The organism is Actinomycetota bacterium (assembly GCA_019347575.1).
In the GTDB taxonomy this organism is placed as follows: Bacteria; Actinomycetota; Nitriliruptoria; order Nitriliruptorales; family Nitriliruptoraceae; genus JAHWKY01.
On sequence record JAHWKY010000006.1, the window covers coordinates 115,344 to 173,014 of the forward strand.

The 57,671-nt window shown below is 70.8% G+C and carries 55 protein-coding genes, 1 tRNA gene, 1 pseudogene and 1 riboswitch (2 of these 58 cut by a window edge); of the genes and pseudogenes, 15 read left to right on the forward strand and 42 right to left on the reverse strand.

What is annotated here, in order from left to right; genetic code table 11:
- From KY469_05605 to KY469_05615, 3 genes are all read left to right on the forward strand, one after another.
- Nucleotides 1–985, forward strand: the 3' portion of a protein-coding gene (locus KY469_05605) for an acetyl-CoA acetyltransferase (protein MBW3662559.1). 170 nt of this gene lie to the left of the window's left edge; 985 of the gene's 1,155 nt are visible here — the last part of the coding sequence; its start codon lies beyond the left edge, outside the window; its stop codon occupies nt 983–985.
- A 48-nt stretch (nt 986–1,033) separates the two neighbouring features.
- Entirely contained in the window at nt 1,034–3,019 is a 1,986-nt protein-coding gene (locus KY469_05610; GenBank protein ID MBW3662560.1) for a cell wall-binding repeat-containing protein, read from the forward strand.
- A gap of 134 nt (nt 3,020–3,153) precedes the next feature.
- Nucleotides 3,154–3,642 carry a glutathione peroxidase gene (locus KY469_05615; protein ID MBW3662561.1) on the forward strand — a complete coding sequence of 163 codons (489 nt, stop codon included), beginning with the start codon at nt 3,154–3,156 and terminating at the stop codon, nt 3,640–3,642.
- Between the two features lie 38 nt (nt 3,643–3,680).
- Here the strand turns inward: KY469_05615 and KY469_05620 are convergent, their stop codons facing one another.
- Nucleotides 3,681–4,139 (reverse strand): Uma2 family endonuclease, encoded by a 459-nt coding sequence (locus KY469_05620; GenBank protein MBW3662562.1) that lies wholly within the window; start codon nt 4,137–4,139, stop codon nt 3,681–3,683.
- Between the two features lie 275 nt (nt 4,140–4,414).
- Here KY469_05620 and KY469_05625 point away from each other — a divergent pair, with 275 nt between their 5' ends.
- The 3 genes from KY469_05625 to rimK are packed head-to-tail and all read left to right on the forward strand — an operon-like array spanning nt 4,415 to nt 7,066.
- Nucleotides 4,415–5,704 carry an amidohydrolase gene (locus KY469_05625; GenBank protein MBW3662563.1) on the forward strand — a complete coding sequence of 430 codons (1,290 nt, stop codon included), beginning with the start codon at nt 4,415–4,417 and terminating at the stop codon, nt 5,702–5,704.
- A gap of 37 nt (nt 5,705–5,741) precedes the next feature.
- The gene (locus KY469_05630; GenBank protein ID MBW3662564.1) at nt 5,742–6,101 is read left to right on the forward strand and encodes a hypothetical protein; all 360 of its coding nucleotides are present in this window, start codon (nt 5,742–5,744) and stop codon (nt 6,099–6,101) included.
- A 59-nt stretch (nt 6,102–6,160) separates the two neighbouring features.
- Complete coding sequence (rimK, locus tag KY469_05635) at nt 6,161–7,066, forward strand: 30S ribosomal protein S6--L-glutamate ligase (GenBank protein ID MBW3662565.1); 906 nt, start codon at nt 6,161–6,163, stop codon at nt 7,064–7,066.
- A gap of 12 nt (nt 7,067–7,078) precedes the next feature.
- Here the strand turns inward: rimK and KY469_05640 are convergent, their stop codons facing one another.
- A complete protein-coding gene (locus KY469_05640; protein ID MBW3662566.1) occupies nt 7,079–7,711 on the reverse strand; it encodes a nitroreductase family protein in 633 nt (210 codons plus the stop codon).
- Nucleotides 7,712–7,761: 50 nt separating this feature from the next.
- Here KY469_05640 and KY469_05645 point away from each other — a divergent pair, with 50 nt between their 5' ends.
- Both KY469_05645 and KY469_05650 read left to right on the forward strand, forming a co-directional pair.
- Nucleotides 7,762–8,595: an amidohydrolase family protein gene (locus tag KY469_05645; GenBank protein ID MBW3662567.1), complete on the forward strand. Its 834-nt coding sequence runs from the start codon at nt 7,762–7,764 to the stop codon at nt 8,593–8,595.
- On the forward strand, nt 8,592–9,089 hold the full coding sequence (locus KY469_05650) for an SRPBCC family protein (protein ID MBW3662568.1): 498 nt from the start codon (nt 8,592–8,594) through the stop codon (nt 9,087–9,089). The genes KY469_05645 and KY469_05650 overlap by 4 nt, the downstream gene beginning before the upstream one ends.
- Here KY469_05650 and KY469_05655 read toward each other — a convergent pair.
- The 5 genes from KY469_05655 to KY469_05675 are packed head-to-tail and all read right to left on the reverse strand — an operon-like array spanning nt 9,086 to nt 15,580.
- A complete protein-coding gene (locus KY469_05655) occupies nt 9,086–9,664 on the reverse strand; it encodes a hypothetical protein (GenBank protein ID MBW3662569.1) in 579 nt (192 codons plus the stop codon). The two genes, KY469_05650 and KY469_05655, sit on opposite strands and share 4 nt — an antisense overlap.
- Nucleotides 9,661–11,901: an acyl-CoA dehydrogenase gene (locus KY469_05660; protein MBW3662570.1), complete on the reverse strand. Its 2,241-nt coding sequence runs from the start codon at nt 11,899–11,901 to the stop codon at nt 9,661–9,663. The genes KY469_05655 and KY469_05660 overlap by 4 nt, the downstream gene beginning before the upstream one ends.
- Nucleotides 11,902–11,961: 60 nt before the next feature.
- Nucleotides 11,962–14,157 carry a heavy metal translocating P-type ATPase gene (locus KY469_05665; GenBank protein MBW3662571.1) on the reverse strand — a complete coding sequence of 732 codons (2,196 nt, stop codon included), beginning with the start codon at nt 14,155–14,157 and terminating at the stop codon, nt 11,962–11,964.
- 56 nt (nt 14,158–14,213) lie between these two features.
- Nucleotides 14,214–15,212 (reverse strand): hypothetical protein, encoded by a 999-nt coding sequence (locus tag KY469_05670; protein MBW3662572.1) that lies wholly within the window; start codon nt 15,210–15,212, stop codon nt 14,214–14,216.
- Nucleotides 15,209–15,580 carry an FKBP-type peptidyl-prolyl cis-trans isomerase gene (locus KY469_05675; protein ID MBW3662573.1) on the reverse strand — a complete coding sequence of 124 codons (372 nt, stop codon included), beginning with the start codon at nt 15,578–15,580 and terminating at the stop codon, nt 15,209–15,211. Before KY469_05675 ends, KY469_05670 begins: the two co-directional genes overlap by 4 nt.
- Before the next feature lie 203 nt (nt 15,581–15,783).
- On the opposite strand from KY469_05675, the gene KY469_05680 reads away from it, so the two are divergent.
- Nucleotides 15,784–16,734 carry a calcium/sodium antiporter gene (locus KY469_05680; GenBank protein ID MBW3662574.1) on the forward strand — a complete coding sequence of 317 codons (951 nt, stop codon included), beginning with the start codon at nt 15,784–15,786 and terminating at the stop codon, nt 16,732–16,734.
- Between the two features lie 59 nt (nt 16,735–16,793).
- Nucleotides 16,794–17,573: a type 1 glutamine amidotransferase gene (locus KY469_05685; protein ID MBW3662575.1), complete on the forward strand. Its 780-nt coding sequence runs from the start codon at nt 16,794–16,796 to the stop codon at nt 17,571–17,573.
- Between the two features lie 43 nt (nt 17,574–17,616).
- Here the strand turns inward: KY469_05685 and KY469_05690 are convergent, their stop codons facing one another.
- From KY469_05690 to KY469_05710, 5 genes are all read right to left on the reverse strand, one after another.
- On the reverse strand, nt 17,617–19,329 hold the full coding sequence (locus tag KY469_05690; GenBank protein MBW3662576.1) for a cell wall-binding repeat-containing protein: 1,713 nt from the start codon (nt 19,327–19,329) through the stop codon (nt 17,617–17,619).
- 221 nt (nt 19,330–19,550) lie between these two features.
- Nucleotides 19,551–20,594, reverse strand: a complete 1,044-nt coding sequence (locus KY469_05695; protein MBW3662577.1) for a CvpA family protein — start codon at nt 20,592–20,594, stop codon at nt 19,551–19,553.
- A gap of 49 nt (nt 20,595–20,643) precedes the next feature.
- Entirely contained in the window at nt 20,644–21,744 is a 1,101-nt protein-coding gene (locus KY469_05700) for a hypothetical protein (GenBank protein MBW3662578.1), read from the reverse strand.
- Between the two features lie 142 nt (nt 21,745–21,886).
- Nucleotides 21,887–22,177, reverse strand: coding sequence for a MoaD/ThiS family protein (locus KY469_05705; GenBank protein MBW3662579.1), 291 nt, complete (start codon nt 22,175–22,177; stop codon nt 21,887–21,889).
- On the reverse strand, nt 22,174–23,442 hold the full coding sequence (locus KY469_05710; GenBank protein ID MBW3662580.1) for a threonine synthase: 1,269 nt from the start codon (nt 23,440–23,442) through the stop codon (nt 22,174–22,176). The genes KY469_05705 and KY469_05710 overlap by 4 nt, the downstream gene beginning before the upstream one ends.
- A gap of 121 nt (nt 23,443–23,563) precedes the next feature.
- Nucleotides 23,564–23,717, reverse strand: a riboswitch (SAM riboswitch).
- A gap of 79 nt (nt 23,718–23,796) precedes the next feature.
- Here KY469_05710 and KY469_05715 point away from each other — a divergent pair.
- A complete protein-coding gene (locus KY469_05715) occupies nt 23,797–24,774 on the forward strand; it encodes a glucosyl-3-phosphoglycerate synthase (GenBank protein ID MBW3662581.1) in 978 nt (325 codons plus the stop codon).
- 30 nt (nt 24,775–24,804) lie between these two features.
- On the opposite strand, the gene KY469_05720 is transcribed toward KY469_05715, so the two are convergent.
- On the reverse strand, nt 24,805–26,052 hold the full coding sequence (locus tag KY469_05720) for an AI-2E family transporter (GenBank protein ID MBW3662582.1): 1,248 nt from the start codon (nt 26,050–26,052) through the stop codon (nt 24,805–24,807).
- Between the two features lie 185 nt (nt 26,053–26,237).
- Here KY469_05720 and KY469_05725 point away from each other — a divergent pair, with 185 nt between their 5' ends.
- A complete protein-coding gene (locus tag KY469_05725; GenBank protein ID MBW3662583.1) occupies nt 26,238–26,678 on the forward strand; it encodes a response regulator in 441 nt (146 codons plus the stop codon).
- A gap of 264 nt (nt 26,679–26,942) precedes the next feature.
- Nucleotides 26,943–27,188: a transposase gene (locus KY469_05730; GenBank protein MBW3662584.1), complete on the forward strand. Its 246-nt coding sequence runs from the start codon at nt 26,943–26,945 to the stop codon at nt 27,186–27,188.
- 85 nt (nt 27,189–27,273) lie between these two features.
- On the opposite strand, the gene KY469_05735 is transcribed toward KY469_05730, so the two are convergent.
- The 27 genes and pseudogenes from KY469_05735 to folP all read right to left on the reverse strand — a co-directional run bounded on the left by KY469_05735 (nt 27,274) and on the right by folP (nt 53,267).
- Nucleotides 27,274–27,894 carry a LytR C-terminal domain-containing protein gene (locus KY469_05735; GenBank protein ID MBW3662585.1) on the reverse strand — a complete coding sequence of 207 codons (621 nt, stop codon included), beginning with the start codon at nt 27,892–27,894 and terminating at the stop codon, nt 27,274–27,276.
- Nucleotides 27,895–27,911: 17 nt separating this feature from the next.
- On the reverse strand, nt 27,912–28,202 hold the full coding sequence (locus KY469_05740) for a DUF3263 domain-containing protein (protein ID MBW3662586.1): 291 nt from the start codon (nt 28,200–28,202) through the stop codon (nt 27,912–27,914).
- Nucleotides 28,203–28,256: 54 nt separating this feature from the next.
- Nucleotides 28,257–28,329 (reverse strand) — tRNA-Thr (locus KY469_05745).
- A gap of 78 nt (nt 28,330–28,407) precedes the next feature.
- The gene (sigH, locus tag KY469_05750) at nt 28,408–29,070 is read right to left on the reverse strand and encodes an RNA polymerase sporulation sigma factor SigH (protein MBW3662587.1); all 663 of its coding nucleotides are present in this window, start codon (nt 29,068–29,070) and stop codon (nt 28,408–28,410) included.
- 130 nt (nt 29,071–29,200) lie between these two features.
- A complete protein-coding gene (gene rlmB, locus KY469_05755; protein ID MBW3662588.1) occupies nt 29,201–29,974 on the reverse strand; it encodes a 23S rRNA (guanosine(2251)-2'-O)-methyltransferase RlmB in 774 nt (257 codons plus the stop codon).
- On the reverse strand, nt 29,971–31,452 hold the full coding sequence (cysS, locus tag KY469_05760; protein MBW3662589.1) for a cysteine--tRNA ligase: 1,482 nt from the start codon (nt 31,450–31,452) through the stop codon (nt 29,971–29,973). The genes rlmB and cysS overlap by 4 nt, the downstream gene beginning before the upstream one ends.
- 41 nt (nt 31,453–31,493) lie before the next feature.
- Nucleotides 31,494–31,982, reverse strand: coding sequence for a 2-C-methyl-D-erythritol 2,4-cyclodiphosphate synthase (ispF, locus tag KY469_05765; GenBank protein MBW3662590.1), 489 nt, complete (start codon nt 31,980–31,982; stop codon nt 31,494–31,496).
- Nucleotides 31,979–32,680: a 2-C-methyl-D-erythritol 4-phosphate cytidylyltransferase gene (locus tag KY469_05770; GenBank protein MBW3662591.1), complete on the reverse strand. Its 702-nt coding sequence runs from the start codon at nt 32,678–32,680 to the stop codon at nt 31,979–31,981. Before KY469_05770 ends, ispF begins: the two co-directional genes overlap by 4 nt.
- The gene (locus tag KY469_05775) at nt 32,677–33,762 is read right to left on the reverse strand and encodes a TRAM domain-containing protein (protein ID MBW3662592.1); all 1,086 of its coding nucleotides are present in this window, start codon (nt 33,760–33,762) and stop codon (nt 32,677–32,679) included. The genes KY469_05770 and KY469_05775 overlap by 4 nt, the downstream gene beginning before the upstream one ends.
- 13 nt (nt 33,763–33,775) lie before the next feature.
- A complete protein-coding gene (locus KY469_05780) occupies nt 33,776–34,267 on the reverse strand; it encodes a CarD family transcriptional regulator (protein ID MBW3662593.1) in 492 nt (163 codons plus the stop codon).
- Between the two features lie 362 nt (nt 34,268–34,629).
- A complete protein-coding gene (gene disA / locus KY469_05785; protein ID MBW3662594.1) occupies nt 34,630–35,655 on the reverse strand; it encodes a DNA integrity scanning diadenylate cyclase DisA in 1,026 nt (341 codons plus the stop codon).
- Between the two features lie 132 nt (nt 35,656–35,787).
- Nucleotides 35,788–37,182: a DNA repair protein RadA gene (gene radA / locus KY469_05790; protein ID MBW3662595.1), complete on the reverse strand. Its 1,395-nt coding sequence runs from the start codon at nt 37,180–37,182 to the stop codon at nt 35,788–35,790.
- A gap of 83 nt (nt 37,183–37,265) precedes the next feature.
- Entirely contained in the window at nt 37,266–38,129 is an 864-nt protein-coding gene (locus tag KY469_05795; protein MBW3662596.1) for an A/G-specific adenine glycosylase, read from the reverse strand.
- Nucleotides 38,126–38,887, reverse strand: a complete 762-nt coding sequence (locus KY469_05800) for a PrsW family intramembrane metalloprotease (GenBank protein ID MBW3662597.1) — start codon at nt 38,885–38,887, stop codon at nt 38,126–38,128. The genes KY469_05795 and KY469_05800 overlap by 4 nt, the downstream gene beginning before the upstream one ends.
- A complete protein-coding gene (locus KY469_05805; GenBank protein MBW3662598.1) occupies nt 38,887–39,363 on the reverse strand; it encodes a YbjQ family protein in 477 nt (158 codons plus the stop codon). The genes KY469_05800 and KY469_05805 overlap by 1 nt, the downstream gene beginning before the upstream one ends.
- 3 nt (nt 39,364–39,366) lie before the next feature.
- Nucleotides 39,367–39,690, reverse strand: coding sequence for a heavy metal-binding domain-containing protein (locus tag KY469_05810; protein ID MBW3662599.1), 324 nt, complete (start codon nt 39,688–39,690; stop codon nt 39,367–39,369).
- On the reverse strand, nt 39,687–42,209 hold the full coding sequence (locus KY469_05815; GenBank protein ID MBW3662600.1) for an ATP-dependent Clp protease ATP-binding subunit: 2,523 nt from the start codon (nt 42,207–42,209) through the stop codon (nt 39,687–39,689). The genes KY469_05810 and KY469_05815 overlap by 4 nt, the downstream gene beginning before the upstream one ends.
- A 261-nt stretch (nt 42,210–42,470) precedes the next feature.
- Nucleotides 42,471–44,459 carry a S8 family serine peptidase gene (locus tag KY469_05820; protein ID MBW3662601.1) on the reverse strand — a complete coding sequence of 663 codons (1,989 nt, stop codon included), beginning with the start codon at nt 44,457–44,459 and terminating at the stop codon, nt 42,471–42,473.
- Nucleotides 44,460–44,523: 64 nt separating this feature from the next.
- Nucleotides 44,524–46,020 (reverse strand): lysine--tRNA ligase, encoded by a 1,497-nt coding sequence (lysS, locus tag KY469_05825; protein MBW3662602.1) that lies wholly within the window; start codon nt 46,018–46,020, stop codon nt 44,524–44,526.
- Between the two features lie 296 nt (nt 46,021–46,316).
- On the reverse strand, nt 46,317–47,090 hold the full coding sequence (locus KY469_05830; GenBank protein MBW3662603.1) for a type III pantothenate kinase: 774 nt from the start codon (nt 47,088–47,090) through the stop codon (nt 46,317–46,319).
- 942 nt (nt 47,091–48,032) lie between these two features.
- A pseudogene (gene nadC, locus KY469_05835) lies at nt 48,033–48,872 on the reverse strand (carboxylating nicotinate-nucleotide diphosphorylase).
- A 220-nt stretch (nt 48,873–49,092) separates the two neighbouring features.
- A complete protein-coding gene (locus tag KY469_05840) occupies nt 49,093–49,473 on the reverse strand; it encodes an aspartate 1-decarboxylase (protein ID MBW3662604.1) in 381 nt (126 codons plus the stop codon).
- Nucleotides 49,474–49,519: 46 nt separating this feature from the next.
- A complete protein-coding gene (gene panC, locus KY469_05845; protein ID MBW3662605.1) occupies nt 49,520–50,464 on the reverse strand; it encodes a pantoate--beta-alanine ligase in 945 nt (314 codons plus the stop codon).
- Nucleotides 50,461–51,345 carry a DUF2520 domain-containing protein gene (locus tag KY469_05850; GenBank protein MBW3662606.1) on the reverse strand — a complete coding sequence of 295 codons (885 nt, stop codon included), beginning with the start codon at nt 51,343–51,345 and terminating at the stop codon, nt 50,461–50,463. The genes panC and KY469_05850 overlap by 4 nt, the downstream gene beginning before the upstream one ends.
- Complete coding sequence (folK, locus tag KY469_05855) at nt 51,342–51,986, reverse strand: 2-amino-4-hydroxy-6-hydroxymethyldihydropteridine diphosphokinase (GenBank protein MBW3662607.1); 645 nt, start codon at nt 51,984–51,986, stop codon at nt 51,342–51,344. Before folK ends, KY469_05850 begins: the two co-directional genes overlap by 4 nt.
- On the reverse strand, nt 51,983–52,345 hold the full coding sequence (folB, locus tag KY469_05860; protein MBW3662608.1) for a dihydroneopterin aldolase: 363 nt from the start codon (nt 52,343–52,345) through the stop codon (nt 51,983–51,985). Before folB ends, folK begins: the two co-directional genes overlap by 4 nt.
- A gap of 127 nt (nt 52,346–52,472) precedes the next feature.
- Entirely contained in the window at nt 52,473–53,267 is a 795-nt protein-coding gene (gene folP, locus KY469_05865; GenBank protein ID MBW3662609.1) for a dihydropteroate synthase, read from the reverse strand.
- A gap of 757 nt (nt 53,268–54,024) precedes the next feature.
- Between folP and KY469_05870 the strand changes: the two genes are divergently transcribed.
- Together KY469_05870 and KY469_05875 are read left to right on the forward strand one after the other, a co-directional pair.
- The gene (locus KY469_05870) at nt 54,025–54,429 is read left to right on the forward strand and encodes a hypothetical protein (GenBank protein MBW3662610.1); all 405 of its coding nucleotides are present in this window, start codon (nt 54,025–54,027) and stop codon (nt 54,427–54,429) included.
- Nucleotides 54,430–54,555: 126 nt separating this feature from the next.
- Nucleotides 54,556–55,008 carry a hypothetical protein gene (locus tag KY469_05875; protein ID MBW3662611.1) on the forward strand — a complete coding sequence of 151 codons (453 nt, stop codon included), beginning with the start codon at nt 54,556–54,558 and terminating at the stop codon, nt 55,006–55,008.
- Between the two features lie 97 nt (nt 55,009–55,105).
- Here KY469_05875 and KY469_05880 read toward each other — a convergent pair whose 3' ends face one another.
- A complete protein-coding gene (locus KY469_05880) occupies nt 55,106–56,200 on the reverse strand; it encodes a hypothetical protein (protein MBW3662612.1) in 1,095 nt (364 codons plus the stop codon).
- Nucleotides 56,201–56,386: 186 nt separating this feature from the next.
- Nucleotides 56,387–57,671 carry the 3' portion of a CocE/NonD family hydrolase gene (locus KY469_05885; protein ID MBW3662613.1) on the reverse strand. The gene runs 374 nt beyond the window's last position, so 1,285 of the gene's 1,659 nt are visible here — the last part of the coding sequence; its start codon lies off the right edge, out of view — the gene reads right to left on this strand; the stop codon is at nt 56,387–56,389.

Sequence of the window (57,671 nt, forward strand, 5' to 3'; positions counted from 1 at the left end):
GGTCGAGGTCGCCGAGTACCTCGGCCTGCGTCCCACCTACGTCGACTCGACCGGCGTGGGCGGATCGACCTGGCTCGTGATGCTCGAACACGCCGTCGCGGCGATCGAGTCCGGTCTCGCCACCAACGTGCTGATCGTCTACGGCTCCACCGCCCGCGCGGATCTGAAGAAGGGGCTGCGCACGGCCAACCTCAGCTTCGGGGCGCGAGGGCCGGTGCAGTTCGACACGCCGTACGGGTTGAGCCTCATCGCGAAGTACGCGATGACCGCGCGCCGGCACATGCACGAGTACGGCACGACGATCGAGCAACTGGCGAACATCGCCGTCGACTCGCGCTACAACGCGGGTCTCAACCCCGATGCCTACTACCGCGAACCGATCACCGTCGACGACGTGCTCGAGTCGGAGATGATCGCCGACCCGTTCACCAAGCTGCAGTGCTGTATCCGCTCCGACGGCGGCGGGGCGATCGTGGTCAGCACGGCGGAGCGCGCGCGTGACCTGCGCCAGCCACCGGTCCACGTGCTCGGGACCGGCTCCACGACGAGCCACACGACCATGAGCCAGTGGGAAGACTTCACCCTCTCGCCCGCAGCGAGATCGGGCAAGCTCGCCTTCGACCACGCCGATCTGCTTCCCGGCGACGTCGATGTGTGCCAGTTCTACGACGCCTTCACGATCATGGTCCTGATGACCTTCGAGGCGCTCGGCTTCTGTGAGCGCGGCGAGGGGGGGGCGTACCTCGAGGGCGGCACGATGCGTGTCGGCGGAGCGATGCCGACCAACACCGACGGCGGCGGGCTGTCGGCCTGCCACCCGGGGATGCGTGGGATGTTCCTGCTGGTCGAGGCGGTGAAGCAACTGCGGGGCGAGGGCGGCGACCGCCAGGTGCCGCATGCCGAGGTGGCGTGCGTCAACGGGACCGGCGGCTGGTTCTCGTCGGCATCGACGATCCTGCTCGGCAGCAACGCGACGCGGGACTGAGCGCCCTGCTAAACCTGGCCCCCCGAGCAGGGGGACGGGAGGTCGTTTGTGGTGCTGCGCACGATCGTGACCGCGACGCTGGGCGTGATGGCGCTCACCGTCGGGGCAGCCGTGGCGGTGGAGCCGGCTGCTCACCGCCTGCTGCTGTGGGACGACGACGAGGGCGATGCCGTGCCCGTCGATGCCTACGTGGTGGAGCCGGACGCGACCAGCCACCCGCTGGGGGCCACCGAGGCCGTGGCCTGGACACCCGAGGGTGGCGAGGTGATGGTGCTCGGCGACGACGAGGTGAGAGCCGTCGACCTCGGCACGGGAGACGAGCGTCTCGTCGCCGATGTCCGGGGCTCGGTCTCCCCCGACGAGCGTCACGTGGCGTACGCCCAGACGGTCGGCGAGGGTCCCGATCGCTGGACCCAGATGTACGTCAAACCTGCCATCGGTGGCGAGCCGGTCGCCGTCGGGGCGTTGGTCCCCGAGTCCGCTCCCGTCTCCCGCCCCGTCTGGGATCAGCAGAGCCACCGCTTCGCCTGGATCGGCGACGGACCGGGGGTGTGGCTGGCCGACGTCTCCGGACAGGCGCGACGACTCACGGGCCCGGATCTCGACGCCCAGCAGGTGGCGTGGTCCCCTGAGGCGGACGAGCTCGCCTTCGTCGCCGCGCCCGACGGCGCCGACGCAGGGACCAGATCGGAGCTCTACCTCGTCTCGACCGACGGCGACGAGGTCTCGAGGCTGAGCAACATCGGGGCGGACGGCGGCTCGGTGCGTCCCGAGGTCGCTCCCGCCTGGCACCCCGACGCGTCGCGCATCGCCGTCGCCACGCGCGAGCCGACCTCCGGGTACGGACTCACCGTCGTCGGAGCCCACTCCGGTGAGGCGGTTCCGATCTCGGATCACGCCGACGCGTCGCGGGGCGGCCGTCTGAGCTGGACCCCGGACGGGCTGCAGCTCGCGTTCGATGTCGCTGCGGACGATCCCGACTGCGACTGCACGCGCTGGGACACCTGGGTCCTCGACCTCGCCGAGCAGGCCCGCCACAGCGTGGATGCCGACGGAGATACCACGGTGACGAGCAGCGAACGGCACCCGGTCTTCGCCCCGGGCATTACCCGGCGTCGCGCCGGCGTGACCCGCATCCAGACCGCCGTGGCGATCTCGCGGCACACGTTCGATGCTGCCGACGTGGCGGTGCTCGCCCGGGCCGACCTCTACCCCGATGCTCTGAGCGGCGCCCCGCTGGCCCACGCTCACGACGCCCCGCTGCTGCTGACGCCCACCGGCCACCTCGATGGGGAGGTCGCGGCCGAGCTCGTCCGGCTGGGTGTCGAGACGGTGTTCCTCCTCGGCTCCGAGGCTGCGCTCACGTCGGAGGTCGTCGACGACCTCGAGGAGCTCGGTATCACCGACGTGCGGCGACGAGGTGGCGCCGACCGCAACGGCACGGCGCGGCTGGTCGCGAAGGAGCTCGGACCATCCGACCACGCCTTCATCGTGGAGGGTCGCGACCCGGACCCGACCCGCGGCTGGCCGGATGCCGTGAGCGTGGCGCCCCTCGCCGCCTTCGTCGGCTCACCGGTCCTGCTGGTCGAGACCGACCTGCTCCCCGACGAGACCGCTCGGGCTCTGGACGAGGTCGGCGTCGAACGAGCCACGCTGATCGGTGGACCTGCGGCGATCGGTACCGACGTAGCCGACGAGATCGAGGCGCGAGGCATCACGGTCGACCGGCTCGCCGGCCAGGATCGCTACGCCACCTCGATGGAGGTCGCCGAGGCCGGTACCGCCGTCGGTCTGGATCCGGCCCGCTCGTGGTTCGCCACGGGGCGCGACTGGCCCGATGCGCTGGGAGCCGGTCCGGCGGTCGCAGCGACCGGCGGCGTCCTCGTGCTGCTCGACGGCTTCGACCTCGACGGCAGTCCGCACGTCCGGGCCTGGCTCGACACCGTCGACTTCGAGCGCATCGTGCTCGTGGGTGGCCCCGATGCCGTCGACCCTCGCGTCGCCGTCGAGATCGAGCGCCGGGCAGGGCCGTGAGGCGCCCCGCTCCGTGGAGACCTGGCCTCACTGGTGAACATAACTCTCCACGAAGCGGCGTCGGCGGTCCGCGGCTAGAAGAACGGGACTAGCCTGGGTGCGCCCCCGGACCGTTCGACACCCGGAGCTGTCAGATGGCCATCTACGACCACACCGTCCGCACCCTGTCCGGCGAGGAGACCGACCTCGGTGAGTACCGCGAGAAGGCGGTCCTGATCGTCAACGTCGCCTCGAAGTGCGGCTTCACCCCGCAGTACGACGGCCTGCAGTCGTTGTACGAGAAGTACGCCGATCGCGGGTTCGCCATCCTCGGCTTCCCCTGCAACCAGTTCGGCGGCCAGGAGCCCGGCACCCACGAGGAGATCGCCGAGTTCTGTCGCGTGAACTTCGGCGTGAGCTTTCCGCTGTTCGAGAAGGTCGAGGTCAACGGCGAGGGCGAGCACCCGCTGTTCACCGAACTGAAGCGCACGCCCGACCACGAAGGCAAGGACGGTGACATCTACTGGAACTTCGAGAAGTTCCTCGTGACGCCGGGCGGCGATCAGGTGACCCGGTTCCGCACGACCGTGACGCCTGACGACGAGGGGTTCGTGAGCGCGATCGAGGACGCGCTCCCGAGCTAGGAGGGCTGTGCGCCACAGTGGCGCACAGGCCTCCTAGATCAGTAAGGCAGCAGGTCGTCGACCGCCACCTCGAAGGCCCCCAGCGCCGTCGAGGCGATGCTCGCCCCGCCCGAGACGAGGTCGGGATGCCCGTAGCTGCCGTCCGGTCCGAGCGAGTAGCGCTCGATGCGGTTGGCGTCGAGATCGACGAACCAGTACTCGGCAACCCCCGCCTGTTCGTAGACGCGACGCTTGCGCACGAGGTCATGCCGTCGCGTCGACGGTGACGACACCTCGACGACGAAGCTGGGCGTGACCCGGACGGGGTGCTCGATGCGCTCGTCGGTCGGGACCCAGAAGACATCCGGTTGGAGGGTGTGGTCGCCGAGCGCCACGTCCAGCGGCGATAGGCCGGTCTGCCCCACGTGCGCGTCCTCGTACGACCGGAGGCGCACCGCTAGCTCCAGCACGACACGCTGGTGTGCGGGCGTCGCGGAATCCGAGACGACGTCCGCCATCGGGTCGTCGACGGGCTGACCGTCGATGTAGAGCCAGCCGTCGATGATCTCGCGGCGGACGTGGTCCTCGGGCGTGCGCCGCGACAGCTCCTCGTAGGTCCACGGACCCTTGCCGCTGCGCGTCTCGGCGACCATGACGACCTCCTCGCCCGTTCGTTCCGAGGCTACTCCCCTCGGTGCGGATGAGCCGTCCGCACACCGGGTCCCTGTGGAGTCCGCCGCGGAACGCGATAACCTGACACGGACGTCATAGACCGCGGGTGGGAGGCGAGGCTGTGCAGCCCGAGGACCTGATCCTGATCAGCGTGGACGACCACGTGGTCGAGCCCCCCGACATGTTCGATGGCCACGTCCCGGACCGGTTCAGGGACCGCGCCCCGCGCGTCGAGCGCCTCGACAACGGCGACGACGTGTGGGTCTACGAGGGTCAGCGCATCCCCAACATCGGTCTGAACGCCGTCGCCGGCAAGCCCCCCGAGGAGTGGGGCTTCGAACCCACCGCCTTCGATGACATCCGCGATGGCTGCTACGACGTCGACCGTCGTGTCGCGGACATGAGCCTCAACGGGGTACTGGCCTCCATGTGCTTCCCGAGCTTCGTGCAGTTCTGCGGTCAGCTCTTCGCCCGCACCGAGGACAAGGAGCTGGCGCTGACGATGGTGCGGGCGTACAACGACTGGCACATCGACGAGTGGGCGGGCAGCCACCCGGACCGGTTCATCCCCCTGACCATCCCGCCGCTGTGGGACCCCGAGCTGATGGCCGACGAGGTCCGCCGCGTCGCGGCGAAGGGCTGCCACGCGGTGACGTTCAGTGAGAACCCCGAGAAGCTCGGATGGCCCAGCTACCACAGCGAGCACTGGGACCCGTTCTTCCGCGCGTGCAGCGAGGAGAACGTCGTCGTCTGCCTCCACATCGGCAGCTCGAGCCAGCTCGTGATGACCGCCAAGGACGCCCCGATCGACACGATGGTCGTGCTGACCCCGATGAACTCGATCCAGGCGGCGACCGACATCCTGTTCAGTCCGACCCTGAGGAGGTTCCCCGACCTGCGCTTCGCGCTCAGCGAGGGCGGCATCGGGTGGATCCCCTACTTCCTGGAGCGCGTCGACTACGTCTACCAGCGCCACTCCCCGTGGACGCACCAGGACTTCGGCGAGAAGCTGCCCAGCCAGGTCTTCCTCGAGCACTTCACCCTGTGCTTCATCGACGACCAGCACGGCATCGACGCCCGCCACGCCATCGGGGTCGAGAACATCACCTGGGAGTGCGACTACCCCCATAGCGACTCCTCGTGGCCGCACTCACCCGAGCTGGTGGCCAAGCAGCTCGACGGGGTACCCGACGACGAGATCAACGCCATCACCCACGGCAACGCGATGCAGCTGTTCAGCTTCGACCCCTTCTCGGTGCGGCCCCGCGGGCAGGCGACGGTCGGGGCGCTGCGCGCCGAGGCTGGCGACGTCGATCCGACCACCCAGGTCAAGCGCAGCAAGGCGGGTGCCCAGGACGGGTCGGTCGTGGGGTTCGAGGACCTCGTGAAGAAGATGAGCAAGCGCGACTGACTACCCTGGTCACCGTGGACCGAACCAGCGCCCCCTCGTGACCGACGTACCCGCCTACGAGCGGGTCGTGGCGATCGCCTCGTGCGGTTCCCGCTGGGAAGCCGACCTGAAGTGGTCCCTCCTCGACGCCGAGGGCTACCGCGTCACCGTCGCCAGTGACGATGCCGGCGGCCTCCACCCTGAGCTCGCCTACCTCGCCTGTGCGTACCGGCTCATGGTGCCCGAGGGCCAGGCGGAGTCCGCCCGTGAGCTCCTCGATGCGATCGAGGAGAGCTCCGCGGAGTTCGAGGGCTCGATCGAGCCCATACGGGCGTCGCGTGGCTGGTGGGCGGCTATCGCGGTGCTCATCATGACGGTGCTGGCGTACCGGATCTGGTTCCTGCTCACGGCGGGCTGACCGTTCCGCACAGGGCGCGCTAGCGTTCGTAGCCGCCGTCTGAGGGGCACCCCACACCGATGCGCATCCTCATCCTCTCCCGCAACGCGGGCCTGTACTCCACGAGCCGCCTGCGGCAGGCGGCGGAGGAGCGCGGCCACGAGGTGCGGGTCATCGACTACCTGCGCTGCTACATGGACATCACCTCGCACCGCCCCGCGGTGCGCTACGCGGGACAGGCGCTGACGGACGCCGACGCGATCATCCCCCGCATCGGCGCGCCCCACACGTTCTACGGCACGGCGGTCGTGCGCCAGTTCGAGATGATGGGCGTGTACCCGGCGAACGAGTCGCAGGGGATCACGCGCGCCCGCGACAAGCTGCGGGCCCTGCAGCTCCTGGCACGCGAGGGGGTCGGCCTGCCGGTCACGAGCTTCGCCCACAGCGCCAAGGACATCGACGGCATCATCGACATCGTGGGCGGCGCCCCGCTCGTGGTCAAGCTCGTCGAGGGGACCCAGGGCATGGGCGTCGTCCTGGCCGAGACGCGCAAGGCCGCGGAGTCGGTCATCGGCGCGTTCCGACAGCTCGACGCCAACATCCTCGTGCAGGAGTTCATCAAGGAGGCGGGCGGCACCGACATCCGCGCGTTCGTCGTGGGCAACCGCGTCGTCGCCGCGATGAAGCGCACGGCGGCACCCGGAGAGTTCCGATCCAACATCCACCGGGGGGGCAGTGCGAGCAAGGTCATACTCACGCCCGAGGAGCGCGCGGCGGCCAAGCGCGCGGCGAAGATCCTGGGCCTCGACATCGCCGGTGTGGACCTGATGCGCTCCAACCACGGACCCGTCGTTCTCGAGGTGAACTCCTCCCCCGGTCTCGAGGGGATCGAGACCGCGACCGGCAAGGACGTCGCCGGGGCGGTGATCGAGCACATCGAGAAGAACGCGCGCCCCGGCCGGACTCGCTCGCGCGGGAAGGGCTGACCCGGGTCGAGCTCACGACCTCGTGGATCCACCGTCGGGACCGGCTGGCAGCGGGGTTCCAACGCGGTCGTGCCACGCCACCTCGTCGAGCGCTCGGCGACGGCTCGGGCCCAGCGGCTCGGCCGGGTACCCCAGCGGGATGACCGCGACCGGATCCCAGGAGGCCGGGGCGCCGGTGGCCTCACGCAGCTCGTCCGGCAGGTACGTCGCGAGTGTCGTCAGGACCGAGCCCAATCCTTCGGCCGTGGCGGCGATCAGGAGGTTCTGCACCGCGGGCCAGATCGACGGGCCCGCGTCGCCGGCTCCGGCGGCATCACGGTCGAGCAGGACGACGACCAGCGCCGGCGCCCCGCCGTAGCCGGCGCTCGCCGCCTCGTCGACGTCGACGAACAGCGCCGGTGGTAGCGACGCCTCGGCGTGCGATCGCGCCCCGCCCTCCCAGACCTTGCTCGTGATCCCCGCGATCCGCGCTCGCGCGTCGCCGTCCTCGACGACGACGAACCGCCACGGCTGGCGGTTCTCGGCGCTCGGGGCGCGCGTGGCCGCGGTGAGCACGGGGCGGAGCAAGTCCCACGGGACAGGATCGGGCCGGAAGTGACGGCACGCCCGCTGGCGTGCCATCACCTCGAGGAGGGTCGACGTCATGGCCGCATCCAACCAGGGAGGACGATCGCTCGCGCTTTAGGATGAGGCTCGTGATCATCGATGGGTGGGTCAACCTGTTCCCGGCGTCGTTCGGTCGTGCGTGGAGTGCGACCTCGGAGAACCGCAGCGTGGGTGAGCTCTTCGGCGGTCGTACCGGCGAGGGCAGCGAGGTGCACGCTCTGCTCGCCGACATGGATGAGGCGGGCGTGGACCGCGCCATCCTCACGCCCGGCCTGTCGGGTACGGGCGACCAGGCCGGTCTGCCGACGCTGGAGGAGCAGCTCGCCGTCGCGACCGAGCACGCGCCCCGGTTCGGGGTCGCCCCGGCGATCGATCGCGCGACCTCCCCGATGGACAACGCCCGGCACGTCCGCGACGTGGCCGCCCACGACCCCGTGGTGGCCGTGCGCGTCACGCCGCTGGTCGAGCAGTACCCCCTGAACCACCGCCTGTACTACCCCGTCTACGCCGCCTGCGAGGAGGCCGGCCTCCCTGTCACGATCAACATCGGCGTACCCGGACCGCGCGTGCGGTCGGAGTGCCAGGACCCCCGCCGGCTCGAGGACGTGCTGATCGACTTCCCGGACCTCGTGGTCGTCGGAGCGCACATGGGCCACCCCTACGAGGCGTTGCTGATCCAGTACCTGCTGAAGTGGCCGAACCTGTACCTGATGACGTCGGCGTACCTCGCGACCTACCTGGACGAGCGGTTGGCGCGGTTCATGAACTCGAGTCGGGGTCGTGGTCGCGTGCTGTTCGCATCGGATCACCCCGTGATCCCGCTGCCACGGGCGCTGACGGCGGCCCGCGAGGTTCCCCTCGAAGACGACGCGCGAGCAGCGTTCCTCGGGGACAGCGCCGGACGGGTCTTCTTCGGGCTATGAGGGAGCACCGGTTCGAGATCGACATCCCGCACGCCGTGGAGCGCGTCTGGCGCCTGCTCCAGGACTACGACCGCTGGACCGAGTTCGCACCGATGGTCGTCGACGTCGAGGTGGTCCATCCCGGGGACGACGATGGGAACGGCCTGCTCCGGCGCGTGATCTACCGGCTCCCGTTCGGCCGTCGCGGCGCGGCGCTCGAACTCGTGACCGACGTCGTGCCGGAGCGCGGGTACACCTACACGATGCTCGCGCACCGGCCCGGCAACGATCAGACCGGTCGGGTGGAACTCGAGCCGGTCACCTCGGATCGGACACGGCTGCGGTTCGAGGAGCGCTACCACCTCACCACGTGGCCGTGGCGCTGGTTGGAGGGGCCCATCTACCGCTTCATCAACCGACAGAACGAGCGCTCGATGGCGGCGGTCAGCGACTACCTCACCCGCCACCCGGAGTACCCGGGATCCGACGGCCGGACCGAGACGGGGTCGCGTTAGACGAGGTTGGCGAGCAGGGCCTCGTGGAGCTGCTCGTGGAAGATCCGGCGCCGCACCGACTCGATCGACGCGCGCAGATCGGACAGCGGCAGATGCGCATGGGCGCAGCTGGGTGGGCAGGACAGCACCACGCGGTACGCGTGCGCGCCGGCGTCGGGCGTGTGCACGACGACGAGCAGCCGCTGGTGGGTGTAGACGGGATCGGGGTCGACGCCTCCCAGGGCGTTGTGGTGCAGGCCGAAGCGCGCGAGGGCCGCCACGGTGCGGGGGCTCCACTCGGGTGTCGCGAGGTCGAGCGCGAGGTCGAGGATCAGGTCGTTGTCGTGGTGCGGGGCCGGTGCCTCGACGAAGCGTGCCTGTCCCGTGCCATCGAGGTCGGGACGATCCGTGAGGTCGGCGAGGGCAGCTCGCAGGCGCTGGAGGTGGCGGAGCCGCTCGCCCGGATCGGCGGGACGCTCGGCCGCCGGGAACGCGTGCACGTCGGCGTCGATCACGCGCTCGTGAGCGATGAGCTCCTCGACCGCGTCGTCGGCCACGGCCTCTCGGAACAGCTCGGTGAAGGCCTCAAGGCTCACGTCGAAGGCTCGGGGTCGCGAGGCAGTCCCAGGAGCCGCTCGCCGATGACGTTGCGCTGGATCTCGGACGTCCCGCCCGCGATCGTGAGGCAGCGGTTGAGCAGGTAGGCGCGCGACCACCTGCCTCCGTCGCCGTCGGTGATCGCGCCGTCCGGCCCCAGCAGCGACAGCGCGAACTCCGAGACGCGCTGGTCGTGCTCGACGCCGAGGAGCTTGCGTACGCTCGCCCCGGGACCGGGGTCGGCCCCGGCGAGCTGGCGCAGCGTGGTGCGGTGGCTCAGCAGCCCCACCGAGAGGCCGTCACCGAGCAGGATCGCGAGCTCGTCGCGGATGCGCGGGTCGTCACGTTCGGGCCGGCTCTCCAGGAACCTCAGCAGGCCCTCGACACTGCCGCCGAAGGTCGTGCCGCTGGCCATGGCGACGCGCTCGTGTGCCAGGGTGTTGCGGGCGACGCGCCAGCCGCTGTCGACGTCGCCGACGACCTGGTCGTCGGGGACGAAGACGTCGGTGAGGAAGACCTCGTTGAACATCGCCTCGCCGGTCAGCTCCCGCAGGGGGCGCACGTCGACACCGTCGTTCTGCATGTCGACGATGAAGTAGGTGATGCCGTCGTGCTTCGGGGCGTCGGGGTTGGTGCGTGCGAGGCAGATCGCGAGGTCCGCCTGCTGGGCGAGCGAGGTCCACACCTTCTGGCCGGTCAGGCGCCAGCCGCCGTCGACCCGGACCGCCTTGGTCTGCAGCGATGCGAGGTCGGAGCCGGCACCCGGTTCGGAGAACAGCTGGCACCAGGCGATGTCGCCGTGCAGCGTCGGGCGGATGTAGCGGTCCTGCTGCTCGGGGGTGCCGTAGGTCAGCAGCGTCGGGATGACCCACTGCCCGATCGCGAGGCTCGGCCGTCGGATGCCGGCGTCGCGCAACTCGGCCTCGATGACGAGCTGCTCGATCGCGCCTGCGCCCCGCCCCCAGGGCTCGGGCATCTCCGCGACGAGGTACCCCGCATCGGCCAGCTCGCGGTGCTGACCGTCCTCGTCGAGGTCGCGCACGCGCTCGACGAAGGCGCGGACCTCCTCACGGAAGGGCGCGGCCTCCTGCTGCGGCAGTTCCAGCTCGAGCTGTCGCCGCGTGCCGCCGAGTGCCAGGGCGGCCGCACGAGCACGCGCGGCGCGGGGCGCGTCCACGAGCTGGCGCACGGAAGCTGCGCGGCGCAGGTACAGGTGCGCGTCGTGCTCCCAGGTGAAGCCGATGCCGCCCAGGATCTGGATGCAGTGCTCAGCGTTGCGGAAGGCGTGCTCGATCGCGACGGCGCCTGCGATGTTGGCTGCGAGTGCCGCCTGCTCATCGCCTGGCCGCTGGAGGTGTGCTTGCGCTGCGCCATTGGACTCATCGGCGGCACCAGCGGCGTCCCACGCGAGTGCCCGCGCCTGTTCGGCGCGCACCAGCATGTCGGCGCAGCGGTGCTTGACGGCCTGGAACTGGCCGATGGGACGGCCGAACTGCTCCCGGACCTTGGCGTACTCGACAGCGGTGTCGAGGCACCAACCGGCCACGCCGGCCGCCTCCGCAGCGAACAGCAGCAGCGCGCGGTCGGTGACTTCTTGCCGCGTCACGCCGTCGAGGACGCGCGCCTCGGGCACCTCGACCCCGTCGAAGTCCGCTCCGCCGACGGGACGGGTCGGGTCGAGGCTGTCGTAGGTCGTCGTGCCGACACCCTGCGCATCGACGACGAGCCACACCTCGTGGCCGTCGACGTCCTCGGCCCCACCGACGACGAGGACGTCGGCAGTGTCCGCGGACAGGACGGGACGGGCCGAGCCACGCAGTCGGAAGCCGCCATCGCTGCGGCTCACGTGCACATCCCCGTGTGCCAGCGCCACGCCGCCGATCGACTCGCCGCTCGCGAACCGTGGGAGCAGCTCAGCTCGCTGCTCGTCGGAGCCGAAGCGCTCGACGAGGACCGACGCCAGGATCGTCGCCAGGAGCGGACCCGGGGCGAGCGCGCGGCCGAGCTCCTCGAGCACGCAGGCCGCCTCGAGCAGCCCGTAGCCCGCTCCGCCGTGCCGCTCCGACAGGTGCAGGCCGGTCCAGCCCTGCGCGACGAGGTCGTCCCAGAACTTCGGCAGGCCGCTGGCCTCACCCTCCGCGTACGCGCGCGGCACCTCGGGCCCGCAGCGCGCGGCCACCCAGCGACGCGCCGCGTCGTGCAGCGCCTCGTGTTCCTCGGTCACGCCGATCGGCATCGCGCCCTCCCGCTCGGGCGCATCCTGCCACGCACCCACCCTGACACCAACGCGAGTACGTCAGGCGGCGCGCCAGCCTCGGAAGCGACGCAGACGCAGCGAGTTGGCGACCACCGACACGCTCGAGAAGCCCATGGCCGCCGCGGCGATCATCGGGTTGAGCGCGCCCGCCGCGGCGAGCGGGATCGCCGCGACGTTGTAGAGGAACGCCCAGACGAGGTTGCTGCGGATCGTCCCGAGCGTGCGCCGCGACAGCGCGACCGCGTCAGCAGCCGCACGCGGGTCACCCGAGACGAGGGTGATGTCGCCGGTCTCGATGGCGATGTCCGATCCGGTGCCGATGGCGATACCCAGATCCGCCTGGGCCAGCGCGGGGGCGTCGTTGATCCCGTCGCCGAGGAACGCGACCGTGTGCCCCTCGCTCTGAAGGCGGGCGACGACGTCAGCCTTGTCGCCAGGGAGCACCCCGGCGATGACCTCGTCGATCCCGACGGTCTCCGCGACGACACCTGCCGTGGTCGGGTTGTCGCCGGTGACGAGCAGCACGCGCAGTCCGAGGTCGTGGAACGCGGCGACCGCGGCGGACGCTCCGTCCTTCAGCGTGTCCTCGACCGACAGCACCGCGACGGCGACGCCGTCGATCGCTGCGACGACCGACGTGCGGCCACGGCTCTCCTGGGCCTGGAGTGCCTCGACGAGGTGATCGCTGGATACCGCCCCCTCCGAGCTCAGCCAACCTCGGCGGCCGACCAGGACCTCGTGCTCGTCGACGGTCGCACGGACACCCCGCCCCGGAACGTTGGCGAACGCCGACACCCGGGGGAGGGGGGCGCCATCGAGACGTGCACGGAGTCCAGCGGCGATGGCGCGCGCGACCGGGTGCTCCGAGGCGTCCTCGGCCGCCGCGATCGGTCGGAGGTCGACGCCGTCGGCGGCGATGACGTCCGCGAGCGACATCTCCCCACGCGTGATCGTGCCCGTCTTATCGGTGATGATGGTGTCGATGCGTTTGGTCGCCTCGAGCGTCTCGGCACCCTTGACCAGAACCCCCAGGGACGCGCCCCGGCCGGTCCCGACCATGATGGCCGTCGGCGTGGCGAGCCCGAGTGCGCACGGGCACGCGATGACGAGGACCGCGACGGCGCGGGTGACGGCATCACCGATGGGCACGCCCGTGAGGAGCGCGAGGGTGAACGCGCCCGCGGCGATGAGCAGCACGATCGGCACGAACACCGCGGAGACGCGGTCGACGAGGCGCTCGACCGGAGCCTTGCCGCCCTGCGCCTGCGCGACCTGCTCGATGATCCGGGCCAGGACCGTCTGCGCCCCGACGCGAGTCGCTTCCACGATCAGTCGTCCACCCTCGTTCACGGTCCCGCCGACGAGACCGTCGCCTGGAGCGACGTCGACCGGCACCGGCTCGCCGGTGACCATCGAGGTGTCGACGGCGCTCTCGCCGGTGACGACGACGCCATCGGTGGCGATGCGTTCGCCGGGGCGGACGACGAAGCGGTCTCCGACGGCTAGCGCCTCGACGGCGACCTCGCGGCCGTCCTCGAGCCGAGCGGTCTTCGTGCCCAACTCCAGGAGGCGACGGATCGCTTGCGACGACCGGCCCTTGGCTCGATGCTCGAACCAGCGGCCGAGCAGGATGACGGTGACGATGACCGCCGCGACCTCGAAGTAGACGTGGTAGTCGGCCGGGTCCAGCGTGAGCGCCGCGAGCGACCACCCGAACGCGACGAGCGTGCCCATCGAGACGAGGGTGTCCATCGTCACGCTGCCGTGGCGCAGGTTGATGGCGGCGTTGCGGTGGAACTCGCGCCCAGACCACACGATGACCGGCGTGGCGAGGGCCGCCGCGAGCCACTCCCAGCCCTCGAACTGCAGCGGCATGAGCATGCTGATGAGCAGCAGCGGAACGGTGAGGATCGCGGCGGTGAACAGCGAGCGCAGCAGCTTGCGGTCGCGATCCCGGTACGCGGCCTCGTCGTCCACCACGTCCGGGATGGCGTAGCCGATGCTCTCGACCTTCGTCCGCATGGCCTGCAGATCCACACGCCCCGGGTCGTAGGTCACCACCGCGCGGTGCGTCGCGTAGTTGACGTCCGCCTGCTCGACGCCCTCGACCCTCCCGAGCGCGCGACCGATCCGCGTCGCGCACGCCGCGCACGTCATGCCCTCGACGGGAAGCGTGATCGCGGTGCGAGCCGGGGTCGGGGCGGACGGAACGGGCGGGGCGGTGTCGGCGCTCATAGCGGGCATGCTACAGATACCCCCTGGGGGTATGCAAATCCCACCCAAGCTGGGGATCAGCCGGTCTCGGTGGCGTCGGTGGGGTCGGCGGCGTCGATGGCGAGGGAACGCCCCGACCGCGGATCGGCGACGGCGAGGCGGAGGTGCCAGCCGGTGTCCTCGCTGCCTTCGTCGAACAGGTACCACTCGAGCTCGGACAGCCGCGCTCCCAGCTCGTCTGCAGCCGCCCCGTACGGCAGCTCGGTCAGGAGGTGCGCGAACCAGAAGGCGTGGGAGCGCCCCGCCGCCCCACCCCGACGCCGGCCGTGCACGCCTCCCGACGACGCGACCCAGACGATCCGCGCGAACGCCTCCTGCAGCGTCAGCGGCGTCAGACGCACGACGCCGGCGACGAGCGCGGCGACCGCGCCTGCCGCGTCACCGGCGCCGACCATGACGTGACACCAGCCCCCGGACTGCTCCACCCAGGGGGTGACGAGGTCGGTAGCGGCCCGCTCGAGCGCGTCGTCCTCCACCGGTGACGCGGGCGGGGCGTCGATGTACCGGGGCGCGGTGGCGGGCAGCGGTGGTCCGTCCTGCAGCAGCTCGTCGGCGCGGTAGACGGGCAGCGCGTAGTCGGGCTCCCACGACGTCAGGTGCAGAGGGAGCTCCAGCTCATCGGGGCGGGCGCGGTCATCATCGCGCAGGTCCTCGCTCCGCAGGATCCGCTCCTGCGCCACGGTCGCCGCCACGACGGGCGCATCGAGGTGATCCGCGAGGTCGTGCCAGGTGTGGGTGGACGCGGCCACCTCGGTCAGAGGGCCGAGCGCGAACCGCGCCGCCCCGGGCTCGAGCACCGACGCGGCCAGCCCGCCCGGGGCCTCGAGGGCGATGCGGTACTCGGCGTACTGGGCGACGCCCCACAGCTGCTTGCCGGTCAGCTCGGCGGCCTCGTTGCAGCGGTCGCGGAGCACGAGCACCGTGTCCCAGTCGCCGCGGTTGACGAGGCGGTCGACCTCAGCCAGAAGATGGTCGGGATCGCCCCGGTGGAGCAGCTCGCCGAGCGGCGATGTCACGACACCGACAGCAGGTCGACCACGAAGACCAGCGTCTCGTTGGGACCGATGTCCGGGGGGACACCGCGTTCGCCGTACGCCATGCCGGGCGGGATCACCAGGCGACGTCGACCGCCTTCGTGCATGCCCTCGACGCCCTCGTCCCACCCCGGGATCACATCGCCGGCGCCCAACTGGAAACTGAACGTCGTCCCGCGGTCCCATGACGCGTCGAACTGCTCACCGGTCGTCCACGCCACGCCGACGTAGTGGACCTCGACGGTCGACCCGGCGGTCGCCTCGTCGCCCTCACCTACCACGAGATCCTCGACGACCAGCTCGGCCGGTGGGTCGCCCTCGGACACCTCGACCTCGGGTTTCTGGCCCAGGTCCTGCGTTGGCGTCGGGCCAGCGGCGGTGTCGTCCGTGGTCGCATCGTCGTCGCCGCATCCGGTCGCGAGCAGTGTGAGGACGAGCAGCGCGCAAGCCCCGAGGAGCCAGGGCGACGATCGTGGACGTGCGTGCACGGGGATGCTCCGGGTCTTTCGAGTCGGGCAGGAGGCTACCTACCTCACGGTTAGCCTCGCGCGCCATGGTCCTCATCCCGCTCCTCGGCGTGGTAGCCGGGCTCGTGCTGTTGACCTACTCGGCGGACCAGTTCGTCGTCGGAGCCGGCCGACTCGCGGTTCGGCTGCGGCTGTCGACCGTGCTCATCGGCGCGGTCGTCATCGGGCTGGGGACCAGCGCACCCGAGCTCGTGGTCTCGGGACTCGCTGCGGGACGGGGCCTGCTCGACCTCGCGGTGGGCAACATCGTGGGTTCGAACACGGCCAACCTGACCCTCGTGCTGGGCGTCGCGGCGATGGTCGTCCCCATCACGGTGCACTCGGGGACCTTGAAGCGAGAGGCGCCGATCTCGGTCCTCAGCGTGATCGGGTTCGCCGTCCTGCTGCAGGGCGGGTTGAGCCGACTCGAGGGGGCGTTCATGCTCGGCGCGCTCGTCGTCGCGTTCGGCGCCATCATCGTCGGGACCCGGACGGGCGACGAGGAGCTCAGCGCGGAGGTCGAGGAGTTCCTCGAGGACCACACCGCTGGTGCGCGGCTGTGGCCGGACGTGGTCAGGACCCTGCTGGGCCTGGTCGGCACGCTCGTGTCGGCGCAGATCCTGGTCGAGTCGGCGCGATCGATCGCTACGGACTTCGGGCTCGCCGAGGGCTTCGTGGGCGTGACCATCGTCGCGGTCGGGACCTCACTACCCGAGCTTGCGACGAGCCTGCAGGCGGCACGGAAGAACGAGACCGATCTGATCGTGGGCAACCTGCTCGGCTCCAACATCTTCAACAGCCTCGCGGTCGGTGGAACCGTCGCCTTGGCCGGGCCGGGAACGGTGGCCGATCCGTCCCTCGGCAGCGTGGGCGCCGCGATGATGGTGGTCGTCGCGGTCGTGGCCGGGTGGTTCATGATGACGGAGCGCGAGGTCGTGCGCTGGGAGGGTGTCGTGCTGCTCGCCGCCTGGGTCGCCCTCCTGCCGTTCCTGGCCTGATCCAGGACGATCGACCGCCGCTCAGTACGCTCGCGACTCCGCGGACGGTGAGGCGCCACGTGGCCGAGGAAGAGGCGTACGACTACGGCGAGATGCTCGTCGTGCAGCACGGCGACATCACCGGCCCGTCCGCGCTCACACCGGTGCTCGACGCCCGCGCGGGGCAACGCCCCTACCGCATCGTGCGCGTCGATCAGGGCGACGAGCTCCCGGTCGACCGCTCGCGGCTGCGCGGCGTGCTCGTCCTGGGCGGCTACGTGAGCGTGCTCGACGCCCCGCAGCTTCCGTGGCTCGCGGCCGAGATCGAGTGGCTGCGCGAGACCATCGAGTTGGGGGTCCCGGCCTTCGGGATCTGCCTGGGCCACCAGCTCATCGCCCAGGCGATGGGAGGCCGGGTCGTCCAACGCCCCCGACCTGAGATCGGTTTCATCCCGATCGACCGCACCGAGGTCGCCGACGACGACGAGATCTGGGCCGGCTGGCCCAACGGCATGCCCGTGCTGGTCATCCACGACGACGAGGTCGCCGAGCTGCCGGAGGGGGCCCAGGTCATGGCCACCGGCACCGACGGCTACACCTCGTTCCGTCTGGCTGATGGCCTCAGCTACGGGGTGCAGTTCCACCCGGAGACCAGCGCCGAGCTGTTCGCCGAGTGGGCACAGCGGCCCCAGAACGTGCCACGGTTCGATGCTGCGGGTGTCGACGCCGAGACGCTGGTGCTCGAGGCGAAGCAGCGCGAGCCGTTCCTCCGTGCCGGTGGCCTGGCCCTCGTCGGGCGGTGGATCGACGGCATCGTCGGGCGCGACGATCCCACGCCCCGACGCGGACGGCGACGTTGAAGAGTTGAGTGCGTGAGAACGTACTCAACACTTCAGGCTCACGTCAGCTGTCGGGGTGGGCGGCCGTTGCCAGCTTGCGCAGGACGGTGTCAGCGACCGCCGCAGGGCCACCGATCGCGACGACCTCGGTGACCGTGCCCGCCCGATCGGCCAGCCACGCGTACACGTCGGCGGCGCGTTCGCGATCCTGGCCGTGGACGAGCAGCAGCGGATGACCCAGGCTGGCGACCGCCGATCCGGACGCCAGGGCATCGGGGAAGTTCAGACCCGTCGCGAAGTACACACGGTCCGGGCTGACCCCCGCATCCGTCAGCGTCTCGGCGGCAAGGGCGAGCGAGGTGCCGTAGCGGTCGGCGCCGGCGAGACGTTGCGTCTCGTGGCCCAGGTCGCGGATCTGCTCCTCGACCTCCTCGGCGATGGCCTCCGGGCCTCCGGCCAAGCGGACCTCGCCGATGCCATCCGACTCGAGGATCTCGCGGGTCTCGTCCGGCAGCTCGGTGGGTCGCGTGAGCAGGATCGGGACCTGCTGTCTGGCCGCGAGCACGCTCGAAGCGAGCGCGTCCGGCCAGCCGCGTCCCTCGACGGGATGCTCGCCGAGGGCCACCAGCGGCGAGACGGTGGAGGGCGGCTCGTCCGCGGAGGCCGACAGGAGCCAGCTCGGCGATGCCACGTCCTCGTCGTCCTCCGAGGCGGAAGATGGCTCCGACCCGGCTGCCTCGATGCCGTGGTAGGCGAGCACCTCTCGCGCCACGTTCTGCGACAGCTCGTAGCGGTCCGCTCCGCCGATGCGCCGGATCTGGCTGTGCTCGAGTGCCGTCTCGGCGACCAGCTCGTCGATCACCGCCTCCGGCAGGCGCGACCCGTTCCCCACCAGCACGGCGTAGCTGGCCCCGAGACGCTCGATCTCGGCGGCGACCTCGTCGGTCACCAGTTCGCCGGTGCCGTCCCACGCCAGCAGCACGGGACCATCGAGCACGGCCGCGAGGGGCGCGGCCACGAGCGCCTCGGGGTACACGCCTCCTGGCGCGATCACGACCGCGTGGGCGGCGTCGAAGCCCGCGCGGGACAGGGCGACGGAGGTCGCCACGCGGTCGGCCCCCGCAGTACGGCCGTGGGCGATCATCGCCTCCGGCTCGCCGTCAGCACCCCACCGGTTGCCCGCGTCCCAGGCGGCCTTGGCGAACGGGTAGGGGTTGACCTTGGGTGCGCCCCACCCGTGTCCCTCCCACACCTCGAAGTGCAGGTGAGGACCGACGCAACCGGCGTTGCCGGACGACCCGTTGTAGGCGATGTGCTCGCCCCGCTCGACCCTCACCCCGACGAGTGTCCCGCGAGCACGCAGCTCCTCGACGAGGCGGGGCGCGAACGCCGCTTCGACCCCACCGACGCCGTCGCAGCCGTTGGGTCGACCCGGCGTGTCGTTGTTCAGGTGGACGTAGAAGTACGACCGCCCGTCGTCGCCCGAGAGCAGCAGGTAGTACGACGAGCAGTACTCGCCAGCGGCGCAATCCCCTTCGTAGGCGTCGATCTCGCCCGACCAGGCGGCGTAGATCTCGTTCATCTGGGGCGCCATGATGTCGACGCCGGTGTGGGCGCGACCACCCCGAGACTCGCCCCAAGAGTCCTCGAACTGCACGTCGCCCGTGTCCTGCACGGGGAACCAGATGACCGTGTCGTCCTCAGCGGCGGCCGGGCTCGCGATGAGCAGGGCCGCGAACGCGGCCACGATGGCCAGCATGCTCGTCCGGCGTCGCACCAGGTCGCACTCCGGGTAGGGGGCTGGGGTGGGTCAGCGTGGCTTCGACGTGCCGACGCGCGGCGTGGCGCCGCGCGTCGAGGCCGCAGCCTGCCGTCGGGTCACGCCGGTTGCAAGTAGCGGTCTCAAGTAGCCCGGAGGGCGAGAGACCAACCGAGTCGGTCTCAAGTAGCCCGGAGGGCGATAGACCAACCGAGTCGGCCTCTCGGTTGGTTCGGCGTTCAGCCGGCGAACTCCTGCGTGACCATCAACCCGAAGGGCCCGGCGACCACACCTACCCCGATACGGCGGAAGTCGGGGTTGAGGATGTTGGCGCGGTGTCCCGGCGAGTCCATGAGGCCGCGGTGAGCGGTCTCGGCAGTCGGCGCGAGCGCCAGGTTCTCCCCGGCCACGGCGTAGCTGATCGCGGCGGCTCGGATGCGATCGAACGGGTCCGAGCACCCCGGCGCGTCAGGTCCGACGGAGCACTCAGGGGTCTCGTGAGCGAAGTAGCCACGCAGGTACATGTCCCTCGCGTGGGCTCTTCCCACGTCGGCGAGCGGATCGTCCGCGACGAGTGGCTCCACTCCCGCTGCGGTCCGTGCGTCGTTCAGCAGTTCCAGGACGCGGGACTCCGCCGTCGGATCGATCCGCAGCTCCTCTGCGGCGGCTGCCGGGAAGCGGAACGAGCCCGTCGCACCCTCCACCGGCTGACCGAGGTCATCACAGACGGTGGGATCGTGACCGAGCGTGAAGGCGTCGTTCAGCCGCTGGCTGACCCACAGCAGCACGGGCCGACCGAGGTCGGCGATCATCGCCCCGCCGGTGTGGAACGGGTGCGCGCCAGTGATCAGCGCGTGCCCCACCGCGGAGTTGCACACCACCGGGGCTGTCCGCGGACGCGCTCCTGGAGCGGTGACCGCCAGCATGAGCAGGCCAGCCACGAGCAGCACGCTCCACGTGCCCGCGAACACCGCACCGCCGACGCGATCGACGCGGCGGGTGGCGGCGGGCAGCAGCTGCCGCTGGGTGCCCACCCAGCGCGAGGCGAGGAACAGCGCCGCGAGGAGCGTGCTGATCGTGGCTCCGACGCCGAGTCCCGTGGCCCACACGTCACCGATCGGCGTGAGGACCTGCAACAGACCACCCACCCACGGCCACACGAGGGCGGTGATCACGAGCGCGACGATGAGGCCGACGAGGTCGACCACCTCGACCATGAGCCCACGACGCCACCCACGCACGACGTACGCCGCGGCGAACGCGACGATGAGCAGGCTCAGCACGGTGGCAGGTCGGGGCCGACGCGGTCAGCGTCGGCCCCTCCCTCGTCGATCAGCCGCTCACCCCTGCGCCGAGTCCGCCGCCGAGCTGACCGAACAACTCGAACAGGTTCACCTCGACGGCGTCGTCGGGCGCCTCGATGCTGTCGCCGAACTCGTTCAGGTCGATGACGAGGGCGAGGCGATCGAGGCCCTCAGGGATCTCCGCGTCCTCACCCATCATCTCCGCGTTGAGCTCCGCGAAGGCGAGCACGTCGAAGCCGACCCGCGAGATGCGGTCACCGTCGATCCAGACGTCGATGGGGAGGGTGAAGTTCTCCGCGTCAGCACCCGCCTCGGCGCGTAGCTCGTCGATCGCGGCGGTCGGGTCCTGCCCTCCGGTGAGGCCGGCCGCGAGCGGGCCCATGAGCGCGAAGAGCTCCTCGCCGAGGGTGAGCAGCTCCTCACCGGTCGCGGTAGCCCGGACCCGCTCGCCGGCGTCCTCCGAGCCGATGTAGCTGACCTCGACCTCCTCCGAGAAGAACTGCTGGAGGCGCTGCTTGACCTGCTCAGCGACCTGCTCGACCTCGGCCTCGTCCGGCTGCTGTCCGCCCGCGAAGCCCTGCATCATCTCCATGACCTGCCGGACGCCGGTGAGGTGGAGCCACTCGCCCTCGACCGCCGGGCCCACGAAGTCGAGACCCGATGCCTGCATCTGCTCCAGCCCCGTCTCGAGCTCCGCGGCCGCGGTACCGGTCGTGTCGAAGCGGTCGAGCAGCCCGCGGACATCCGCCCGGACGTAGACCTCCTGGCCGATAGCGCGGATCTCGATCGACTCGTCGCCGTCGATGACGACCGCCATCTCGAACTGGCCATCATCACCGGAGCCCTGGGAGCGGACGCGCAGCGACGAGTTGGTGATGGCCTCGGCTGCTTCCGGAGGGAGATCGTCGCCACCCTCCGCTGCAAGCGCGGCGAGGTCATCGGCGTCCGCATCGAGGCGGATGACGGCCTCGATGGCGTCGCTCTCGGCGAGGTTCTGGGCGGCGTCGCTCAGAGCCTGCGAGGGGTTGCTCTCGACGTCGAGCGAGCTGCCTCCCCCACAGGCAGTGGCGAGCAGCGCTGCAGACGCGACAGAGGCGAGGAAACGCGGCTTGGACAGCATGGAGCGCATCGGGTGGTCCCCTTCTACGTTGTGCTTCTAGTTGTGCTGCCGGCCTCGGGCCGGCTCGAGCACGGTCAGATCGATGCCACGGCTGATCAGACGGTCGTGTCAGCGGTTCCCCCGGGCCAGCCGTGAGCGCGGTCTGCGGAGGTTACCGAGCCGCCCCGCAACCGCCAGCAACCGCCGGCACGATCGAGACGACGTCCCCGTCGCTCACGGCCGTGTCGAGGCCCTGCTGGAAGCGAACGTCCTCGTCACGCACGAACACGTTGACGAAGCGGCGCAGGTTGCCCTCGTCGTCCAGGAGACGCTCACCGAAGCCCGGGTAGCTGGCCTCGAGCGCCGTGACCGCGGAACGCACGTCGGTGGCCTCGACCGCGACCTCGGACCTCCCGTCGGTCAGCTTGCGCAGCGGGGTGGGGATGCGGACCGTGACGCTCATGGCTGCTCCTGCCGGCTCTCGAGTTGGGCGAGGAGGTCGTCCAGCGACGGGGCAACGTGGTACGTCGCGCCGGTCGAGGGAGCGAGCGCCTCGATGGTCTTGAAACCGTTGCCACTGATCACCGCGACGACGCGTTCATCGCGGCGCACGACGCCGGCCCGTGCCAGCTTGAGCAGGTTCGCGACGGTGACGCCTCCTGCGGTCTCGGCGAAGATCCCTTCGGTCTCGGCCAGGAGACGGATGCCGGCGACGATCTCGTCATCCGTGACGTCCTCGACGACCCCGCCGGTCTCCTGGGCGATGCCGACCGCGTAGTAGCCGTCAGCCGGATCGCCGATAGCGAGCGAGCGCGCGATCGTGTCGGGCTTCACGGGACGGATGTCCCGCGTGCCTGCCTTGAACGCGGCGGCGACCGGGTTGCAGCCGGCCGCCTGGGCACCCGAGATGCGTGGGGTCGCGCCATCGACGAGGCCGTAGCGCTGCAGCTCACCGAAGGCCTTGTGGACCTTGGTGAGCATCGCCCCGGACGCGACCGGGATCACGACGTGGTCGGGCAACCGCCAACCGAGCTGCTCCGCGATCTCGAACCCGATGGTCTTCGACCCCTCGGCGTAGTAGGGGCGGAGGTTGACGTTGCACAGCCCCCAGCTCTTGTGGTCGGCCACCTCGGCGCAGAGGCGGTTGACCTCGTCGTAGGTCCCCTTGACCGACACGACGTTCGCGCCGTAGACGGCCGACGCGACGATCTTGGCCTGCTCGAGGTCGTGCGGCACGAAGACGTAGGCGGTCAGGCCGGTCGCGGCAGCGTGCGCAGCCACGGCGTTGGCGAGGTTGCCGGTCGACGCGCACCCGACGGTCTCGATCCCGAGGGCCCGCGCGGCGGTGAGAGCGACCGTCACGACGCGGTCCTTGAACGACCCCGAGGGGTTGCGGGTGTCGTCCTTGAGGTACAGCTCACCGAGCCCGAGGCGCGCGGCGAGGCGCGGGGCGGGGCGCAGCGGCGTGAAGCCGGTCCCGAGGTCGACCCGCACCGCTGGGTCGTCGTCGATCAGGGGCAACAGGTCGGCGTACCGCCACATCGTCGCCGGACCGCCGGCGATGCGTTCGCGCGAGACGCGCTGGACGATGAGGTCCTCGTCGTAGGCGACCTCGAGCGGGCCGAAGCACACGTCGCAGACGTGGATCGGTCCGATGTCGGTCTCGGTGCCACACTCGCGACACCGCAGGTTGGTCACGTTGCTAGTCACTGGTATCCCTGTCGCCATCCGTGGCAGCGCCGTGCTGCCGTCTCTCCGTGGCGACCGCTCCCACCCCGGGAAGCGCAACGGCCTCCCGGGACCGGGAGGCCGTGACCTTCGAACCGACTTCGCGAACGCCGTCGTCCCAAGCTCATCGACCTGCCACCTCGGACGAGGATCCGCCTCGTCGCGGTGTGGCGGTCCGGGTTTGGCACCTTCCCCCGGATCCGGCGGCGCTGCCGGTGGCGAGGGGGTTGCCGAGGCGTCAACGGGCCCGAGCCCTCGACCTCTCTGGATGAGTCGCCGTGCGGTACCGTGCCAGCAACGGCGATCGTGTGCAAGTCCGCGCCGACCCTCCTTCCCGCCCTCCGGAGTTCGCCGGTGACCTCGTTCCAAGAGCACGCACGTCGTGCTACCGCTTCGCTCGAGCATCACCAGGCCCGCACGTGGTCCCACACCGACTTCGCCGCCGACGACCTGCTCGCGCAGAAGAAGGCCGACGGCGCGACGGTTTCCGTCGTGATCCCGGCACGGAACGAGGAGGCGACCGTCGGACGGGTCGTGTCGACCCTGCGGTCGGCGCTGGTCGACGACCTCCCGCTGATCGACGAACTCGTCGTGGTGGACGGTCACTCCAGCGATCGCACGGCGGAGGTGGCTGCGAGAGCCGGGGCTGAGGTGGTGGACCAGACCGATGTCCTGACCGACTTCGGCCCGGGGTCCGGCAAGGGCGAGGCGCTGTGGAAGGGCCTGTCCGTGACCGGTGGCGATCTGGTCGTGTTCGTCGACGCGGACATCCACGACATCGGCCCACGGTTCGTCACGGGTCTGCTGGGTCCCTTGCTCACCGATGTTGACGTCGCGTTCGTCAAGGCCAGCTACGACCGCCCTTTCCGCGCTGGTGAGGCCCTCCTCCCCGAGGGCGGAGGCCGCGTCACCGAGCTCCTCGCGCGTCCGCTGCTGGCGACCTTCTGGCCCGAGCTTGCGTGGTTGAGCCAACCGCTGTCCGGCGAGTACGCCGGACGCCGGGGCCTGCTCGAGTCGGTCCCCTTCGTCCAGGGCTACGGCGTCGAACTCGCGCTGCTCATCGACATCGTCGAGGCTCGCGGAGCCGCGGCGATCGCCCAGGTCGACCTGGGCCGGCGCGTCCATGAGCACCAGCCGCTGCACGCGCTCAGCCGGATGGCCGCCGAGATCCTGCACGTGGCGATGGCCCGCCTGGAACGGGCGGGTCGCGCATCGTTCCGCGATCCCCTCGGGGCGCTGCTGGCACAGCCGGTGCGGGGGGAGGACGGGGCGCTGCGGCTCGACTCCCACGCCGTCGCATGGGCCGAGCGTCCGCCGCTCAGCTCGCTGTAGGCCCGCTGCTGGCGCCACCTCACGCGCTCCTCACGGCGAGGAAGGCTGCTCCCCCCTGGTGTCGGCGCCCTCGTCTCGCGCTCGAGGTGCACGCGTCGGGCGCTCAGGTGCCGAGGTGACGTCCGAGGTGTCCGGTGAGGGGTCCTCGTCGACCCCGAGGTCGTCGAACAGTCCCGGCCCCTCTCGGGCGGCGAGGTGGCTCATGGCCGGCACCCGTGTCACGAGGACGTGGAGCGCCACCAGCTTCGCGGTCGCGATGATGGGGATGACGACGAGCATGCCGAGGATGCCGTACATCGATCCCGCGACGAGCAGGCCGAGCATGACGGTGACGGGGTGGAGCTTCACCGTCCGGGACATGATGTTCGGCGTGATGAGGTGGTTATCGATCTGCTGGACCACGGTCATGACGATCACGACCGCCAGAGCCTGGCCGAACCCATCGCCGACCGTCAGCGCCAGGACCACCCCGACGGCGCCGCCGACGAAGGGCCCGATCAGCGGGATGAGGTTGAACAGTCCGGACAGCGCCCCGACCAGCGCCCAGAAGGGGAGCCCGATGATGGCCAGACCGATCGAGGTGCCGATGGCCACGAAGGCCGCCACGAACAGCATCCCACGGAAGTACGCCCCGACCGTGACCCCGATGCGCTGGGTCACCTCGAAGAACTCGCCACGCCGGCCGGGCGGGAGGAAGCTACGGAAGCTCTCGTTGAGCTTGGGGAGGTCCACGAGGAGGTAGAAGGCGAGGATCGGGGCGAGGATCAGGGTCAACAGGACGTGGAAGACCGCTCCCAGCACCGAGCCCGCCCCCCTGAGCAGCTCGGTGAGCTGCTCGCGGTTGCGCGTGAAGAACTCGCGCAGCCCGTCCTGGACCTCGTCGGACCTGAGGTCGAAGTTGACCTCGTAGTCCACACCGACCCGGTCGAGCTGGGTGTTGATCGTGTTCTGCAGGTCGGTGGCGATGTCGGGGAAGTCGTCCCCGAACTCCCCGACCTGGTCGGCCAGCAACGGTCCGACCACGGCACCGATCGCGATGAGCGCACCGAGGAACACCAGGTAGGCGAAGGTGGCACCGAGCCCGCGTGGGATGCGCCGGGCGTGCAGCCACCGGACCACGGGGTTGAGCAGGTAGACGATGACTGCGGCGAACGCCAACGGCGCGAAGATGATGCCGAACGGCTCGCGGATGACCCACCAGGCCGCAGCGAGCAGCAGCAGCAGTCCGATCGTGGTCCACGTCGCGTGGAACCACGTCCGCAGCCTCGTGCCGTCCAACGACTCCTCCCGTCGCGGCGGCACGCTACCACCCGGTCCACCGTTAGCAACGAGGCGTGTTGTTGCGCCCACGCAACGCTAAAGCGGTGGTCGGACCGGTCGACGGGGAGGATCGAGGCTCGTGCTGGACCCCTGCACGGGCCCCCCCGAGCGGTCATACTGCGACCGGACCCGGAGGTGCCAGCGTGGCCGACAAACGCAAGGTGCTCGTCGTCGACGACGAACCTGATGTGCTGCTCCTGTGCCGGGTCAACCTCGAGTTCGAGGGCTACGACGTCGTCGAGGCCAGCGATGGCGAACGGGCGATGGAGCAGGTGCGAGCGGAGCGTCCCGACATCGTCCTGCTCGACGTCATGATGCCGAAGATGGACGGCTGGCAGGTGCTGGCTGCCATCAAGGACGACCCCGAGCTCAAGGACATCCCCGTCGTCATGCTGACCGCCAAGGTGCAGGATCAGGACCAGATCCGCGGCTGGTCATCCGGCGCGGCCGAGTACATCACCAAGCCCTTCTCGCCGCTGGCGTTGTCCCAGGTCCTGCAGGACGTGCTCGACAACGACCCGGAGGAGGAGGAGCGTCGCCGCCGGATGATCCTCGAGAAGCTCCAGCTCCTCCAGAACAGCTAGTGGTCCGTAACGGGATGGTTTGACGGTTCGGTGTCGCAGGTGGGTGCGATGCTCGGTCCATGGCTGGAACTGGCGGCGCGGCGAAGGCGTCGCGGACGGTGTTGCGGACGGCGCGGGTGGGGTTTCGTCCGACCCGGGGCCAGGCGCGTCGGTTGTACGGGTTGCTGCGCAGCGGCGGTGATGTGTGGGCGGCGCTGATCGAGTTGAACCGGGACCGGGTCAGGCGGGGTGGGGCGCCGGTGGTCAACTACCAGCAGCCGGCTCGTGACCGTAGACGAGCGGGGGACCTCGTCGAGCTGTCCCGACTGCGGCCGGCGCGTCCCCAAACCGTCCGGCCGGATCTTGACCTGTCCGCACTGCGGACAGCCAGCCGCCAGAGGCGGCGGGATCATCCGCGCTCCGGTGCGGATCGAGCACCGTCGAGCAGGCACCCTGCACGGCGTGACCGACGCCGACACCTGCACGATGTCCGCCGTCGGTCTGGCCCGGCTCCGGGCCGCCCACCCATAACCCGCGTGGATGGGAGTCGCTCGCCCCCACGGCGAGGATCACGGAACCGACAAGCAACTTCCGTGACGGAGCACTAGGACGAGAACTACGCGTCGGCGCCCACTACGAGGTGGATCTCGACCCCTGAGCTGAGGTTGTCCGGCTTGGGCTCGACGACGTCGAACCCGAACCGTGCAGCGAGCTGCTCGGCCGCCGCCTGGTTCCCCTCGGTGTAGAAGACCGTCGTCCGTTCGTAGCGCCGTACCGCCTTGTTCGCGGCGATGACGCGGTAGCCAGCCTCCTCGAGCTCGTCCTCGATGCGCGCCGCCGCCTCGCCGCCGTCATCGAGGACCGCGTCGAGGATCTGCACCCGGACGGTGGCCGGGTCGACGTCGCCCTCGGCGGCGGGCTGTGGAGAGGCGGGCTCGGTCGGCTGCGGGGAGGCAGCGTCCGTGGGCTGGCCTGGTGCCGTGGGTTGGGCGGTCACCGCTGCCGTGGGCTGGGCCGTGGGCTCGGTCGGGGCGGGGTCGGTGGGCTGGTCCGCCGGCGCGGTCGCCACCGAGGTCGGCTCGGTGATGACGGGGTCGCCGGTGTCGGTGCGCACCTGTCCGATGCCCCAGAACGCTGCCGCGACGACGAGCACGAGCGCGGCACCTCCCGCGAGTTGGCGGCCGATCGACAGCAGCAGGCTGCGGTCGCCAGGGGGGACGTGCCTACCGTCGGACATCGGTCCTCAGCTGGTGGTCAGCGGGCTTCCATCCCGAGCCGCCGCGCGGCCCGCTGACGCTGGCGAGCGGCCCGCATGCGGCGCAGGCGCTTGACCAGCATCGGGTCGTAGCTCAGCGCGTCGTCGTCGTCGATGAGCCGGTTGAGCAGTTGGTAGTAGCGCGTCGGTGACAGGTCGAAGCGGTCGCGGATCGCCTGCTCCTTGGCGCCCGCGTACTTCCACCACTCACGCTCGAAGCCGAGGATCGCACGCGAGCGTTCGTCGAGTTCAGCCAACCTAGCTACCTCCACCGTCGACAGCGCGAGCATCGCAGCGAAGTTACACGGTTGCAACTAGGTGGCACGGTCCCACAGGGTGTCGTGAGCCGGGGAGGGGGATCGAACCCCTGGCCTGCGGATTACAAAGCCGCTGCTCTTCCGACTGAGCTACCCCGGCGGGAGACGAAGGCTACCCCCGACCACGGCGGCTCCACGACGCGGCCGAGCCGCGGATGCGGCGTCGCCAAGGAAAGGGTCAGACGTGGACGGTGGAGGCTCGGCGTTCCTTGAGGTGTTGCTCGAGCTTGCGCTTGATGCGCTGGAGCGCGTTGTCGATCGACTTGACGTGGCGGCCGAGAAGGTCGGCGATCTCCTGGTACGAGCGTCCCTCTACGTACAGGGCGAGCACGTCGGCCTCGAGCTCCGACAGCAGCTGCTCGAAGCTGGCGCGGAGACGGGCCAGGTCGTCGGAGGCGAGGAGGAGCTTCAGGGGATCGATGTCGCTCTCGTCAGCGATCGTGTCGCCGACCGTATGACCCGGATCGTCGGAGGTGGGGCGGTCGAACGACACGTACGAGTTGAGTGGCACGTGCTTCTGCCGCGTGGCCGTCTTGATCGCGGTGAGGATCTGGCGGGTGATGCAGAGCTCGGCGAAAGAACGGAAGGAAGCCCCGTGCTGTGGCTCGTAGTCACGGATCGCCTTGTACAGCCCGATCATCCCCTCCTGGATGATGTCCTCACGATCGGCACCCACGAGGAAGTACGAGCGAGCCTTGGCCCTGGCGAAGCGGCGGTAGCGCAGGAGAAGTTCGGTCAGCGCGTCCTGCGAGCCATCCCGAGCGCGCTCGACGAGTTGCTCGTCTTCCGCCCGGACATCGATCGCGAGTGAGGGGAGCCGTGCCGACTTCACCGTCGTCATCTACCTGATCCTTCGATGGAGGGGTGGGGGCTGTGCTCAGGACACTCGGCCTGTTGTGCTACCGCGCCGCTGCTTGAGCACTCATCCTGAACGGCCTGTCAGGTGCTCTAACGAGCGGCGGCCGTCTGGGTTACTCACCGAGTGCTCCCGGTCCGTGTCGTCTCCGCCAGACCTCGTAGACCGCGACCCCTGTGGCAACGGAGGCGTTCAGCGAGCCCAGTTGCCCCGCTACAGGAAGACTGACGAGCGTGTCGCAGTGTACATGGCTCGAACGGGCTAGTCCTCTGCTCTCCGAGCCGACCACGAGGACCAGCGGTTCGGTCAGCAGATCGCACGAGAACACGCTCTGCGAGGCCGTTACGGACAGTCCGACGCTCCACACGTCGCGCTCACCGAGTGTGCGGAGAACGTGCGACATGTTCGGTAAGCGCGCGACAGGGAGGTGAGCGAGCGCACCCGCCGCGGCCTTCTCGACGCTCGGCGTCACACTGGCGGCACGACGCCGGGTCACGATCAACCCGTGTGCCCCGGCGACCTCCGCCGTGCGCGCGATGGCCCCGAGGTTGTGCGGGTCGGTGATGCCGTCGAGCGCGATGAGCAGCGGCGGTTCGCCGCGTCGCTCGGCACGCGCGAGCAGGTGGTCGAGATCGACGTAGGGGAAGGCCGGCGCGATCGCGAGGAGGCCCTGGTGGGTGTGGCCGTGGGCGCGCTGATCGATGGTCGAACGTGCCACCGCCTCGATCGCGATGCCCGCGGCGTCCGCCAGTTCGTGGATCTCGGCCACGACCTCGGTGCGCGACCGGTCGCGGTCGATGAGGATGCGCCGCAGGGGCCGGCCGGCCCGCAGGAGCTCACGCACCGGGTGCAACCCGACCACGATGCGGTCACCGTCATCGCGGGTCACGAGGTGACACGCTCGAGCGCCGCTCGCGATCGGTCGTGTGGGTGGAGCGGGTCGGCGTACCAGCGCGATCGCTCGGGGCGGTCCTCGACGACGATCCCGGCAGCGGCGAGCCGATCGCGGATCGCGTCGGCCCGCTCCCAGTCCTTGTCGGCGCGGGCCTCGGCACGCGCGGTCAGCGCGTCGTCGATGAGGTCGCCGTACCGTTCGCGCACGCGGTAGGCGGAGAACGCCGCGTCCTCCAGATCGAGCCCCAGGACCTGATCGGCGAGGTCCGCGAGCGTGTCGCCCAACGCGCGGAGGCCAGGTCGGGCGTCGTCGTCGCCCGCGTCAACGCGTTCGAGCAGCTCGTGTCCGGCCGTGACGAGGTCGTGCAGGGCGGCGATCGCGCGGGGCGCGTTGAGGTCGGCGTCGAGCGCCTCAGCGAACTCCGCGGCGTGGGGCGCGGCGACCGCGTGGTCGGGATCGATCTCGCCCGCGGCCTCGTAGCCGAGGGCGAGCGCCGCCTGCAGCAGGAACGTCAGGAACCGCTCGTAACCGGCACGAGCGTCCTCGAGGCGCTCCTCGTCGTAGACGAGCGGGCTGCGGTGGTGGGCGCTCAGGTACCACAGCCGCAACGGGCCGCGCCCCCACGCCGCCACCGCGTCGCGGAGGGAGACGACGTTGCCGATCGACTTGGACATCTTGTCGGCACCCATCGCGATCATGCCGTTGTGCATCCAGTAGCGGGCGAACGGCGCCCCGTGCGCGGCCTCGTACTGGGCGAGCTCGTTCTCGTGGTGGGGGAAGACGAGATCGAGACCTCCGCCGTGGATGTCGAACTCGTGCCCGAGGTGGCGCAACGCCATGGCGCTGCACTCGATGTGCCAGCCGGGTCGGCCATCACCCCAGGGCGAGGGCCACGAGGGCTCATCCGGCTTGGCGGCCTTCCACATCGCGAAGTCGAGCGGGTCGTCCTTCGCGTCCGCGCCTACGACGTCATCGCCCTGCTGCATGTCGTCGACCTGACGGTTCGACAGCTTGCCGTAACCCTCGAAGCGGCGGACCCGGAACAGGACGTTGCCGTCGCGGACGTAGGCCTTGTCCGCCTCAATCAGCGTGGTGATGAGCTGCTGCATCTCGATGATGTGCCCGGTCGCTCGCGGCTGCACGTCAGGCGGCAGGACCCCGAGCGCGTCCATCACCTGGTCCCACTCGCGCGTGTAGCGCTGCGCGATGACGGGTGCGGGGACACCCTCGCCCTTGGCTCGGATGATGATCTTGTCCTCGACATCCGTGACGTTGCACACGAAGCGCACGTCGTAGCCTGACCGGCCGAGCCACCTCCGCAGCACATCGAAGACGACCTGCCCACGGCCGTGGCCGACGTGGGGTCCCGACTGCACCGTCGGTCCGCAGACGTAGATCGAGGCGCGCCCGTCCTCGCGAGGCTCGAAGGCCACCTCGTCACGGCGGAGGGTGTCGTAGATGACCAGGCTCATGCGGCCTCCTGCGGGCGGCTGGGAAGGGTATCGCCGGCTCGCTACCCGCCTGTCCTCTGGATCGTGACCGTGGCCCAGCACGCGATGCCCTCGCCCCGGCCGATGCTGCCGAGCCCGTCGGTGGTGGTGAACTTCACCGAGACCGCTCCGAGGTCGGTCCCGAGCGAGCGTGCGAGGTTGACGCGCATCGCGTCGCGGTGGTCCGACAGGCGGGGACGCTGTGCGACCACGATCACATCGACGTGCACGATGACGCCGTCGGTCGCCGTGACCTGCGCCACAACCTCCGCGAGGAGCTCGAGAGAGTCGGCACCCGCCAGCTCCGGGGCGTCAGCACCGAAGCGCTGGCCGAGGTCGCCCAGTGCTGCCGCACCGAGCAGGGCGTCCGCGACCGCGTGCGCCACGACGTCGGCATCCGAGTGCCCGGCGAGTCCGGGAGCGTCGGGGACCGTGACGCCGGCCAGGACGAGCGGACGCGGTTCCGACGCGAAGGCGTGGACATCGAGGCCGGATCCGACGCTCACCGTCATCGTTCGGCTGCCAGCAGGTCCCGCGCGATCGCGAGATCGCCGGGTCCGGTGATCTTCAGTGCCCGCGCATCGCCGCTCACGACGCGGATGCGGCCGTCCACCGCGCCGGCAGCGATCGCGGCCTCGACGAGGGCGAGGTCATCGGTGGCGTCCCGCTCAGCAGCGTGCTCGAGCGTCGTCGCGAGGACGTCGTAGCGCACGACCTGGGGGGTCTGGATGGCCCAGACGGAGTCACGAGGGAGCGTGCCCCTCACCGCGCCATCGGCGACGTGCTTGAGCGTGTCGGCGACGGGGAGACCAGGGGCAGCCGCGACCACGTCGCCCCCGATGGCGGCGAGCGTCCGCGCGATCACATCCGTGGGGGTGAGGGCCCGGGCGGCGTCGTGGATGGCCACGACGTCGGTGTCTCGTCGCAGGGCGGCGAAGCCGGCCCGGACACTGGCCGACCTGCTGGCCCCACCGGGGACGAGGGTCACGTCGATCCCCGCCTTCTCGAGCACCTCGGCGAAGTCGTCGCGGTAGCCGGGCGTGTGGACGACCACCTGCGTCCCGATGCCGGCGGCGGCGAGGCGACGTACCGCGTGTTCGAGGAGGGTCGCCTCTGCGAGTTGCACCAGCGCCTTGGGCAGACCCGCCCCCGCCGCGCCGAGGCGCTCGCCGCGACCCGCCGCGACGACGATCGCGCACACCGTCGTCACGACGTGCCCTCACCCTCCTGGATCACTCCGAACAGCATCCGGCCCATGCGGTTCTGGACCACCGACGTGACGTCGGCGCTGACCCACTCGCCCTGCAGCTTGGCGGCGCGCTCGACCACGACCATGGTGCCGTCGGGCAGGTAGCCCACCCCCTGGCCTCGCTCACGGCCGGGCTTGACGATCTGCACCCTCAGCGTCTCGCCGGGGACCGCGGGCGGCCGCATCGCCTCGGCGAGGCCGTGCAGGTTGAGCACCCGCACCCCGCTGATCTCGGCCACACGGGCGAGGTTGCTGTCGACCGTTAGCAGCGTGCTCCCCCGCTCGCGGCACATCGCGGTGAGCTTGGCGTCGACCTCGGCGACCCCGGGGACGTCGACATCCGCGATCTCGACCCCGACCAGAGCCTCGTCCTGCAGGATCCGCAGCGCATCGAGGCCACGTCGTGCCGCGGCCCGCTTCTGCAGGTCCTCGACGTCGGCGAAGGCCTGCATCTCCTGCAGCACGAACCTGGGGACGACGAGCGTTCCCTCGAGGAACCCCGCCCGGGCGACGTCGACGAGTCGGCCGTCGATGAGCGCCGAGGTGTCGGCGATCTTGGTCCCGCCGCCACGGCTGGGAGTGGAGACCTGGAGGCGTCCTCTGGCTCCGACGAACCGCAGCAGGTCGCCGCCCCGCGCCGACCCGACGCGTACGCCCGCGTAGACCAGGGTCGCGAGCACGAGCATCGCGGCGGGGATCGTGAACAGCCGAGACGGGAGCAGCAGCACCGGCCACAGCAGGAGCATGCCGAACAGCCCCGTCAACGCCCCGCCGACCAGGCCGGCGATCAGCGTCGACGCCTCGACGGTCTCGAGGCGACGTTGCGCCTCGTCGACACCTCGCACGAAAAGGCGTCCGGTGGCGCCTCCGACCAGGTAACCGATGAGGGCACCGAGCACCGAGCTGATCAGCCGGATCGGCTCCTCGTCCTCAGCGCCGACGAGATCGGTGACGTTCGGGGCGAGTGCGAAGCCGATGGCCGTGAACAGCAGGACGATGCCGAGACGGGTGAGCTCGACGATGACCTGAGTGCCCCGGCGCATCGCGCCCCGCGAATCAGACGTAGGCTTCGGCGAGCGTCTTCTCCACGAGCGCCTCGGCCTTCTCCTCGTCCTTCTTGATGGCCACGGCCAGCTCGGAGAGCAGGATCTGCTTCGCCTTGGTCAACATGCGCTTCTCGCCCGCGGACAGCCCCTTGTCCTTCTCGCGCGTCGCGAGGTTCCGCACCACCTCGGCCACCTGGTAGATGTCGCCGGAGCGCAGCTTCTCGTAGTTCGCCTTGAACCGTCGCGACCAGTTCCCCGGCTGCTTGCCCTCGGGCTGGCGGAGGACGTCGAGGACCTGCTCGACCTCCTTCTTGCTGACGACGTTGCGCAGCCCCACCTCGTCACAGGAGTCGCAAGGGACCATGAGCGTGAGATCGCCGTAGGTGAGCCGGAGAACCAGGTAGTCCCGGGTCTCGCCCTTGAGTTCGCGGTTCTCGACCTTCTCGATGACGGCTGCGCCGTGGTGGGGGTAGACGACCGTGTCACCGACGTGGAAGGCCATGGACGAACTCCTCTGTCACCAGGTGCGGCATCCGTCGCGGATGCCAACAGCGGACGCGGGCATGGTCGTCGAGGATCGGGTCGGAGTGGTGGGCGCGGTGCCCGATGGCGGTCGGGGCAGGTGCTGCCGCGGAGTGACTCCCCTCTCCTTCCGACGCCCGATCGGGCTCGACGAGGGGGCATCGTAGCAGAGCCGCGAGAAGCGCCTCAACCGGTTCAGAGGTGGCCTGGAACGCCGTGGAACTTGGCCAGGACGGTGTTATCGCTTCGCTACTTGAGCACCAGGACTCGTGCTACCGCTTCGCTACTTGAGCACCAGGACTCGTGCTACCGCTTCGCTACTTGAGCACCAGGACGACCGGATCAGACGTAGCGCTCGAGCAGCGACGACTCGGCGAGGCGACGTAGGCCGTCCTGGATCGAGCGGGCCCGGGTGTCGCCCACGCCCTCGACCTGGTCGAGATCCTCGAGGGACGCCTCCATGACGCGCTGGAGGTTGTGGAAGCGCTGCACGAGCTTGGCGATGACGGCTTCGGGGAGACGTGGGATCTTCGACAGCAACCGGTAGCCGCGTGGCGTCACGGAGCGGTCGATCGGCTCGTCGCTGTCGTAGGCGAGCGCGACCGCGAGGCGGTCGAGGTCGAGCAGCTCGTCGCGGGAGAGCGAGTCGAGCTCGTCGAGGACCGAGCTGACGCGCCGCCGCCGGTCGGCGAGGAAATCCTGCACGATGAGCGAGCGCTCCTCCTCGACCTGCGCCATGAGCTCGTCGAGCTGCAGTTCGATGAGCCGTCCCTCGATCCCGAGCTCAGCCACGTAGCCCTCGACCTCGGACGCGATTCGTCGCACCATCTCGGCCCGCTGCAGCACGATGACGACGTCGCGGAGCGTCACGGTGTCCTCGACCTCACGGGCCGACAGCGCCGAGGCGACCTCGTCGAGGCGGTTGCGGTAGCGCTCGAGTGTGGCGAGCGCCTGGTTGGCGCGGAACAGCAAGGCCGAGACCTCCTCGAGCACGCGCTTGCGCTTGCCGAGGTACAGCGAGACGATCCGCATCGACTCGCTGACCGAGATCACCGGCTTGCCGGTCTGCTTGGCGGTGCGTTCGGCGCTGCGGTGGCGCGTGCCGGTCTCGTGCGTGACGATGCTGGGGTCGGGCACGAGGTGGACGTTCGCTCGCAGGATGCGCTCGGCGTCGTCGTCGAGTACGAGCGCCCCGTCCATCTTCGCCAGCTCCGACACACGCTGCGCGGTCGCGTTGACGTCGACGGCGAACCCGCCCGAGGCGATGCCTTCGACCTCATCCGACCAGCCGATCACCAGGAGCGCGCCCCGCCCGCCGCGGATGATCCGTTCGATGCCCTCGCGCAGCGCGGTCCCCGGCGCGACCATGTCGAGCACGGCGTACAGCTCGCCGTCACGCTGGGACCGTGCCACCGAGCTTCCTCCACCGCGGTCGTGGCGGAGCGTAACGGAGCCCTCCGCTGTGCAGGCGGACGTCGGCCGGCGGACGGTGGTGTCAGGTCAGGCCGCGTCCACCTGTGGCCGTGCGGAGGTGACCTCGCCCAGCCCCTGCAGCAGTGCGGTCGACAGATCGCCGACGCGCACCAGCTCGATCCCGTGACCGGGGCCGTCGTAGCGGCGCGGTACCAGCGCCCGAGCGATACCGAGGCGGCCAGCCTCCGCCAGCCGCGCATCCATGCGCGGGACCGCGCGGATCTCGCCCGCCAGGCCGACCTCGCCGATCGCGATCTGGCGGTCGCGGACCGGCACGCCCACCCGTGCCGATGCGAGCGCCAGCGCGACCGGCAGGTCGGTGGCCGGCTCGCGCAGACGCAGGCCTCCGACCGCGCTGGCGTAGACGTCCGCCTTGGCGAAGTCCATCCCCGCCCGCTCCTCGAGCACCGCCACGAGGAGCGAGACGCGGGATCGATCGAGTCCCGCGGCCTGCCGTCGCGGCGAGGCGAGGACGCTGTCGTTGGCCAGCGCCTGGACCTCGACCAGCAGCGGCCGCGGGCCCTCGATGGTCACGGTCAGGGCGACGCCCGAGGGGGTGACCTCGTGATCGGTGCGGAAGAGCCGTGACGGGTCGGTCACCTCGGCGAGCCCGCGAGCGACCATCTCGAAGCACCCGACCTCGCCCGCAGGTCCGAAGCGGTTCTTCAGTCCGCGGAGGAGCCGAAGGGCGTGGTGACGATCACCCTCGAAGCTGAGCACGACATCGACGAGGTGCTCGAGGGTGCGCGGACCGGCGATGGCACCGTCCTTGGTGACGTGGCCGACCAGGACGACGGCGATGCCGGTCGTCTTGGCCAGCCGGGTCAGGGCGGTGGCGCTCTCGCGCACCTGGACCACCGAACCTGCGGCGTTGTCGTGCGCCCCGTGGGTGACGGTCTGGATCGAGTCCACCACCAGCAGAGCAGGGTCGTGGCGCGCGGCCAGCGCCTCGATGACGCCGACGGAGGTGTCGGCCGCCAGCAGCAGGTCGGGCGCGTCGATGCCGAGGCGGCTGGCGCGGAGGTGGACCTGCTCGACGGATTCCTCGGCCGACACGTACAGCACCCGTCGTCCATCGGCGGCGACCTGTGCGCACGCCTGCAGGAGCAGGGTGGACTTGCCGATGCCAGGCTCACCGCCGAGCAAGGTGACCGACCCCGGGACCAGACCGCCCCCCAGTACCCGATCGAACTCGCCGATCGCCGTGCGGCGCCGGCGCGGAGCGACGGGATCGACGTCGCGCAGGGCCGTGGCGGGCGTGGTCACCACGGCGGGACGAGGGCTGTCGGATCCGGACGTGACGACCTCGTCGACCGTGCCCCACTCGCCGCAGGCGCTACAGCGGCCGACCCAACGCGGCTCCTCGTGCCCGCAGGCACGGCAGCGGGCGGTGCGGGCGGAGCGGGCGGGGCGGCGAGCCATCGGGACGTCCTGGTCGGTGACGGGAGCGACCGTAGATCGCAGGTGTGACAGCCCACCGACGGATCTAGGAGGGCACAGGCCTCCTAGGACGGCAGGACCAGCATCCCGTCCACGATCTCGGCGAGTCCATCCCGCACGAGTCCGGCTACGACCTGGCGGGTGCGCTCGGGCTCGTCGGGCCAGCCGGCGACCGATGGCGTCGCGTCGAGCGGCACGGCACCCGTGCGGAGGGCGTCGACGAGCCTGCCGCGGCCCTGTCGGTCGGAGCCGTCGAACCGCGACTGGCGCCCCGACGTCCCCGCCGAACCGTGGGCCGGGTCCGGCCCGGCCCGGTCGCCGCGACGCCAGGCGCAGTGCGCGGCGATCGGGCACGCATCGCAGCGCGGGGCACGCTTGGTGCATACGGTGGCGCCGAGGTCGAGCACGGCCTGGTTCCACTCCCACGCCCGGCCCGGCGGGACGAGATCGTCGGCGAGCGCCTGGCCTTCGGGGCGGTGCAACGGCCGCCCCGCCACCGCGCGCGCCAGGAACCGGGCCGCGTTCGTGTCGAGCACGCCGTGGTCGCGTTCGAACGCGAAGACGAGCACGGCGCGGGCGGTGTAGGGGCCGACACCGGGCAGCGCGAGCAGCCGGTCCAGGTCCGTCGGGAGCGCCCCGTGGTGGTCTGCGGCGAGGACCTGTGCGCAGCGGTGGAGGTTGACCGCCCGGCGGTTGTAGCCCAGCCCCGCCCACGCCTCGATCACGTCGCCGACCGACGCCGCGGCGCAAGCCTCGGGCGTGGGGAAGCGGTCCAGGAAAGCGTGGTAGCGCGGCTCCACCCGGGCGACCTGGGTCTGCTGGAGCATCAGCTCGCTGACGAGGATCGCCCACGGGTCGCGCGTGCGCCGCCACGGCAGGTCGCGGCGTCGCGCCTCGCCCCAGGTGAGCAGCTCGTCGGCCAGCCTCATGCGAACGGGAAGCCCGACAGCTCGAGGATCGTGACGGTCAGGTTGTAGAGGGCGTGGACGACGATCGCGACGACGACGAACGGCATCGCGACGGACCAGTCGGGCAAGCCGCGTCCGGCGTGCACGCGCCCCCACATCCGGGCGACACCGAGGCCCGAGATGAACGCAGCGCCGCCGTGGAGCAGCGGCCCGGCGACCCAGCGCCAGACGACGATCGTGGTGGTGGGATCGTCGATGTACACCTCGAGGTAGAGCACGTTCTCGACGACCGCGAAGAACAGACCCGCCAGCAGGGTGATGAGCGGCAGCGTGGCGCGCTGACGGATGACCCAGGGATGGCGCTCGACGAGGTAGACCGCGCCGGAGGCCTTCGCCACCTCCTCGATGATCGGCGCGAACAGCACGATCCCCAGGATGGCCGCGAACGAGCCGTTGCCGATCGACGCCAAGATCGCCCCGACGATCGCGAACGGCCCCGCGGCGAGAGCGGCGAGCGTGATCGCGACCAGCCGGCGGAGGTCACTCGTCTCGGCCCGGCGCCGCAGGTAGTAGGCGTAGAAACCTGTGTCGACCGCGGCTGCTCCCCGCAGCGCCGGCTCGTCGCCGACGAGCTGCCACGCATCGTCGGCACGAGCGGTGCTACCGCCTTCGGCTACTTGAGCACCCTGATCGTCGCCCTCGTCGGTATCGGTACCCGGTGTGGGCGCCACGAACCAGGGCTCGTGCTCGATGCCGTGACGGTCGGGGCGGCGGCGCATCAGGCGGCTCGGGACCTGTCCCGACGCACGATCGCGGTCCCGTAGCAGAGGACCTCGACGGACCTGCTCGTGCTGCGTCCACCGGTGTCGATCATCGACGTCTCGAAGCGAACGTTCACGACCGCGCTGGCGTGACGGGCCCGTGCGTCGTCGACCATGCGGCGCTTCGCCTCGCGACGGGCGCGGGACAGAAGGGTCTGGTAGCTCCTGAGCTCACCGCCGACCAGGTTGCGCAGTCCGGCGAGGAAGCTCTTGAGGTAGTCGGTCGAGATCACGACCGTCCCCATGACGAGCACTCCGACATCGGCGCCCTCGTCCATCCCGAGGAACGTGCGCGTGTCGGTGACCGGGAAGGCGGCGTGGAGCCGCTCGGCCGTGTCGAGCTCGCGGAGGTGGTTGCGCTCTCGGACCGCCCCGAGCCCGCCGCCGACGACGAGGAGCACCAGGACCATCGCGAGGGGGACGAGGAGCTCCACCGATCAGCCGGCGGGGGCTACCACGACGGCGGTGCCGTAGGCGTACAGCTCCGCCGCCCCACCCGCCACCGCCGAGGTGGTGAACCGCACGTTGACCACGGCGTTGGCGCCGAGCTGACGCGCCTGACCGAGCATGCGGTCGAGCGCCTCGCGGCGGGCCTCGGTCAGCAGCTCGGTGTAGGCGCGGATCTCGCCGCCGACGAGGTTCTTGAGGCTGGCGCCGATGTCACGACCCAGGTGCTTGGCCCGGATCGTGTTGCCCTGGACCAGCCCCTTCACCTCGACGATCGTCTGCCCCGGGATCGTCTCGGTGTTGACCACTATCACGCTTCCGACTCCCCGTCCGAGCTGCCGGTGCCGGCGAGCTCGACCGGGGGCACGTCGGGCGTGTCAGGCGAGTCCACCGCCCGGAACACGACCTCGTCCTTGTCGATGTCGACGTCCGCGACGATGAGCTGGCCCGCGCTGAACTCGCCGAAGAGCATCCGCTCCGACAGCACGTCCTCGAGCTCGCGCTGGATCGTGCGCCGCAGCGGCCGCGCCCCGAGCTGGGGGTCGTAGCCCTTCTCGGCGAGCCAGCTCTTGAGCGCGTCGGTGAGTTCGAGGTCGAGGTCCTTGGAGCGCAGCTGGTTCTTCACGCGCTTGATCATCAGGTCGACGATCGACTTGACCTCGTCCTTGGTCAGCGGGTGGAAGACGATGACCTCGTCGATGCGGTTGAGGAACTCGGGGCGGAAGTGCTTCTTGAGCTCCTCGTCCACCTGCTTCTTCATCTTCTCGTACACCGACGCCTCGTCGCCGCTTGCCGCGAAGCCGACCGCCGGGGCGGTGAGGTTCTTGGTGCCGAGGTTGGACGTCATGATCAGGATCGTGTTCTTGAAGTCGACCTGATGACCCTGCGCGTCCGTGAGCCGCCCGTCCTCGAGGATCTGCAGCAGCGTGTTGAACACGTCGGGGTGGGCCTTCTCGACCTCGTCGAACAGCACGACGCTGAACGGCCGGCGGCGGACCTGCTCGGTGAGCTGGCCACCCTCCTCGTAGCCGACGTAGCCGGGAGGCGAGCCGATGAGGCGGCTGACGGTGTGCTTCTCCATGTACTCGGACATGTCGAGGTGGATCAGCGCGCCCTCGTCGCCGAACAGGTACTCGGCGAGGGTCTTGGCCAGCTCGGTCTTGCCGACACCGGAGGGCCCGAGGAAGATGAACGAGCCCGACGGCCGCTTGGGGTCCTTGAGGCCCGCACGGGTCCGGCGGATGGCCTTGGAGACGGCTCCGATGGCGGGCTGCTGCCCGATGACGCGCTTGTGCAGCTCGTCCTCCATCTTGAGCAGCTTCTGGCTCTCCTCCTCCGTCAGCTTGAAGACGGGGATGCCGGTCCAGTTGGCGAGGACCTCGGCGATGGTCTCCTCGTCGACGGTGAGGACCGTGTCCATGCCCTCGGAGCGCCACTCTTTCTCGCGGCTCTGGCGCCGCTCGATGAGCTTCTTCTCCTCGTCCCGCAGCGACGCCGCGCGCTCGAAGTCCTGGCCGTCGATGGCCGCTTCCTTGGACTTGCGGGTCTCCTCGATCTTCTCGTCGAGGTCCTTGAGGTCGGGCGGGGCGGTCATCGACTGGATGCGCAGGCGCGAGCCGGCCTCGTCGATCAGGTCGATGGCCTTGTCGGGCAGGAAGCGGTCGGAGATGTAGCGGTCGGCGAGGTTGCCGGCCGCGACGAGCGCCTCGTCGGTGATGGTGACGCGGTGGTGGGCCTCGTAGCGGTCGCGCAGGCCCTTGAGGATCTCGATCGTGTGCTCGATCGTGGGCTCCTCGACCTTGACCGGCTGGAACCGGCGCTCGAGGGCGGCATCCTTTTCGAGGTGCTTGCGGTACTCGTCGAGGGTCGTGGCCCCGATGGTCTGGATCTCGCCGCGGGCCAGCATCGGCTTGAGGATGCTGGCGGCATCGATCGCACCCTCGGCGGCACCCGCCCCGACGAGCGTGTGCAGCTCGTCGATGAACAGGATGATGTCGCCGCGGGTGGTGATCTCCTTCAGCACTTTCTTGAGGCGCTCCTCGAAGTCACCGCGGTAGCGGGACCCGGCGACCAGGGCGCCGAGGTCGAGGGTGTACAGGTGCTTGTCGCGCAGCGTCTCGGGGACGTCGCCGGCGACGATGCGCTGAGCGAGGCCCTCGACGATGGCGGTCTTGCCGACACCGGGCTCGCCGATGAGGACGGGGTTGTTCTTGGTGCGCCGCGACAACACCTGCATGACCCGCTCGATCTCGCGGAAGCGGCCGATGACGGGGTCGAGCTGGCCCTCGCGGGCGGCCTGGGTGAGGTTGCGGCCGAACTGGTCGAGGACGGTCGAGCCCTCGCGGCTGCCGCCGCTGCTCTCGCCGACGCCGGCGCCGGCCTTCTGGGGGTCGCCGGAGTAGCCGGACAGCAGCTGGATGACCTGCTGGCGGACGCGGTTGAGGTCGGCGCCCAGCTTCTGCAGCACCTGGGCGGCGACGCCCTCACCCTCGCGGATCAGGCCGAGGAGGATGTGCTCGGTGCCGATGTAGTTGTGACCCAGCTGCAGCGCCTCGCGCAGGCTCAGCTCGAGGACCTTCTTGGCGCGGGGCGTGAACGGGATGTGCCCTGCCGGAGGCTGCTGGCCCTTGCCGATGATCTCCTGGACCTGGTCACGGACGGCCTGGAGCGAGATGTTCAGCGATTCGAGGGCCTTGGCGGCGACACCCTCACCCTCGTGGATCAGCCCGAGCAGGATGTGCTCGGTCCCGATGTAGTTGTGGTTGAGCATCCTCGCCTCTTCCTGCGCGAGGACGACCACCCGGCGGGCCCTGTCGGTGAACCTCTCGAACATCTCAGCACTCCCCGCTGCCGGGTCGACTTCCCCACTCTAGGAGAGTCGTCCAACCAGCAGCCATACTCAACAAGTCTCGTGCGAACTCTCGGGGACGCGACCACCGGCGTTCGGTCTAGGAGTTGCTGGCCGGTGGGACGCCCAGCCCCTTCTCAACGCGATGGAGGGGGGCGGTGTTCCGACACCTCGAAGGTACCGGTTGGGTGTGCGGAGACCGTGCGGAACCGCCTGGACCTGAGCCGTCGGGGCTTAGGTGCGGGCTCAGCGCTCGCCGACGAGGTCGCGGAGGTGGTCCTCCACGGCACGCGTCACGGCGGCGACACCGCCGGCGATGCGCAGGTGGCGCACCGCTCCCTCCTGCTCCTCGATGAACGCCCGAGATATGGGCGATCCTTCCAGGCCCTGGCCGTCGATCAGCACGAACAGCCCGGGCGTGGAACCGGCGGCGGCGCCGGCGACGAGGCCGTCGGCGAAGGCGCGCCCCGTGGCGACCCAGATGGTCGTATCGGGCACGCGGCGGCGCTCGGCCTCCCGTGCCACGTCGACGGAGGTCGCGTAGCGGTCCTCGCCCGCCAGTCGCCGAACGGTGCCGGCCCGCGCGTCAATGGCGGCTGCGACGCTCTGAGAGACCGACGCGGGTCCACCGACGATGGTCGCGTCGACGTCGGGGCTCAGCTGTCCCGCGGTCTCCGGCGGCAGCTGGTCCGAACGCACCAGCAGCACCGGTTTGACCTCGGCGGCCGCGAGGCCGGAGGCGCTCAGCGCGTCGGGCCAGCCGCGGTTGGGGTCGGTGTCGATCCCCTGGGCGATGAAGACCTCGTCCGAGTCGGGCAGGTTGAAGGCGATCTGCGCCGCGGTCTCGAAGCGGTTGGCACCCCCGAGCCGCTGGACCCGCACGCCCATCGCGCGCAGGTCGTCAGCGACCTGTTCGGACAGCGCCGCCGGGCCGCCGAGCAGGACGGCGTCACGGGCCTGTAAGCGCTCGACCTCGGTGGCCGTGGCGTCCGAGAGCCCATCACGGTGTGACAGCAGCAGTGGTCCGTCGAGGTGCGACGCGAGCGGAGCACCGGCGAGCGCGTCCGCGTACTCGAACGCGGTGGCGATCGTCACCACGTCCGCCCGCGCCCAGGTCGCCCGCGAGACCGCCGCAGCCGTGGCGATGCGGTCGTCGCCGGCGTGGCGCTCGACGATGCGCGGAGCGTCGAGAGGCTCGGCGGTCGCGGCCTCGGCATCCACGATGCCGTAGCCGTAGGTGACCGTGTAGCTGCCGCGCGCCCCGCTGCCCGGTGTGCGCGCCGTCCGCTTCAGGATGTCGATCGTGTCGCGCGCCGACCGCCCCTGAGCGAGGAGCAGCGCGGCGACACCGGCGACGTGCGGGGCGGCCATCGACGTCCCCGCCAGGTACTCGTAGTCCCGCGGCAGCTCGCACACGCTCTGGTGGCCTGCCGGGTAGGTCGAGGCGATGTCCTCCTCGCAGACGGGGCTGTTCAACCCCCCAGGTGCGGCAACGACGTTGAAGCCGGGCTGCACGGCGAGGTTGGAGTACGGGGCGCGCTGCTCGAAGCGGTCGGTGGCGACGACGCACACGACCTGGGGATCGAAGGCGGGCTCGCCGCACACCACGCTCGCGTCGTTGCCCGCGGCGGCGACCACGACGACCCCCGCCGCGGTCGCTTCCGAGACCGCGTCGCGGACCGGCTCGAAGCCGCCGGTGATGCTGATGAGGGGCGAGTGGGGACCGGCGTTCAGGCTGAGGTTGATGACGTCGGCGCCGTTGCGCGTGGCCCAGCGGATCCCCGCCGCGATCTCCGCGGTGTTGCCCACCACCTGGTCGTCTTCGCGGTGCAGCACCTTCACCGACAGCAGGCGCGCATCCGGAGCGACACCGGCGATGCCGACGTCGTTGCCGGCGAGCGCGGCCGCGATGCCGGCGACGTGGGTGCCGTGACCCGAGAACGGCGGCTCCTCACCGGAGCGGTAGTCGCCGTTGCCGCAGCCGTCGAAGTCGTCGGCGCAGCCCGAGTACGTGACGCCAGCGACCACGTTGGCGACGAGGTCGGGGTGGCCCAGGTCGATGCCGGAGTCGACGATGGCGATGGTCGTCCCCGCCCCGGTGCTGCGCTCCCACGCTCCGGGAGCCCGCACCTGCTCCAGGCCCCACTGTCGACCGCGCAGCGGATCGCCCTGTGCATGCGCGGCCGGTACCGGCACGAGGCCGGCGAGGACCGCGAGGGCGGCGACGAAGGTCACGGGGAGCGCTCTCACAACGGTGAAGGTACGTGGCAGCCGATCGGCTCGCGTCACGTGGTGGAGATCACGCTTCGGGGCGCAGGGTGGGGAAGAGGATCACGTCGCGGATGTTGGCGACGTCCGCCAGCAGCATCACCAGCCGGTCGACCCCGACGCCCAGTCCACCGGTCGGCGGCAGGCCGACCTCCATGGCTCGCAGGTAGGCCTCGTCGAGCACCATCGCCTCCTCGTCACCGGCGGCCTTGGCGAGCGCCTGCGCCTCGAAGCGCTCGCGCTGGTCGTTGGGGTCGATCAGCTCGGTGAAGGCGTTGGCCCACTCCCGGCCGGTGGCGATCAGCTCGAAGCGCTCGGTGACGTGCGGCTGCGAGCGGTGGCGCCGCGCCAGCGGTGAGGTCTCGATCGGGTGCTCGGTCACGAACGTCGGCTCCCACAGCCCCGGCTCGACCAGCTTCTCGAACATCTCGACGACGAGCTTGCCGGCGCCCCACGCGTACTCGGTCGGCACACCGTGGTCGGCGCACAGCGCGCGGAGATCGACCAGGTCGAGGTCGTAGGTGAGGTCGTCTCGCCCGGTCGCCTCGCGCACCAGCTCGAGCAGGGGCCGCCGCGGGTAGGGGCCGCTGAGATCCACGTCGCGTCCCTGGAAGCTGACGGCGAGCTGACCGCGGGCTTCGATGGCCGCGCGCTGCACCAGCGCCTCGGTCAGCTCCATCATGTCGGTGTAGTCGCCGTACGCCTGGTACGCCTCGAGCATCGTGAACTCGGGGTTGTGCCGCGCGCTCATGCCCTCGTTGCGGAAGTTGCGGTTGATCTCGTACACCCGATCCATGCCGCCGACGATGAGACGCTTGAGGTACAGCTCCGGGGCGATGCGCAGGAACAGCTCCACATCGAGCGCGTTGTGGTGGGTGACGAACGGACGCGCCGCGGCACCCCCGGGGATGGGGTGGAGCATGGGCGTCTCGACCTCGACGAACCCTCGCTCGTCCATCTCCGTCCTGAGGGCGCGGACCACCTTCGACCGGATGGCGAACACCGCCCGGCTGTCCTCGTTGACGATGAGGTCGACCTCACGCTGGCGGTAGCGCTGCTCCACGTCCGCCAGGCCGTGCCACTTGTCCGGCAGGGGCCTCAGCGTCTTGGCGAGGAGCGTCAGGGTGGCGGGGCGGACCGACAGCTCGCCCCGCTTCGAGGCCATGACCTCGCCCTCGGCCCCGACCCAGTCGCCGACGTCGAGATGCTCGAGCAGCGCCGTCGACGCCTCGTCGAGGACCTTCGCGGGTACGAACAGCTGCAGGTCCTGGCCCGCCTCACGCAGAACGAGGAAGCGCAGCTTGCCCATCTCCCGCTTCGCGACGACGCGCCCCGCGATGCGCACGACCTCGCCGGTCTCGGACCCCGGCTCGATGTCCGCCCACGCGCGACGCACCTCGCGGAGCGTGTGCGTCGGGTCGAACCGGTACGCGAACGCCTCGATACCGGCCTCGGCGAGCGCCCCGACCTTGTCACGGCGCGCCTGGATGAGATCGTCGAGCCGCGACGCCTCTTCCTCGGCGGTCACGGCTTCGGGGCGTTGCTCGTCCGTCACACGATCCTCCGGGGCGGGGCGCGAGCGTAGGCGTGACAAGTCGGTGTACCGGTCCTCTCGGTCATTACCGAGCCCAGCGGTACACCGACGCGTCAGCCAACCTCAACGAGCGTGCCTTGACACACTCACCCCGGAGGCGCCGTGGAACCGGATCCATCGCGCGAACGCGCGGCCTGGCGTACAGGCTCGGCTCGGTGGCTCGCTGCGTTGGTGTACGCATTCCGTTGCCATCTGGCACCGGATCGCGTACATCGACGCGATCGGGCGGGTCAGCGGGCGGTGTTGCGCTCCCAGATGATGCGCAGGCCCTTGAGGGTGAGCCACGGGTCGTGGTGGTCGATGGTCTCGCAGGCCTCGAGCACCGCCGGGGCGAGCCCGCCCGTGGCGACTGTCGTCGTACCAGGACCGAGCTCGTCACGCATCCGTTGCACGACCGCATCGACCTGACCGGCGAAGCCGTAGACGATCCCGGACTGGAGCGCGGCTGTGGTGGAGCGACCGATCGCGGAGGGCGGGGTGAGCGTCTCGACATCCGGTAGTCGGGCGGTGCCCTTCACCAGCGCCTGCGTCGAGGTGTTGACACCCGGGGCGATCGCCCCGCCCACGAACTCGCCGTCCTTGCTCACCGCGTCGAACGACGTCGCCGTCCCGAAGTCGACCACGACCGCCGGTCCGCCGTACAGCTCGAAGGCCGCGACGGCGTTGGCGATCCGGTCTGCGCCGATCTCCTTGGGGTTGTCGTAGCGCAGCGCGATCCCGGTCCGGGTACCTGGCTCGACCAGGATCGGCGGCGAGTGGAAGTAGCGGTCGGTCATGGCCCGCAGGCGCTCGGTGATCAGCGGCACGACGCTGGCGATGACGACCCCGTGGAGGTCGTCGTCGAGGCCGAGTCGCTCGAACGCGAGGAGGCCCTGGATCATCAGTGCCCACTCGTCGGAGGTCCGGGCCGAGTCGGTCGAGATGCGCCAGTGGTACGCCAGCTCCGCGCCCTGGAACACGCCGAGGACGGTGTTGGAGTTGCCGACGTCGACCGCCAGCAGCACCGGTCAGTCCCCGTTCTGCACGCGCGGGTGCCGGGCGAACAGACCCATCTCGCTCGGCGAGCGGGGCTTGACGGTGGGCACCTCCGAGGTGTCCTCGAGCTCCGACCTCTCGGTCCACTCGTCATCGTCCGGACCGTCGCCGTCGGTCGGCTCCGGTTCCGCTGCCGTCGCCTCTTGGGCGAACTCGTCGCCGCGTGGCGGCGGTTGGTCGGACGGGGCGACGCCTCCCTCGGTGGTCTCGGGTTCGGGGGCCTCGGGCTCGGGAGCCTCGGGGTCCGGCGCCGTGGCCTCGGGGATCGCTGGCTCGGCCGGAGCGTCGGCTTCCGGAGAACTGGCCTCGGGGACCGTTGGCTCGGCTCCATCCTCGGTCTGGGGACGACGGGCAGCGAGCGGCGGCCCGGCGCTCCTCACCGGACCATCGTCGTCGAACACGGACCAGTCGACGTCATCGTCCTCGAGGTCGAGCGTCCGCTCCAACGCCGCGACGGTCTCCTCGGAAGGGGCAGGCGGCTGCCGTCCAGAGTCGGCTCCGCGCTGGGGTTCCGGCTCGGGCTGGCGCTCCGGTTCCGCAGGGGGCTCGGACTCGGGTTCCGGCTCGGACTCGGGTTCCGTTTCGGGCTCAGGCTCGGGCTCGGGTGGGCGCTCCGGCTCCGCGGGAGGCTGCGGCTCGGGCTCGACCTCCGGGGCAGGCGCGGTCTCCGATGGGGCCTCCACCGCGGGTGCAGGTTGCGCCTCGGGGACCCCCTCGGGGGCCGCCTCGGGTACCGCCTCGGCCTCCACATCCGGCTCGGACGCGGCGTCGGGCGGCATCTGGGGCTGCGGCGCGGAGCGGTTCGGATCGAACAGCGCCCCGCTTGCAGCGACGGTCCCCGCGTCCGTGGGCGAGGTCGTCGACCGCGGGTGGGGGATGGCGGACGGTGAGGCGGACGGCACCTCGGCGCTCTCGACGTCGAGGGAGACGTCGAGGTGCTCCGCGGAGTGCGTCAGCGCCCCGACCGAGATGCGGTCGACACCGGCTTCGGCGTAGGCGCGGGCGTTGTCGAGCGTGATGCCGCCCGAGGCCTCCAGACGGGCATGCCCTGCGGTGAGCTGGACCGCGTGGCGGACCTGCTCGACCGAGAAGTTGTCGAGCAGGATGTCGGTCGCCCCCGCGTCGAGGGCGACCTCGAGTTCGGCGACCGACGTCACCTCGATCTGCACCGACGTCGCCCCGGCTCGCGACAGCGCCGCCGACACGGCGGTGCGGAGGTCGCCGACGGCGGCCACGTGGTTGTCCTTGACGAGGATCGCGTCGTGCAGCCCGAGCCGGTGGTTCGCGCCTCCCGCGGCGCGGACAGCGGCCTTCTCGAGCAGACGCAGACCCGGCGTCGTCTTGCGCGTGTCGCGCACGCTCGCGTCGGTCCCCGCGACCGCCTCCACGTAGCGCGCGGTCGTGGTGGCGATGCCGGACAGGTGGCTCAGGAAGTTCAGGGCGCAGCGCTCGGCGGTCAGGATCGAACGCAGCGGCCCCTGCAGCGTCGCGATGGTGGCGCCGGCGGCGACGTGCTGGCCGTCTTCGACGACCGGGCTGACCTCGACGCGAGCGTCGACCTGGCCGAAGACCTCGACCAACGTGGCGACACCGGCGACGACGCCCTCGGTCCGCGCGACGATGCGGGCGGTCCCGACGAGTCCAGGCTCGAGCACCGCCAGGGACGTGACGTCTCCACGGTCGCCGAGGTCCTCGGCGAGGGCGCGTGCGACCGCGCGGCGGCTCGCGCGCTGGAGGTCGGAGTCGTCCAGTTGGGGCTCGTAGACCGGGATGTGCGCCCGGGGGGCGACCGATGACGGCTCGAACGCCGGCTCGGCGACGGGCTCGGGTTCCGCGGATGGTTCGGGTTCGGCGGGTGGCTCCGCTGCAGCGTCGGTCGGCGCCGGTCCGACTGGGGGGACCTCGTACTCGAGCTCAGCACCATCGGTCGTCCAGTCGAGAGGCTCGTCGGCCTCGTCGTCCTTCTTGCCCCTAAGCCACCGCACCCGCGATCTCGACTCCCGTTCGGGTCACCTGGTTCTGTTCGTCCACGAAGACCACCGTGGGTTCGTGCTGTCGCGCCTCAGCATCGTCGAAGTCCGCGTAGCTGATGATGATGACGCGGTCGCCAGGATAGACAAGCCGTGCGGCGGCACCGTTGAGGCCGATGACACCGCCGCCACGCTCGCCGGGGATGACGTAGGTCTCGAGCCGTGCGCCGTTGTCACAGTCGACGATCTGCACCCGTTCGTTGGGCAGCAGATCCGCGGCCTGCATCAGGTCGGGATCGATCGTGACCGACCCGACGTACGCCAGGTTCGCCTCGGTGACGGTGGCGCGGTGGATCTTGGACTTCATCAGCGTGCGTCGCACGTGGGCCTCCCGTGTCGTTCCGGCTCAGCCGGTTCCAACCGGTGTCTCAACTGGTCGCTGCGAGCAGATGCTCCTCGTCCGACTCGTCCCCGACGACGACGTTGTCGATCAGTCGGGCCCGGCCAACGTAGGCCGCCACGGCCACCAGCCACGAACCTGTCGCGGTCCTCTGCGCCTCCTCGCGGTCGCCCTCTTGGCGGTCACCGTCGGGGGGCTGCAGCGTGTCGGGGTCGACGACCTCGACGTACTCGGAACGGACGCTGGGGTTCGATGCCAGGGTATCGCTGACGACCTCCCGCAGCACATCGGGGTCAGGTGAACGCCCCGCATCACGCGCTTCCCTGGCCGCGAGCACCGCCTCCCGAAGGCCCCGCGAGATGGTCGTGGCCGCGGCCCGCTCGTCGTCGTCGAGGTACGCGTTGCGACTGCTCCTCGCCAGCCCGTCGGACTCGCGCACCGTCGGCACGCCCACCACCTCGACCGGCACGTCGAGGTCGGCGACCATCCGCCGGATCACCTGCAACTGCTGGAAGTCCTTGCGGCCGAAGAACGCGACGTCGGGCTGGACGAGGTTGAACAGCTTGGCGACGACGGTCGTCACCCCGTCGAAGTGCCCCGGCCGGCTCGCCCCGCACAGGCCCTCGGTGAGGCCCGCCACCGAGACGGTCGTCCTGACGGGGCGCGGGTAGACCTCCTCGACCGTCGGCGCGAACACGAGATCCGGGCAGTGGCCACCCAGCGACGCCAGCTGCGCTTCGTCTCCCTCCAGATCGCGTGGGTAGGCATCCAGATCCTCGCCCGGTGCGAACTGCAACGGGTTGACGAAGATGCTGACTACGACGAGGTCCGCAGCGGGGCACGCCGCCTCGACCAGCGCGAGGTGCCCGGCGTGCAGCGCGCCCATGGTGGGCACGAGTGCGACGCGGCGTCCGTCGAGGCGGGCGGTTGCGATCGCCGTGCGCAGCTCGGCGACGGCGACGATCCGCCTCATCCTCCGCCTCCCAGGGCTGCCTCCAGCGCGGCCACCTGGTCCTCGGCGAGCGACGGGCGCACCTGGTCGAGGATCACCCGGGTCAGCGCACGGTAGGCGGTGGCGAGCTCCGGTAGGTCGGCATCGAGGACCTCGAGGTGTCGGGTGATCGTGCCGGCGTCACCGCGGGTGACCGGGCCGGTGAGGGCGGCCGCGCCGCGTTCCACGGTGTGCCGCGTCGAGGCCGTGACGAGCGGACCGATGAACGCCACCGGGTCGTCGATGCCCGCCGCCAGGAGCAGCCGGCGCGCGACCGTGACGACCGCCCCGACCGCGTTGCTGCCCACCGTGAGTCCCGCGTGGTAGAGCAGCCGTGCGGCATCGGGTAGGTCGTGGGGCGTCCCGCCCAGCTGCTCGACGAGATCGCGCGCCCACGCGCGGTCGGCGGGGCGCGTGGTGACCGCCCAGGCCGCGCCGACCAGGACGTCGGGGTCGGCGGTCGCATCGGGGACCGTCTGGGCTGGGTGACAGGCGGCGGTGCGCGCTCCCGCGAGGGCGGGGCGCTCGAGCACGTCGAGGCCGAGGGAGCCTGCGACGTGGATCATCCGCTGTCCCTCGTGCACGGCATCCGCCGCGGCCAGCGCGTCAGCGACCGTGGGGACCGCATCGTCCGGGGTGCTGATCACCACGAGGTCGGCGCCCCGCGCCAGCTCGGCGAGGTCGCGGTCGCTGCCGCTGCGTGCTCCTGCGAACCTTGCCGTGAACCGTTCACGCGACTCCAGACCGCCGCCGCCGGCGGCGACGATCCGGTGGCCGGCCCGCGTCAGCCCGGCGGCCAGCAACGTGCCGACCCGGCCGGGGCCGATGACGGTGACGGTGCCTCGAGGCAGCCGGTCGTTCACCGCTCCACCCCCGGGGGCGGACCCACCGGACGCTCCCACTCGTCCGCGAGGAACGCTCCCGGGCCGGGAGGACCGGCGGGGCGCTCGGGGCCCGATCCCGGCAGCCCAGCCAGGCGCACGTGCAGCTCCACACCCTCGATCGGGGCCATCTCGGCGACGATCGAGCTCAGACGGGTGCCGTCAGGGAGCTCCCCCGCAGGCATGACCTCCATCAGCGGCACGAGCACGAACGCGCGCTCGCGCAGCCGGGGATGCGGCACGACGAGGTCCTCGTCGTCGATCGTGCGGTCGCCGTAGAGCAGGATGTCGATGTCGAGCGTCCGAGGACCCCAGCGCTGCTCACGCGACCGGTCCCGTCCGTGGCGTTCCTCGATCGCCTGGACCGTCGTCAGCAGCCGCTGCGGGGCGAGGGTCGTGCGCACGGCCACGACCGCGTTGAGGTAAGGATCCTGCTCGATGCCTCCGACCGGCTCGGTATCGTACACCCCGGAGAGCGCGGTGACGTCGATGCCCTCGGCGTCGTGCAGGTCGCGGACCGCCGCCTCGATCGTGTCCAGTCGCGCCCCGACGTTGCTGCCCAGTCCGAGGTAGGCGTCGACGGGCGTTCGCCGTCGCGGCCGGAGCAGGTCGCGGAACCTCACGTCCGTTCCCGCCGGATGGTCACGGAGATGTCGTGGACCGGGACGGCGACCGGGGCGTCGGGCTTGTGCACGGTCACCTCGGCAGCGTGGACCCGGTGCTCCTCGAAGCACGTGTCGAGCACGGCGACGGCCAGGCGCTCGATGAGGTCGTAGGGTCCGCTGGTCGCGGCGCGGTGGACACGCTCCGACAGCGCGGCGTAGTCCACCGTGTCGTTGAGGTCGTCGGAGGCGCCGGCGGCCGACAGGTCCACCTCGACCACGACATCGATCAGGAACCGCTGACCCTCCTCACGCTCGCGTGGTAGGACGCCGTGGTACGCGAAGACCTCCATGCCCTCGATGGCGATCCGGTCCAACACCTCTCCGACCCGGTACCGACGCCATCGTACGGCCGATCCCCTGTGGCTGGTCCGGACCGCCTACCAGCACGGCTGCCCCGACGCCCTCGCCCCGCCCTAGCTGTAGGAGCGACGCCGCACGGGCGGCTCAGGTGGCGGTGGCGATGGCGTGGGTGAGGCGGAGCGCACGGACCGTCTCGGCCACGTCGTGGACCCGGACGATGGCAGCCCCGCAGAGGGCAGCGTGAGCGGCGGAGACCACGCTGCCGATGAGACGTTCCGCCGGCTCCTCGACGCCCGTGATGCGACCCAGGAACGACTTGCGCGAGGTGCCCACGAGCACCGGGCGTCCGAGCGAGGTGAAGTCTCGCAGGCTGCGCAGCAGCGCGAGGTTGTGGTCGACGGTCTTGCCGAACCCGATGCCGGGATCGACGATCACACGGTTGCGGTCGATACCGACGTGGGCGGCACGCTCGACCGTCTCGGCGAGGAAGTCGAACACCTCACCGACGACGTCCGCGTAGCGCGGGTCGCGCTGCATCGTGCGGGGCGTGCCGCGCATGTGCATCGCGACGTAGGGCACGCCGAGTTCAGCCACGGTCGGCAACATCAGCCCATCGAGAGCGCCTGCGGAGATGTCGTTGACGAGGGCGGCGCCGCCTTCGACGGCGGTGCGGGCGACCTGAGCCTTCGACGTGTCGACCGACACCATGATGCCGTCGGATGCCAGCGCCTCGACCACGGGCATGACCCGTCGCAGCTCCTCGGCCTCCGGGACCGGGTCCGCCCCGGGCCGGGTCGACTCGCCACCTACGTCGATCACCTGGGCGCCCGCCGCGACCAGCTCGCGGGCGTGCTCGATGGCCGCCTTGAAGTCGCCGTCGGGATCGAACAGCACGCCGCCGTCGGAGAAGGAGTCGGGGGTGACGTTCACGACGCCCATGACCAGCGGTCCCTGCGAGAACGCGAACGTGCCGACCGCGGTCACGAGGGGAGGTGGCGGCTCGAGCCACGCATCGACGGCGTAGTCGACGGTCGCCTCGATCAGCTCGGCCAGCTCGGGTCCACCTGCGCGCCCCGCCGCGCTGGCGATCCGGGAGGGGGTCGAGACGGTACGGAGGCGGTCGCCCTCGACGTCGACCTGCCCCCCGCCGGACGCGATGGCGTCGCCGACCTGCTGTGCCTGCGGCAAGCGGCTGATGACGACCCGTACGCCGCCGCCGTCACGGACGAGCGTGGCGTCCTCGACGCGGACGAACGGGCCCTCGGGGCGGGGGGGGCGGCCGGGCAGAACGGTCCCTTCGGCGGCCGGCGACGGGACCCTACCGCGCGTCCCCGTCACTAGCACTGGCGGAGGACGGGATCTCGTCGTGCCGGTGCGGCTGGCAGCCGGGGCCGTCCCCCATCGTCAACGCGCTGATCCGGTCGTCCACTTCTCCACATGCTCGTGGATCGGGTCTTGACGTGTCACAGGGCGACGGTACGTTCGGTGTATGAGTTCGACCAGCCGCCACGACGGCCCCGCGCCCGACGACGAGCCCTTCGTGGTCCCGGTCGCGCTCGCAGCGGTTGCGTTGGCTGTCTCGGGAAACCAGCGCATCCGGTGGTTTCCGAAGTGCAACGGAAACCACCGGATGCGAGGGTTTCCGGTAAGGGCCGTCAGCGACGTCTAGGCCGATCCGGCCGCGACCGGGGTGCCGTTGGAGCTGTGGCTGAGCCAGCTCGGCCACGCAACCCGAGCCGGCCGGCGCATGCTGCTCAAGGCCGCCACCACGCTGGTGGACATGTCCGCGACGTTCACGGGGTTCCGGGCGGGCCAGATCACCGGGAGCCAGACCCGCGCCATCGTCGACGCCGCTGCGCGCCTGCGCAAGCACGAGCGCACGCAACTCGATGCGGCGCTGGTCGACGACCTGGCCACGGCCCGCAACGAGGAGCCCGACGAGATCACCTGGCGAGTGGTGCTGTTCGCTGCCGAGCTGGAAGCCTCCCGCATCGAACAGTCCGAGGCCGAGGCCGAGCCCGCGGTCAACCGCACGATGATGCAGCCCCGTCTGGACGGGACCGGCGGCCTCCCCGTCCGGGACGGCCTCGGAGGTCGCTAACGCTGCTTTCGGAAACCCTCGCATCCGGTGGTTTCCCTTGCACTTCGGAAACCACCGGATGCGCCTGGTTTCCGAGAGACAGCCATCGCAACTGGGTGGCCGTCGCAGTGAGGTGGCGACGCGCTGGTGGACATCTTCCGCGAGTCCCTGGACGGCCACGGCGGTTGCACGGACGACGATCACGACGCCGACCCCTTCGACAGCGGCGACGGCCCTGACGGCGGCGACGGCAACGGCAGCGGCGGCGACGACGGCGACGGTGACGGTGATGGCGGCGGTGGCGACGGAGGCACCGGTGGGGGTGGCGCCACCTGCAAGGTCAAGCCGGCGCAGCCGCTGGTGCTGGCCACCACCACGCTGCAGGACCTGATCGGGCTGACCCACGGCCCGGGCGAGCTGCTGACGACCCTGACCGGTGGGCGGATCCGCATCACCAACGCGGCGCTACGCCGCCTCGTCGACGAGGGTTTCCGAGAAAGGGCGTCGCAACCGAGTGGCCGTCGCGCACGATCCGCGACCCGACGCCTCAAGCGACCCGACAACCGTCAGGAACCGGGCGCCAGACCCCCGAACCCGTGAGCCCCACCGCGGTGGGGCTCATACCCATGCTCGCCGGTGGCGGGGAGCAGCCTGGTGGGCGCCGAGGCTGCCTCCGCGCGCTCGTAGGAGCGCGCTGCTAGGGGATCTCGGTGATGCGTGGTGCGGCGATCGTCGTCGGGGCGGGCACGTCCCGCAGGTCCTGCGACGCACGTGCGTCGTGGTCGCCCGGACGCTCCGACCGGGGTCCCGGCGACTCCCGGCGCCCCGGCAGCGGGCGGCCGGTGCCCTCCGGGCTGTGGGCTTCGGGTCGGCCACCCCGCAGGGGCGTGTCGCGCCCCGCGGAGGGGGCGCGCCCCGGTTCACGTGCGGGCGGGGCGCTGACGATGCGCCAGCTCGCCTGCGCCGTGGCGTGGATCGTCCCGTTCTCCGACAGCAACGCCGACGCCCCGCGCACGTACGCGTCGTCGGCGTCACCGGCGACGCCAACGGTCCGCAGCGTCGCGCGGGGCGGCACGTCCTCGAGGTAGGTGACGTCGTAGCTGGCGAGCACCGCCCCGCGCGCGTCGCGATCCTCGAGCTGGGCGCGGTTGGGCCACAGCGTGGGGCAGCTCAGCACGGCCGCGGTGATCGCGGGGGAGAAGACGCCGTCCTCGCTGGTGTCCTCGTCGGCGAGGAACGAGGTGATGACGCTGTCGGGTCCGTGCCAACCCGGCTTCAGTCGCAGCCCCTGGGGGTTGTCGCCACACAGCCAGCAGGTGGTGTGCAGGTCCGTGTCGCCGGAGGGGTCATGCTCGGCCGCCGGCAGCGGCACGTCGGCCAGCGCTCGCATCGAGGCGAACCGCGGTGGGAGCTCGGACCGCCCCGCCCGGACCAGGCCGGTGGCGAGGACCATGACGGGTTCGTCCTCGGTCGTGGCGTCGGTCCGGCGCCGGATCTCGACGGTGACGTCGTCGCCATCCGTCGACACTGCGGCGTACAGCTCGTCGCCGACCGGCACGAGCCGATCGACCGCGACCGACAGCGACGCGACGGACCGGGGCAGGCCCGCCCCGAGCCGGGCCGCGTCGAGGATGCCGGCCGCCAGCACCCCGGGGTGTAGGTAGCCCTGCGGCTCGGCGTAGGCGGTCGCGGGCAGGAAGCTGCGTTCGGTCGCCCCGTCCCGTTCGATCGTCTCCTGACCCCAGCGCAGGGTCATCATCGGTGGTCCGGTGGTCACCAGGTTCGTCGCCACGTGCAGCCTCCGAGTCGTCGCTGCTCGGTGTCCAGCATGGGGCGCCGATGGCGGCTGTGCGGGGTGATGTGCCCGTCGACCGGACGGGCCTCGGTAACGGGCTCCTGCGTTCCGACAGGTGGCCCGATGGTGCCAACGCGCGGGTGCGCAGCACCACCGCCGCGCACCCGGCGCTACCGGAGGTCGTCAGTCCTGCGAGATCGGGGCGGGCGGGAACGGCGCGTCGACCGTGCGGCCCTCGATGAGGTTCGACGGCAGCGCGACGCGGAAGATCTGGGTGGTCGTGCTCGGATCCGAGGGGCCACCCTCGAGGTCGGGCGTGCGCTCGTAGCCCAAGAACGGCACCGACCACGTCCCGGTCTTGACCGTGACGTCGCCGCGCGTGTGCACCGGGAAGAAGAACGACGAGTCGGAGGCCGACACGAACAGCCCCAGACGGTGCCCCTCACGCAGGATCCAGTCCTGCGGCAGCGACTCGAAAGCGACCCCACCGGAGCCGTCGATGAGCTGCGCGCCGCGCTGGATCATCCTCGCGACGCCGTCGGGCCCGACGTCGTACAGCAACGTCACCATGTTGGCGAGCGGGTACTCGGTGTCCACGTCCACCGCGACCTCGTACGGACCGCTGAACCGCAGGTCGTACGGGGCGGGCGGGGTGAAGGTCCACAGACCGTTGCTGGGGTTGCCGGCGCTGTTGCCCTGGTTGTCCACGTAGGTACCGCCGAGCAGCGGGAAGCGGTGCAGCGTCGCGTCGGCGGGTGGCCACGCGTCCTCGCTGCGCCACTTGCCCTCGTTGTCCTCCACCTCGACCGCCGGCAGGTCGGCTGCCGGGGCGTCCATGAGGTGCTCCTCGAGGAACGCCATGGCCTCGTCCATCCAGCCGTCCCGTCCAACACGCGGGGTCGGGTCCTCGGGGTCGTGCTCGGAACCGCGAGCGTGATCGGACTGGTGGAACCAGGCACGCTTGGGGCTCTCCAGCTCGCTCCACACCGGCAGGAAGTTGTTCGCCTTGGTCTGCATGTCGAAGAACCCGTGGGTCCAGAACACCGGCACGTCGGTGTCGGCCGCCGGGACCTTCAGGTCACGCTCGCGCCAGTACGGCAGATCAGGCTCGTGGACCTGCTGGTTCGCAGCGTGGTACGCGAAGCAGGCTGGATTGATGTAGGCGCCGTTGATCAGCTCTTGCTCGGAGCTGCCGAAGGGGTCGTTCGGTGGGGCGTCGTAGGTGAGGTAGCTGACGTTGATCAGGCGCCAGCCGGCCGTGAACCCGACGCCGTTGCGGTAGATGCCTTCGTACAGACCGATCAGCGGGGCCTGGATCACCGTCGCCGCGAGCCCCTCGGGGTCCTCGGCGAGCGCCATGACCTGGGTCCAGGCGTCGTAGCTCTTGCCCCACATCCCGACCTTGCCGGTGGACCAGGGCTGGCTGGCAGCCCACTCGACCGCGGCCTTGGCGTCCATGCGCTCGCCC

Bases quoted from the DNA above. Each gene is read 5' to 3' on its own strand.
- KY469_05615 (MBW3662561.1), top strand. From the start codon at position 3,154: ATGGCCATCTACGACCACACCGTCCGCACCCTGTCCGGCGAGGAGACC.
- KY469_05620 (MBW3662562.1), bottom strand. From the start codon at position 4,139: ATGGCGGACGTCGTCTCGGATTCCGCGACGCCCGCACACCAGCGTGTC.
- rimK (MBW3662565.1), top strand. From the start codon at position 6,161: ATGCGCATCCTCATCCTCTCCCGCAACGCGGGCCTGTACTCCACGAGC.
- KY469_05640 (MBW3662566.1), bottom strand. From the start codon at position 7,711: ATGACGTCGACCCTCCTCGAGGTGATGGCACGCCAGCGGGCGTGCCGT.
- KY469_05650 (MBW3662568.1), top strand. From the start codon at position 8,592: ATGAGGGAGCACCGGTTCGAGATCGACATCCCGCACGCCGTGGAGCGC.
- KY469_05660 (MBW3662570.1), bottom strand. From the start codon at position 11,901: ATGCCGATCGGCGTGACCGAGGAACACGAGGCGCTGCACGACGCGGCG.
- KY469_05665 (MBW3662571.1), bottom strand. From the start codon at position 14,157: ATGAGCGCCGACACCGCCCCGCCCGTTCCGTCCGCCCCGACCCCGGCT.
- KY469_05680 (MBW3662574.1), top strand. From the start codon at position 15,784: ATGGTCCTCATCCCGCTCCTCGGCGTGGTAGCCGGGCTCGTGCTGTTG.
- KY469_05700 (MBW3662578.1), bottom strand. From the start codon at position 21,744: ATGCGCTCCATGCTGTCCAAGCCGCGTTTCCTCGCCTCTGTCGCGTCT.
- KY469_05705 (MBW3662579.1), bottom strand. From the start codon at position 22,177: ATGAGCGTCACGGTCCGCATCCCCACCCCGCTGCGCAAGCTGACCGAC.
- KY469_05710 (MBW3662580.1), bottom strand. From the start codon at position 23,442: ATGGCGACAGGGATACCAGTGACTAGCAACGTGACCAACCTGCGGTGT.
- KY469_05735 (MBW3662585.1), bottom strand. From the start codon at position 27,894: ATGTCCGACGGTAGGCACGTCCCCCCTGGCGACCGCAGCCTGCTGCTG.
- KY469_05740 (MBW3662586.1), bottom strand. From the start codon at position 28,202: ATGCTCGCGCTGTCGACGGTGGAGGTAGCTAGGTTGGCTGAACTCGAC.
- sigH (MBW3662587.1), bottom strand. From the start codon at position 29,070: ATGACGACGGTGAAGTCGGCACGGCTCCCCTCACTCGCGATCGATGTC.
- cysS (MBW3662589.1), bottom strand. From the start codon at position 31,452: ATGAGCCTGGTCATCTACGACACCCTCCGCCGTGACGAGGTGGCCTTC.
- ispF (MBW3662590.1), bottom strand. From the start codon at position 31,982: ATGACGGTGAGCGTCGGATCCGGCCTCGATGTCCACGCCTTCGCGTCG.
- KY469_05775 (MBW3662592.1), bottom strand. From the start codon at position 33,762: ATGCGCCGGGGCACTCAGGTCATCGTCGAGCTCACCCGTCTCGGCATC.
- KY469_05780 (MBW3662593.1), bottom strand. From the start codon at position 34,267: ATGGCCTTCCACGTCGGTGACACGGTCGTCTACCCCCACCACGGCGCA.
- disA (MBW3662594.1), bottom strand. From the start codon at position 35,655: ATGGTCGCGCCGGGGACCGCGCTGCGCGAGGGCATCGAACGGATCATC.
- radA (MBW3662595.1), bottom strand. From the start codon at position 37,182: ATGGCTCGCCGCCCCGCCCGCTCCGCCCGCACCGCCCGCTGCCGTGCC.
- KY469_05795 (MBW3662596.1), bottom strand. From the start codon at position 38,129: ATGAGGCTGGCCGACGAGCTGCTCACCTGGGGCGAGGCGCGACGCCGC.
- KY469_05800 (MBW3662597.1), bottom strand. From the start codon at position 38,887: ATGCGCCGCCGCCCCGACCGTCACGGCATCGAGCACGAGCCCTGGTTC.
- KY469_05815 (MBW3662600.1), bottom strand. From the start codon at position 42,209: ATGTTCGAGAGGTTCACCGACAGGGCCCGCCGGGTGGTCGTCCTCGCG.
- panC (MBW3662605.1), bottom strand. From the start codon at position 50,464: ATGAGGCGGATCGTCGCCGTCGCCGAGCTGCGCACGGCGATCGCAACC.
- folP (MBW3662609.1), bottom strand. From the start codon at position 53,267: ATGGGCGTCGTGAACGTCACCCCCGACTCCTTCTCCGACGGCGGCGTG.